Origin of the sequence: Thiomicrorhabdus xiamenensis (assembly GCF_013282625.1) — a bacterium.
In the GTDB taxonomy this organism is placed as follows: Bacteria; Pseudomonadota; Gammaproteobacteria; order Thiomicrospirales; family Thiomicrospiraceae; genus Thiomicrorhabdus; species Thiomicrorhabdus xiamenensis.
Window position 1 is genome coordinate 1,264,693 of the sequence record NZ_CP054020.1, and the last position, 57,671, is coordinate 1,322,363.

Consider the following 57,671-nt stretch of genomic DNA (forward strand, 5'->3'; position numbering starts at 1 on the left):
CGCCACCTTTGGCCTGATCGATTGCCGAATCTGTCCGAATGGCAGGATCCGGTCCTGCCGAAGCATACTGCCTATCTGGCCATATGGCTCGGTATCTTTCTGGATGGGATCCCAGAATCACTGACGATCGGCGGCCTGATGACTTTGGAGTCGGCAGTCAGTTTGAGCCTGATTATGGGGCTGTTTTTATCCAACTTTCCCGAGGCGTTATCGAGTTCAGCCAGTATGCGTGCGCAAGGCATTCCTTTTGTGAGAATTTTTATGGCCTGGTTCAGCTTGATGCTCTTTACTGGTGTTGGCGCCGCTTTCGGTGTGGTCTTTCTGCACGACGCGGACGATGCGACTTTCGCCTTGATAAACGGTATGGCTGCCGGCGCCATGTTGACGGTCATTGCTGAAACCATGCTGCCCGAGGCTTATCATAAAGGAGGCTCTATTATCGGTTTTATTACCTTGCTGGGCTTTCTGGCGGCACTACTGTTTAAGGCGATCGAAACGACCTGAAGTTTGGTCGAAATGAAAATCCCCTTGGCAGCCATTAGTTTTCGTTATTCATCGGCTGTGGAGGCGGCAAATTGTGGTAAAATGTCGCCACGATTTTTTTAAAAACTTGGAGTAATAGTGATTATGTTAGACGCTTATCGCAAACATGTTGTCGAGCGTGAAGCAGAGGGCATTCCTCCTCTGGCACTGGATGCCGAGCAGACTGCGCAGCTGATTGAATTGATTAAGAACCCACCTGCAGGAGAGGAAGAGTTCGTTATGGATTTGCTGGTGGAGCGTGTTCCACCGGGTGTTGACGAAGCTTCTTATGTTAAGGCGAGTTTTTTGGCGGATGTAGCTGCGGGCAAGACTCAGGTCGATCTTATTACTCCTGAAAAAGCGACTTTCCTTCTTGGAACCATGATGGGTGGATACAATGTTCAGCCGTTGATCGATTGCCTGGATTCAGACAATGCAGCAGTGGTGGCAGAAGCAGTTAAGGCGCTATCGAAAACACTTCTTGTATACGAAGCGTTCCACGATGTCGAAGAAAAAGCTCAAGCCGGAAATGAAGCGGCTAAAACGGTTATGCAGTCTTGGGCGGATGCGGAATGGTTTGAAGCCAAGCCTAAAATGCCGGAAAGCATTACCGTTACCGTTTTTAAGGTAGACGGTGAAACCAATACCGATGATCTGTCTCCGGCAACGGCAGCCTGGTCGCGTCCGGATATTCCATTACACGCCAAAGAAATGCTGGCGGCACGTATGGAAGATGTTCAGGGTACAATCGAATCACTGAAAGCAAAGGGACACCCTGTTGCATACGTTGGCGACGTTGTCGGGACAGGGTCTTCGCGTAAATCGGCCATGAACTCGGTGATGTGGTATTTCGGTGACGATATTCCGTATGTGCCGAATAAACGCCAGGGCGGTGTGGTTCTTGGGGGCAAAATTGCGCCGATCTTCTTCAATACAGCAGAAGATTCAGGATCTTTGCCGATTGAGTGTGAGGTCGATTCAATGAATATGGGTGATGTGATTACCATCTATCCGTATGAAGGTAAGATCACAAACGAAGCCGGTGAAACAATCTCAACTTTTGAATTGGCACCGGATACCATGCCGGATGAAGTTCGTGCCGGTGGCCGTGTTCCTCTGATTATCGGGCGTGGACTGACTGATAAAGCCCGTCGTTCTATGGGGCTGGAACCTTCAGATAAATTCATCCGTCCGCAGGATAAATCACAAGCGGATCACGGCTATACTCTCGCCCAGAAAATGGTCGGTAAAGCGTGCGGAATCGAAGGTGTACGTCCGGGTATGTTCTGCGAACCGCATATGACGACCGTTGGTTCACAGGATACAACCGGAGCCATGACGCGTGACGAAATGAAGGAACTTGCGTGTCTTGGTTTCTCGGCGGACTTGGTTATGCAGTCTTTCTGCCATACAGCCGCTTATCCTAAGCCGGTTGATGTTAAGTTACAGCACACACTTCCGGATTTCATGACCAGCCGTGGCGGTGTTGCGCTTCGTCCTGGTGACGGCGTTATTCACTCTTGGTTGAACCGCCTGCTTCTTCCGGATTCGGTCGGTACCGGGGGCGATTCGCATACCCGTTTCCCGATTGGTATCTCTTTCCCGGCCGGTTCCGGTCTGGTCGCATTCGCCGCTGCACTTGGCGTTATGCCTCTGAATATGCCTGAATCGGTATTGGTTCGCTTTAAAGGTGAAATGCAACCGGGTATCACCTTGCGTGACCTGGTTAACGCGATTCCATATGCGGCCATTCAGCAAGGCCTGTTGACCGTTGAGAAGAAAGGTAAAATCAACTGTTTTAACGGTCGTGTACTGGAAATCGAAGGTTTGGAACACTTGAAAGTCGAGCAGGCGTTTGAACTTTCCGATGCCTCTGCAGAGCGTTCGGCGAACGGCTGTGTGGTCAAGCTTGGTCAAGAGCCTATTATTGAATATTTGAAGTCGAATATGGCTTTGATCGACTGGATGGTTGAAAACGGTTATCAGGATGCGCGTACCTTGTTGCGTCGTCGTGATGCAATGCAGGCGTGGATTGACAACCCTGAGCTTTTGGAAGCGGATAGCGACGCGCAATATGCGGAAGTCATCGAAATTGATCTGGCTGAAATCAAAGAGCCGATCGTTGCTTGTCCGAATGACCCGGATGACGTTAAGTTGTTGTCTGATGTTCAGGGCGACAAAATTGACGAAGTCTTTATCGGTTCCTGTATGACCAATATCGGTCACTACCGTGCCGCTGGTAAAGTTCTGGAAGGTATGTCAAATGTTCCAACTCGTCTGTGGATCGCTCCTCCGACTAAAATGGATGAACGTCAGTTAATTGAAGAGGGTTATTACAGCACTTACGGTAAAGTCGGTGCTCGTACCGAGATGCCGGGTTGTTCTCTGTGTATGGGGAACCAGGCTCGTGTAGCAGATGGTGCGACGGTCTTCTCAACCTCTACGCGTAACTTCCCGAACCGTTTGGGGAATGGCGCGAACGTTTATCTTGGTTCGGCAGAGCTTGCGGCGGTCTGTGCTGCCACAGGTAAGATTCCGACGGTCCAGGAATATATGGATGCGGTATCCATGCTGAATACCATGTCAGGTGATATTTACCGTTATCTGCAATTTGATGAAATGGCGGATTACAAGGTTGAATCTCCTAAGTCATTGGATGAAATCGGAGTTGCCGTAGCTTAATCCCTATAGCATTTTCCATTGGCAATTAAAGCCGCTTGAGAATTAAACTCTCAAGCGGCTTTTTTTATATTCGGCACAATGAATCCGATGATGCGCAGAGTTCTTACCCCATCATACATTTAATAAGAACAAACAATAACTCCTTTGCCTTGAATTTCATATAAATGGAAGCAAAAACAAAACAAATTATCTAATAAGCGGGAATGAGATTTATTTTGCGCTGGTATCAGTTAGAATACGGTGATGGTTGAAATCAATAAGGTATTTAACGGATGAAACTTTTTAAATTGACGGTACTTTCCTTAACGATAGCGGGATTATTCGGGTGTGTGCCATCGGATCAGGTTCAGCAGGATGATGAGAAGAAAGAGGTTGTTTCTCCCGCAGATATCGATTTATTGATTGCTAAAGCCAAAGCGGAAGAACGCGAGCGAATTTTGGCTGAGCAGTCGCGACAGAAAAAGCAGGCTGAAGTATTTGCTTTGTTAAAAAAACAGCAGGCGCAACCTGAAGCAATGACGATCGATGATTCGTCGATTGCCGGCAATATTGATGGACGTGTTTACAAAGCATGTATGGCTGAATTGACGATTCCGGCACAATATCGAATCGACAAGGAGCGTATTCTGGTCGAGCCTGAGTCGACGCACCAGGAATTCGAACCAGCCGAATATAAAACGGTTGAAAAACGCATTGAGATTGAGCCGGAACAGAAAGTGGTCGATAAAGTCGTTCCGGCTAAATACAAAACTGTAACTGAAGAAGTTGTTGTAACACCTGCCCGAGAACGATGGGTTTCAGTACCGGCCGAATATGAAATTCGCGATGTACGTATTAAGGTCAAGGATGGCTACGAAGAGTGGCAACCGTGTTTTAAAACGTCTCCGGGCGCAACCCTGAAAGATGGCGAATATCGTTGTCTGGTTAAAGTTGCCGATGAATATAAAACGGTTAAACAGAAAAAGCTGGTTAAGGCCAAATCGGTCACCAAAGAGTTGATTCCTGCTGAAACCAAAAAAGTTCAGCGCAAAGTGCTGGTTGAGCCGGAAAAGGTGGTTTATAAAACGATACCGGCCAAGTATAAAACGGTCACTTCCAAAGAGTTGATTGCCAAACCGAAAACGATGCAGGTAACATCGGCGGCAAAATACGAAACCGTAGAAAAACGCGTCAAGATCGAAGAGGCTCGCACGGAAACTCGCAAAGTGGTCTGTAAGGCGGAAAGAAGCGAAGAGTTGGTCAAGCGTATTCAAATCGTGCTTGAAAAAGAGGGCTATCTGAAACCGAGTCCACCGAATGATCTCGATGTGATTGATGGCTTATGGGGGCCGAATACGGCCAAGACCTTAAGTCGCTATCAGCGGGATAATAATCTGGCTGAAGGTGCGATTACTTTCGAGGTGCTGCATTTTATGGGGATTATGAAATAGCCAGTTGCCGTTGTTATTCAATACGTTGGAAAATAAAAAACCGCTCAATTAAGAGCGGTTTTTTTTAGATCGCTGTTGGTAAACGATCTGAATCTTCTGGTTCGCAATTATGAACGGTGGAAGGCGTTACCGCTTTTAACACCGAATTTGCGAAGGATTTTTACCATCGGACAGAAGCCTGTCATACCGGCAAACAGCAGGTTTGCACCGACAAAACCGGTTAGATAAACCCATTCCGGAGCATGGTAAACAGTAAGGATAGAGCCGGCCAGAACCATAGTACCCGCTAATAATAGAACGATTTTTTCTACTGACATATTAAGTAAACCTCGGTTGAAAACTCGTGGAGTTTTGAATTTTATTTAAACCTTTCTTGTGTTGTTTTCCGCTAAATCAAGCTCGGATACACAATTTGGCGCTATTTTAGCATTAAACTTTTGTTGTTGAAATTTTGATTACAGGACTTTTGTTGTTGTTTTTTCAAGGGTTTTATTCTTTTGCTTTAATTTTCATTGTTTAGTCAGTATAATTTTGTCCCTAAATTTGCTCCGTGCTGCCTGAGAAATCAGAGGGCGGTCGGTTAATTTGAATTAACTTTGAACTTTGAGAAATAAAATGCAAGTAACTGTAGAAAAGCCGGAACAAGGCCTTGAACACAAAATGACAGTGACTTTCGCAACCGAAGATATGGCTGCAAAAGTTGAAAAACGTTTAAATGAAATCCGCCGTAAAGTTCGCATCGACGGTTTCCGTCCTGGAAAAGTTCCGATGAAACTGGTGAAACAACGTCATGGTGCTGAAGTTCGTCAAGAGCTTATGGGCGAAGCTCTACAGAAAGCATTTTATGATGCGGTTGAGCAAGAGTCTTTGCAGGTAGCTGGTTATCCGCTATTTGACGACCTTAAAGATAGCGATAACGAAGTGACTTTCACTGCGCGTTTCGAAGTTTATCCAGAAATTACACTTCCTGAATTCTCCTCTGTTGAAGCGGAAGTGATTAAGTCTGAAGTGACTGATGAAGACGTCGATAATATGGTGAATCGTCTGCGTGAACAGCGTATGGCGTGGAAACCGTCTAAGAGTGCTGCTAAGAAAGTCAAAAAAGGCGAGCAGGTAATTATTGATTTCGTCGGTAAAGTTGACGGTGAAGCGTTCGAAGGCGGTTCGGCTGAAAATGTTCCGCTTGAAATCGGTTCTGGCCGAATGATTCCTGGTTTTGAAGACGGAATCGTTGGGATGAAGAAAGGTGAAGAGAAGACCATCGAAGTGACTTTCCCTGAAGAGTACCATGCTGAAAACCTGAAAGGTAAAGCGGCAACTTTCGATATCACTGTTCACTCGATTTCTACCAAGCAACTTCCGGATATTGACGAAGAATTCGTTAAGTCTTTCGGTGTTGAAGAGGGAACCGAAGAAGCACTGAAGAACGAGATCAAAGAGAGTATGACCAAAGAACTTGATCGTGCCGTTGAAGCGAATAACCGCACTGCAGTACTAGAAGCGCTTCAGCAGGTTGTTGATGTCGAAATGCCTAAGTCACTGGTTGATCAGGAAGTTAAAGGTCTGATGGATCGTGCGCTTCAGAATATGCAGCAGCAAGGCATGCAATCCGAAGATGTTAAACTGGAAGCGTCAATGTTTGAAGAAGATGCCAAGAAACGCGTTAAGCTTGGCTTGATCCTTGGTGATATCATCAAAGCGAACAACCTTGAAGCATCGGACGAAGAAGTTGAAGCTTACATCTCTGAACAGGCGTCTTCTTATGAAGACCCTGAAGAAGTGATCAAGTGGTATGCACAAAATCCAGGTGCACGTTTCGAGATCCGTTCAGTGCTAGTGGAAAACAAAGTTGCTGAAATGGTTAAAGAACAAGCGAAGGTTTCTGAAGTCAGCAAATCTTTCGAAGAAGTTCTAAACCGTAACTTCGCAGGTTAAGCTTTGCCTTTGGCGGAAAAAATTTTCCGCCACTAGGAATCTAAAGTAAAACCACAAAAAAACTTAATCTTGGTGATGTAATCTTTGATTTGTCATCGAGGTTAAGTTTTTTTTTGCCCGTAAAAAAGCTAAGATAGCTGAAAACAGGGGTTTGAAAGCACTTTGAGTAATTTTGGAGTGTTATCGGCTTTTGATCTTGCCGAAACGGAAACCTTGCAAACAGGCTGGCATACTTTTGCGGGGAAAAAATAAAAAAATTGCCTAAAGGATACATAGAGATTTATGGATAGTTCGATTCAAAACGCATTAATCCCAATGGTTATTGAACAGACCAGTCGCGGGGAACGATCATTCGATATTTATTCCCGCCTGTTAAAAGAACGGGTAATTTTTCTGGTAGGGCCTGTCGAGGATCATATGGCTAATTTGATTGTCGCGCAGTTGCTATTCCTTGAATCTGAAAATCCTGACAAAGACATTAGTTTGTATATCAATTCCCCAGGCGGAAGCGTAACAGCCGGTATGGCGATTTATGATACGATGCGTTTCATCAAGCCTAATGTCAGTACCATGTGTATCGGTCAGGCAGCAAGCATGGGGGCTTTCCTGCTTTCAGCCGGAACTAAAGGAAAACGTTATGCGTTGCCTAATTCCAGAGTGATGATTCACCAGCCGCTGGGCGGTTTCCAGGGGCAGGCAAGCGATATTCAGATCCATGCACAAGAGATTCTGGATATCAAAAAACGCTTGAACCAGGCATTGGCCGATCATACCGGGCAAGATATAAAAACAATTGAAAAAGATACTGATCGTGATAACTTCTTAAGTGCGGATGCCGCTTGTGAATACGGTTTGATTGATAAAGTTCTCAGTGAGCGCTAAATCTCGGGTGGTAGAAAATGAGTGATGAAAATCTAAAATGTTCCTTCTGCGGGAAAGGGCAGGAAGAGGTTCGCAAACTGATTGCGGGGCCATCTGTATATATTTGTGACGAATGTGTTGAACTCTGCAACGATATTCTCGACGAGGAATTCGGGCACAGTGATTTTACCGAGCTGGATTTGCAGAATCTTCCGACGCCGCATGAGATTAAAACAACTCTGGACGATTACGTTATCGGTCAGGAACAGGCGAAAAAAGTTTTGTCGGTTGCGGTTTATAACCACTACAAGCGCCTGCAAACATCGCATGTTAAAGATGATGTTGAGCTGACTAAGAGTAATATCCTGCTGATTGGTCCAACAGGGTCCGGTAAGACTTTGCTGGCACAGACATTGGCGCGACTTCTGGATGTGCCATTTGCGATGGCAGATGCCACTACGCTTACCGAAGCGGGTTATGTAGGGGAAGATGTCGAAAGTATTCTGCTGAAACTGTTGCAGCGTTGCGACAACGATCCGGAAAAAGCAGAACGCGGTATTATCTATATCGATGAAATCGACAAGATTACTCGTAAATCGGAGAATCCGTCGATTACCCGTGACGTTTCCGGTGAAGGTGTTCAGCAGGCGCTATTGAAATTAATTGAAGGTACCGTCGCATCTGTACCTCCGCATGGTGGCCGTAAGCATCCTAATCAGGAGCTGATTCAGGTCGATACCTCAAAAATTCTGTTTATCGTCGGTGGGGCTTTCGAAGGGTTGGATCGTATTGTCGAGCAGAGAACCGAAACTGATACCGGTATCGGTTTCTCGGCCACGGTCCGGTCAAGTGACGACAAGCCGTCGTTGTCGGACAAGTTCAAGCAGATCGAACCGGAAGACCTGGTTAAGTTCGGTTTGATTCCGGAGTTTGTCGGTCGTCTGCCGATGATCGCTTCGCTTGAAGAACTGGATATTAAGGCTCTGGTACAGATTTTGACTGAACCTAAAAACGCCTTGGTTAAACAGTTCCAGAAAATGTTTGAACTTGAAGGCGTTGAGCTTCAATTCCGTAAAGACGCGGTGGAAGAGATCTCGTCACTGGCGATTGCCCGCAAAACCGGTGCGCGTGGACTGCGTTCGATTCTAGAACAAATTCTTCTTGAAACAATGTACGACCTGCCAAGCTTGAAAAATGTTGAAAAAGTCATTATCAATAAAGCAGTCGTGCTAGGTAAAAAAACGCCAATGCTGGTTTATAAAGAGTCAGAGCAAAAAGCGGCAAGCGAGTAAGCGATCGATTTCTTGATCGTTAACCAGTGGTTGCATTGCGTTTTGAACCTCGAAACCCGGCTTTGGCTGGGTTTTTTGTTATCTGGGGAAAATTCAACTTAATTATCTTGCGTCCTATAGATGGAATCGGACGGGTGGGCAAATAATAAAAACAAAAGGGAAGAGAGCGATGGATATGGATCAAATCAGTATGAAAATGAATGTGTTAGTTTTGCCTCTAAGGGATGTGGTGGTATTTCCTGGAAATGTTATGCCGCTTTTTGTCGGGCGCGAAAAATCGATCCAGGCTCTGAATGAAGCTATGGATGGGGATAAAAAGATATTCTTGGTGGCACAAAAACGTGCGGATCTTGATGTCCCGGCCTTGGAGGATTTGTATCAAGTTGGAACCATGGCCAATATCCTGCAATTAATTAAGTTGCCGGATGGCACCGTAAAGGTATTGGTCGAAGGGATACAGCGTTTCCGTCTAACAGGCTTGCATATGGATCACAGCGTTCTGCTGGGCGATATTGAGGAAATGGCGGTCGAAAGCGGTGATCAGTTGGATGTTAAGGTTCTTATTCGTGCACTTAAAGAACGTTTTTCTACCTATGCGGATTTGAAGAAAAAAGTGCCTTCTGAAGTCAAACGTTCGGTGCAAAACGAAGATGATCCGTCCCGACTGGTCGATCTGATTTCCGCCAATATCGCAATTGATCTGGAAATGAAACAGTCACTTCTTGAAATGGTGACCATCAGCGATCGACTGGAAAAGATTTTGATGATAGTGGAAACCGAGCTGGAAATTCTGGAATCGGAAAGACGTATCACCTCCCGCGTTAAAAAACAGATGGATAAGACTCAACGCGAGTACTATCTGAACGAAAAAATCAAAGCGATCCACTATGAACTCTCCGGTGAAGAGGAGGATATGAGTGAAGCGGATCAGTTGGCTCAGAAGATTGAAGAAGTTGGGATGCCTGAAGAAGCTAAAAGCAAGGCTAAATCCGAATTGAAAAAATTGCGTATGATGCCAGCCCAGTCTTCGGAAGCCACCGTTGTGCGTAATTATCTGGACTGGTTGCTTGAGGTGCCTTGGAAAAAACGCAGCCGCGTCTCCAAGGATCTGAATCGTGCACAGAAGATTCTGGATGAGCAGCACTACGGTTTGGAAAAGGTTAAAGAACGAATCGTTGAGTACCTGGCGGTGCAGAAGCGTATGCGCAAGATGAAAGGGCCGATTCTTTGTCTGGTCGGGCCTCCAGGGGTTGGTAAAACTTCACTGGCTAAGTCGATTGCCGAAGCAACCAACCGCAAATATGTCCGTATGGCGCTCGGTGGTGTAAGGGATGAAGCCGAGATTCGCGGGCATCGTAAGACTTATATTGGCGCTCTACCGGGGAAAATTATTCAGAAGATGCATTCTGCCGGTACGCGCAATCCGCTGTTCCTGCTGGACGAGATTGATAAAATGTCCAGTGATATGCGTGGCGATCCGGCTTCGGCGCTTCTGGAAGTACTGGATCCTGAACAGAACCATACTTTCAACGATCATTATCTGGAAGTGGATTACGATCTTTCGGATGTGCTGTTTATCGCCACATCCAACTCAATGGATATTCCGGAAGCTTTGCTTGACCGTATGGAAGTTATCAATCTGGCCGGTTATACCGAGGCGGAAAAACTGAATATCGCTCAGAAGCACCTGCTGCCAAAAGCGATTAAAGATCATGGATTGAAAAAAGCCGAAATCGAAGTCAGCGAAGAGGCGATTCTGGGCATTATTCAAACCTATACGCGGGAGGCCGGTGTGCGCCTTCTAGCTCGTGATTTGGCCAAAATTTGCCGTAAAGTCGTCAAAAAGCTGGATACCGGCGAGGCAAAAGCACCGGTTGCGGTCGAGCCGGATAATCTGGAAGAGTATCTGGGCGTCGCCAAATATCGTATTGGTTTGGCTGATGACGAGAATCGTATCGGCCAGGTTGCCGGCTTGGCTTGGACGCGTGTCGGCGGTGATTTGCTGCGAATCGAAGCGACCGCCATGCCCGGAAAAGGCAAATTGTCCAGTACCGGTCAGTTGGGATCGGTCATGCAGGAGTCAGTACAGGCGGCGATGAGCGTTATTCGTTCGCGTTCTGCGAAACTGGGTCTGAAAGAAGAGTTTTATGAAAATTTCGATTTACATCTGCATTTTCCGGAAGGCGCAATCAAGAAAGATGGTCCAAGTGCCGGTATCGCAATCTGTACGGCGATTACCTCTGTATTAACTAATACGCCGGTTAAAGCCGATGTGGCCATGACGGGTGAAATTACATTGCGTGGCGAAGTTTTGCCGATCGGTGGTTTAAAAGAGAAGCTTTTGGCGGCCTTGAGAGGGGGGATTAAGACGGTATTGATTCCGAAAGATAATGTTCGTGATTTAGCCGATGTGCCTCAGGAAATCAAAAACGAATTGAATATCTGTCCGGTGCAATGGGTTGAAGAAGTACTGAAAATCGCCTTGACAAAGATGCCCGAAGCCCTGCCACAAGAAGGTGCAGAAGCTGCTCCAGTAGAGGGATTTAATGATTCGGATCATGAAACAGCTGTTGAAAATGCCTCAGCCCATCATTAATTGGCGTTTTTAGGTGTTTTTCCTTGACACTGTAGAGTCTAGATTGCTATAAATGCTAAAGCTTTTCAGCTGGATACTATAAAACGAAAACTCATGGAGAAAATGATGAATAAATCTGAACTAATCAGTGCAATCGCAGAAGAATCAGGACTAACTAAAGCGGATGCAGGTAAAGCATTGGATGCGACTGTTAACGCGATCACTAAAGCACTAAGCTCTGGCGATTCTGTTGCCATTCTAGGTTTTGGTACTTTTGCTGTTGGTGAGCGCGCTGCGCGTACTGGTCGTAACCCGCAAACAGGTAAAGAGATGCAGATTCCTGCGGCTAAGGTTCCAAAATTCAAGCCAGGTAAAGCACTTAAAGACGCGGTTAATTAAGTCGGTAAATAAAACCGTAAAAAAGTCTTAAAAAACGTTTGACATGCTCTCCGAACACCCTATAATACGCCACATCAATTAGCGAGGCACTTAACCAAAACGGTTGAAAGCCAGTCTAATTGGGTGATTAGCTCAGTTGGGAGAGCATCGCCCTTACAAGGCGAGGGTCACTGGTTCGAGCCCAGTATCACCCACCACGGAGCGGTAGTTCAGCTGGTTAGAATACCTGCCTGTCACGCAGGGGGTCGCGGGTTCGAATCCCGTCCGCTCCGCCAGTTTCTGAAACGAGTTTATAACTCGTTTTTTTATGCAAGTTCGTAAACTTGCATTCGGTTGAAAGGCAATGTATTTTGCCTTCACTCCGGGTGATTAGCTCAGTTGGGAGAGCATCGCCCTTACAAGGCGAGGGTCACTGGTTCGAGCCCAGTATCACCCACCATACAATTCGGAGCGGTAGTTCAGCTGGTTAGAATACCTGCCTGTCACGCAGGGGGTCGCGGGTTCGAATCCCGTCCGCTCCGCCACTATTTCCGGACTTCCAGATGTCCGCTGTTTGTTACTGCAAACAAAATCTATTCTGGGTGATTAGCTCAGTTGGGAGAGCATCGCCCTTACAAGGCGAGGGTCACTGGTTCGAGCCCAGTATCACCCACCATACAATTCGGAGCGGTAGTTCAGCTGGTTAGAATACCTGCCTGTCACGCAGGGGGTCGCGGGTTCGAATCCCGTCCGCTCCGCCATTATTTCCCTATATTTCAACACCAATTCATGCATCGCTTAACGAGTCATAATCGTTATTACCACGCTGTCTGGCCCAGTACTAGGCTTTGCTCTTTAGTTGTCTTTACGATTCAGTGTTTAGTATTTTTGCAGGCTATGGTGATGATAAGAAGGTTGCCAGTATAATTGAGATGCTGGATTAAGCTTGTTCATAAGCTATCCGTTGCCAGAGATTATAAAAGGGTGTTGTTGCCCCGAAATAGCCAGATATGTCGATCCAGGTATCGGATAATAAAAAACCGCCGTTAAGGCGGTTTTTTTGTTTCTGATACGAAATGCAATCGAATCAGGTTGATGCGGTGACGTTGTAACCACCATCTACATAGGTGATTTCACCGGTAATACCGGAGGCAAGGTCAGAGCATAGGAAGGCAGCTGTGTTACCGACTTCTTCGATGGTTACATTGCGACGCAGTGGTGTGGCCGCAGCGGATTTGTCCAGCATCGTACGGAAGTCTTTGATTCCGGCTGCAGCCAGCGTACGGATCGGTCCCGCAGAAACAGCATTAACGCGAATGCCTTCCTGACCAAGGTCTGCAGCAAGATAGCGAACGGTTGCTTCAAGCGATGCTTTGGCAATCCCCATTACGTTGTAATTCGGAACTGCGCGCTCGGCACCAAGGTAGGAAACCGTCAGAACGGAACCGTTATTCGCTTTAAGCATTTCATGGGCAGCTTTGGTACACGCCGTCAGGCTGTATGCGGAAATGTCGTGGGCGATTTTAAATCCTTCACGGGTCGAAGCGTCGATCATGCGGCCTTCAAGTTCTTCACGCGGTGCAAATGCAACCGAGTGGACTAGAATGTCCAGACCGTCCCATTGTTTACCCAGTTCGGCAAAGACGGCGTCGATTTGTGCGTCATCTGCAACGTCCAGAGGTAGGATCAGATCGGAGCCCAGTTCAGCAGCGATTTTTTCAACACGCCCTTTAAGTTTGTCATTCTGATAGGTTAGGGCGATTTCGGCACCTTGCTCGTGCATCTGCTTAGCAATACCGTAGGCGATCGATTTGTTATTGGCGACACCAATAATTAAGGCTTTTTTCCCTGAAAGGAATCCCATAGTTTTCTCCAAATGATTGAATTTGTCTTGGGTTTTAAAATTTGTTTCTGATTCATCGGCCTTAAATAAGGGCCTGAATATGAATTTATGAGCATTATAACGCCAAATTATTCGTTATAATGCCTTTGTTTCATACGAAAAAACGGGTAAAAAATCAGTAAAAATGGAACCGGAAGAGTGCGTTGGCAGGTTCTGGAGAAGTGAAGCTTCTAAAACCCATTAAAGTAGGATGCGAGTGGTTTGGTAATGGAATTACAGAGCAGAATGGCAAGTGCTGTTTTACGACAGAAAATGGATATTTCTGATACGGGCCGATCCAATACTGGTGTCAATGTTTTTGGGTTCATTCTACTGTTTGTGCTGCTGTCTTTTGTCCTCAATACATCATCTGTATCAGCCGATTGGAACAATCCTTATCCGGCAAACAGCAGTAACGGAAAAACCCTCTACAGTACCTTCAGCTCACCACCAAAACATCTTGACCCGGTTATCTCCTATAATTCGAACGAATGGTCGTTTCTCTCGCAAATTTACGAACCGCCACTGCAATACCATTATTTCAAACGTCCTTATGCTTTACAGCCTTTAACGCTGGATAATATGCCGGAGATTTTCTATCTGGCTGAAGATGGGAATAAACTGGATCAAAGTGAGCAGGATAATGCGGTTTATACCGAGTACCATTTCCATTTAAAACAGGATATCCGTTTTCAACCGCATCCTGCATTTGCCAAGCAGGGCGATCAGTACCGTTACCACTCGCTCAGTGAAAAGGATCTTCTGGGCATCGAATCGATTAACGATTTTCAATATACCGCCAGTAGAAATCTGCGTGCCGAGGATTATGTGTATGCGATAAAGCGCATGGCGTTAAGGCAGAACCATTCGCCGATTCTCGATACGATGAAACAGTATATTATCGGTTTAGATGCATTTTCCGATCAGGTAACCAATGACTATCAGCAATTGCTGCAAGAAAATGGCGCTACAGTCAAAAACCGTTATTTTGACCTGAATGCTTATTCAATAGATGGCGTTCAGGTGTACTCCGATTTTCATTTCAGTATCCGTATCCATGGCGTTTATCCCCAGTTCCTGTACTGGCTGACAATGAATTTCTTTGCTCCGATTCCCTGGGAGGCAGACAAGTTTTATAAACAGCAGCTACTGGTTGAGCGCAATATTACACTGGATACCTCTCCGGTCGGAACGGGTCCTTTCTATCTCGCCGAGAATAATCCTAATCAGATCATGAGGTTGAAAAAAAATCCTAATTTCCATGCCGAATATTTTCCGCAAGAAGGCCTGCCAAAAGATGCTGATCCTGACTTGTTGAATGACGCCGGCAAGCAACTGCCACTTATTGATGAGGCGGTATATACTCTGGAAAAGGAAAGTGTGCCTTTATGGAATAAGTTTTTGCAGGGGTATTACGATGCCAGCGGTGTCAGCTCGGAGAGTTTTGATCAAGCCGTCAGCGTCTCCGGCGGCGGAGATATGTCGCTGACACCGCAAATGCAGCAAAAAGGCATTCAGTTCATCAATGCGATTCAGCCGACGATTTTTTATTTCGGTTTCAATATGGCAGATCCTGTGGTCGGCGGTTATTCGGAAAAGCAGCAGAAGCTGCGTCAGGCAATCAGTATTGCGATCAATTATGAAGAGTATATTTCGATCTTTCTCAATGGTCGCGGTATTGCTGCACAGGGACCGATTCCTCCAGGCATTTTCGGTTTCGATCAAGAACGCTTTAATCCTTATGTGTATGAGAAGAAAGCGGATCGAGTCCAGAGAAAGGCGATAGACACGGCGAAAAAAATATTGGCTGAAGCAGGATATCCGGATGGTAAACAGCAAGATGGAACGCCGTTAAAACTTTTCTATGATACCGCAGCGACCGGCCCAGACAGTCAGTCTCAGTTGAATTGGTATCGGAAGCAGTTTGCCAAACTTGGAATTGAACTGGTTATACGTGCAACGGACTATAACCGTTTTCAAAGCAAGGTACGCGGTGCCAAGGTTCAGCTATTTTCCTGGGGCTGGAATGCCGACTATCCGGATCCGGAAAACTTTTTGTTTCTGCTCTATGGAGGCAATGCCGCGATTCATACCAACGGTGCCGGAATTAACAGCGCCAACTACGACAACCCGCAATTTAATCAGTTATTCCAGCAGATGAAGCGACTTCCGAATGGTGAAGAACGACTTAAGATTGTCCAGCAAATGGTTGAAATTGCGAGAAAAGATTCCCCTTGGGTTTGGGGTTTTCACCCGAAAGCCCTGGCTTTGTATCATTCCTGGTTGCAGAATGTCTGGGCCAATCCTTTGGCAAACAATACTTTGAAATATCGTAATTTGGATGTTCAGCAGCGAAGCGATAAACAGCTCGAATGGAACAAACCTGTCCTCTGGCCAATTGGTTTGGTGATGTTGTTGCTGGTGATTTCCGTATATCCCTTAGTCCGAGGCTATGAAAAACGTCAGCAGGCTAAGATCAACGTGTCGAAGAAGGGAGTTGCGCGCTGATGTTTGCTTATATTGTACGCCGTGTGCTGTACGCCGTTCCGATTCTAATCGGGGTGAACTTTATAACCTTTGCGCTTTTTTTCATGGTCAATACACCGGATGATATGGCGCGCGCGCAACTGGGAGCCAAGCAGACGACACCGGAAATGATTGCCGCCTGGAAGCAGGAAAGAGGGTACGATAAGCCATTATTTATCAATCTTGAAGCCGAGGGCATCGCGCAGATTACCGATACCTTGTTTACTCAGGAATCCATTAAGTTGTTTAAATTCGATTTTGGGCAGTCGGATGCCGGCAGACAAATTTCGGCAGATATTTACGAGCGTATGTGGCCGTCGCTGGCGATCGCTTTGCCGACCTTTATTCTCGGTCTATTTACCGCCATTTCGGTTGCACTGCTGGTAGTGCTGTTCCGCGGTACTGTACTGGATACCGCAACAATGATGCTGGCGGTGACCATTATGTCGATTTCCGGTCTGTTTTATATTATTGCCGGGCAGGTGCTTTTCAGTAAGTTGTGGCATTGGGTGCCGATTTCAGGTTATCAGCCAGGAGTGGAAGGCATTAAGTTTTTGATTTTGCCGATTCTGATCGGGGTGTTTGCCGGCTTGGGAACCGGAATCCGCTGGTATCGCAGTATTTTTCTGGAAGAGATGAATAAAGATTATATTCGTACCGCCCGAGCCAAAGGGCTGGATGAGATAAAAGTCTTGTTCAGACATGTTTTACGTAATGGCATGCTGCCTATCCTTACCGGTGTTGTCGTAGTGATACCGACGCTGTTTATGGGGAGCCTGATTATGGAATCGTTTTTTGGAATTCCCGGGCTGGGCAGTTATACCATTGACGCAATCAATGCGCAGGATTTCGGAATCGTCAAGGCGATGGTCTTTATCGGTTCGGTTTTGTATATCCTCGGTCTGGTACTGACCGATATTTCCTATACCATTTTTGACCCGAGGGTGAAGCTGTCATGACAATGGTGTGGTTATGGACCGATTTTCTTTTATGGTTACTGCTGATGGTTTTTATCTTCGGCTGGCGTTCGATCCGTCGTTCGCCGCAGTCACAAAAGCAATGGCGAAAAATTTTTCAATCCAAGATCGCTATGGCTGCGGTGGTTGTTTTGAGTACTTATTTTTCACTGGCATTGCTCGACTCGGTCCACTTTAAAATAAACCCTCAGCAAACGCTTCAGCAAGGGCCTGTTGCCAGTTACATAAATCCTTATCTTCAAGACTGGGTTGATCCACAATTGCACGGCAAAACACTCAGTCTGCTGGATCTTTTCTCCCAGCATCTTATTTTGTCTACCGAAAGAACTTATTCCGCACCTTTTGCGCTGCAGGAATACAGCAGTTCGATCGTCTATACCGAAAACGGTGTTGAACAGCAATTCAAACCGCTTCAGTACGCCGGTCAGCATCTTGATAACCCGGATGAAATATTCAAGGATGTAATAATCAAAAGCATTTATGCGCTGGTGTTGAGTTTTTTCATCACCCTGGCCATCTGGGTGGTTCACGGTTATTTCCGCATTAAAGCTTACATATTCAGGGATATCACCGTAAAAATCGAGCCTTTGCCGTGGAACAGTTTCTACCTCGCTTTATTGACTGTCATATTTGTGTTGACCTGGTTATTTTATCTGAGCCATTACTATCATGTATTGGGTACCGACAAGGTCGGACAGGATGTTCTGTATCAGTCAATTAAAGCGATTCGTACCGGTGTGATGATCGGTCTACTGACGACTCTAGTCATGCTGCCTCTGGCCTTGATTCTCGGAATATCCGCGGGCTATTTTAAAGGCTGGATTGATGACATTATTCAGTACCTGTACACCACTTTAAATTCGATTCCCGGCGTGTTATTGATCGCTGCGGCGGTATTGGTTATGCAATCGATCCTCAATACGCATAGTGACTGGTTCGGTTCCACAGAGGAGCGTGCCGACATGCGTTTACTGTTTTTGATTTTAATTCTCGGTATTACCAGTTGGACAGGCCTATGTCGTCTTTTGCGTGCGGAAACCTTGAAAATATCCCAGGTCGAATATGTCGCTGCAGCCAAAGCCTTCGGTTTGGGCGGTTTTAGTATTATCAGACGGCATATTATGCCGAACCTGATGCATTTGGTATTGATCGCTCTGGTGCTGGACTTCAGTGGTTTGGTTCTGGCCGAAGCCGTTTTGTCCTATGTCGGAGTTGGGGTTGACCCGACTACGCCGAGTTGGGGAAATATGATCAATCAGGCACGCTTGGAAATGGCTCGCGAGCCGATGGTCTGGTGGTCTCTGGCGTCGGCCTTCGGTTTTATGTTTATTCTGGTACTGGCGGCCAATCTGTTTTCCGACCGTGTGCAGTGGGTACTTGACCCTCGCGCCCATTAAATTCACTTTGATAAAAGGCTTGCTGCTTTATGTTGACAAAAATGCCAAAAAGTTATGAGTTTCCGGTTTTGAGCGTTTTAAACCTTTCCGTTGAGGCTCAAGGAAAAAAGCTGGTCGACAAGGTGACTTTTGATATTCATAAAGGTGAGATATTTGCCTTGGTTGGAGAGTCAGGCAGCGGAAAATCCCTGACCTCACTGGCGATTATGCGTCTTCTGCCTCAGGCGTTGCAGATTACCGAAGGTTCGATTGAATTGGAAGATCAGAATCTATTCGATTTGAGCGAGGCGCAGATGCAATCGATGCGCGGCAAAAAAGTCGCAATGATTTTTCAGGAGCCGATGACTTCGCTTAACCCGGTGATGACAGTCGGTGCTCAGGTTGCCGAAGTTTTGCGAGTACATTTGCATTTACGCTCCAAGGCGGCTCGTAGCCGGGTAATTGAGTTATTTGAAGAAGTCGGTATTCCCGAGCCCGAACAGCGTTACAACTGGTATCCACATCAGCTTTCCGGCGGGCAGAAACAGCGGGTTATGATTGCCATGGCTTTGGCCTGCGAGCCGGATCTGCTGATCGCCGATGAACCGACAACCGCCCTGGATGTTACGATTCAGGCGCAGGTATTGCAGCTGCTTAAAAAAATCCGCGAGGAGCGCAAGCTTTCCATACTGTTTATTACCCACGATATGGGTGTGGTACATGAAATGGCGGATACCATTGCGGTCATGAAGCAAGGGACTTTGGTGGAACTGGCGCATAAAGAACGCTTTTTCAAAAGCCCGCGTCACAGCTATACCCAAAAACTGCTTGCCGACGCGATTCCTAAACGGCATGAGCGTGTACAGACCGTCAGCGAACCTTTGCTTAAACTCGAGCAGCTCAAAGTGCATTTCCCGATTAAGAAAGGGATCTTCCAGCGCACTGTCGGTTATGTTAAAGCGGTTGATGGGGTAGATTTAGAAATACCGAAAGGACAGACGCTGGCACTGGTCGGGGAGTCAGGAAGTGGTAAGAGCACAATTGGCCAGGCGATTTTAAACCTGACAAGGGCAACGGACGGCGACGTTATCTACTTTCAGAAAGAGTCAGTGGCTGGCCAGAATGACGCTATGGTACCGGTCTTCCTGAACTCGCTTTCGGAATCCGCAATGCGTCCGATGCGCAAAAAGGTACAGGTTATTTTTCAGGATCCGTTTTCTGCGCTGAATCCGCGTATGACTATCAGCGAAATTATTCGCGAGGGAATGAATAGTCTCAAAGTCGGCCCGAAAGCTCGTGATGAACAGGATCAGAGAATCGAGCAACTGTTGATGCAAGTCGGGTTGCTTCCCGAGCATATGGATCGTTATCCGCATGAATTTTCCGGCGGTCAGCGTCAGCGTATCGGTATTGCACGTGCTTTGGCCGTCGAGCCGGAGCTGATTATTTGTGACGAACCGACCAGTGCCTTGGACGTCAGCGTGCGTGCACAAGTATTGCAGTTGTTGCATGATTTGCAGCAGGAATACGGGATTTCCTATCTGTTTATTACCCATGATCTGTCGATTGTGCCGACCATCGCCCATCGTGTCGCGGTGATGCAGCAAGGGCGGATTGTCGAACAGGGCGAAATTGATCAGGTAATGCGCCAACCGCAGCATGAGTATACACAAGCCTTGTTGGCTTCAGCTCCTGAGCTGGTTCGCAAAGCGTTGGATGCAGCCTGAACTGCTCTGTGAGCAGTAGTTACAACAGGCTGTATTGTTTTGATTGCATTACAAATTGATTAAAGTCGCTTTGCCCTGCAGGAGCGTATGAGCCTGCATCTGGCTTAAGAGCGCCTGAACCATGCTTTCGGCGCTGGTGATCTGCGTCGGATTTTCTCCTGGAAAAAGGCGGCCACGGGATTCCGTAGCAAAAGCCCCTAGCTCAGCAATAAAACAGTGCATGCGACTGGCGCTGTTTTCCGCGGCGACACTGTGCATCAGTTGCTCCAGACCGCATTTTGCGACCCCATAGGCGCCGTAAAAAGCAGGGGTTTCGTGAACCGCCGAATCCGAAACCGCGACCAGATTTCCGCCACTTTTCAGTAGCAGAGGCAAAGTCTGCTGGATAATGTGAAAATGGGCATTCAGGTTCGTATGCAGCACTTCATACCACTGGGTATAGTCGAAATGCTCAATCGGGGTAAAGGCCGGAAGGATGGCTGCATTCAGGAATACACTGTCCAGCTCGCCGAACTCTTTTGTCAGGATTTCACCGAATTCTTTATAGTGGTCGATATTCGCGCCGAGCAGATCTATCGGGTAGAGAAACGCTTTTTGTGGAGCGATTTCTTCAAGTTCGTCATACAGCTGAACCAGCGGCTTCATATCCTTGTCCAGAAGAATGACGCTGTCACCTTGAGCGATCAGTTGGCGGCTCAGTTCTCGTCCGAGGCCGTTTGCGGCACCGGTAATCAGATGTGTTTTCATAAGCTACTCTTCAATTAAAACCGGTTTTCGATAAATTGACTGATTTCATACGGGGTGTTGAAAAACAGATCGGCGGGCCAGTCTTTGTCTTCGGCCTGTTCCGGCAGGTAGCCGAACAGGGCGGCACCAGTCATCATTTTGGCGTTAATGCCTGCTTCGATATCACGTGGATGATCGCCCAGGTAAATGCAATTTTCCGGTGCGCTGCCGCACTCTTTTGCTGCCAGTAGCATCGGTTCGGGAAAAGGCTTTCTTACCGCCAGTGTGTCACCGCAAATAACGGTTTTAGGTGTGCTTGGAAAATAGACGTTCTGCAACAGTTTTTCCGTCAACCAGGTTGGCTTATTGGTCACGATTCCCCATGAGGCGTCTTTTTTAGCCAAATGTTCGAGGCCGCTTTCAAGGCCCGGAAATATACGGGTATGGCGGTCGATATTATTGAAATAGACATCCAGAAAAAATTGGCGGCGTTGTTCCAGTTCCTCGCCTTCTAGTTCGGGGAAGGCCAGTTTGGTCATCGCCAGTCCTCCCTGCGAAACGGTTTTACGTAAATCCTGATAGCGTAGTGTCTTCTGATTGAAATGCTCGCACGTCAAATGCATTGCATAAGCAAAGTCATACGAGGTGTCCAGTAAGGTACCGTCCAAGTCGAACAGGACGCAGTTGATGTCGTGAGCGGAAGTGTCCACAAATAATCCTTGAGTGTATACGTTAAAACGCTTTAATAATTTTTCTGGTAGGCCAGCAGGTAGTTGATGTCCAGTTTATCGTTGAGGCCGTAGCGATTGAGTAGCGGATTGAACTCAATGCCTGCGCTGTCTTTTAGTTGCAGACCCGATTTGCGTGCCATGGCATCCATCTCTGCAGGGGTAATGAACTTGTCGTAGGTATGGGTTCCTTTAGGAACCAGGTTCAAGACGTTTTCTGCGGCCAGGATTGCCAGCAGGTAGGCTTTGTAATTACGGTTTAAGGTCGAAAAGAAAACCCAACCGCCTGGTTTGACCGTATTCGCAGCCGCTTGAATAATCGATTGCGGGTCAGGAACGTGTTCCAGCATCTCCATGCAGGTTACAACATCGTGCTTGCCTGGGTTTTGTGCCGCATAGTCTTCGGCACTGATAAGCTGGTAGTTGACCTTAACTTCCTGATCAAGGCTGTGCAGGCGGGCAACCGTGAGAACTTCCTGAGCAAGGTCGATTCCGGTAACATCGGCATTTTCTCTGGCTAAGGCTTCGGAAAGGATTCCGCCGCCGCAGCCGATATCCAAAACGGATTGATTTTCAATAGACTGCCAGCGTTTGATAAATTCGATTCTGAAGGGATTGATTTTATGCAATGCAGCGAATTCACCGTTTTCGTCCCACCAAGTGCTCGATAAACGGTTGAAATTATCCAGTTCTTGCTGGTCTGCATTATCCTTACTGTGCTGTTCAGTAATCGGTTCGGAGGTCATACTCTGTCCTGGAAATATATAAAGTGCATATCGCTCAACGGCGTTCGGCCAGATAAGCTGAACGGGTTCAGGGGTCAAATTATAACGGTTCGTGTATAAATAGGTTAAAAAATGCTTTAAATGCAGTTAGACGAAAAATAAGCCTCGCTGTGAAGATTTCTTGATTTTTCGACAGGGTGACGAGAAAGATTTTATAAGCCGAAAACGTCGCTTTAAAGGGCGAATATAGCTATAATTAGATTTTTAATCTGTTTGTCATAAAAATAAAGTGAATAGCTAATGGCGGAATTTGCACGAGAGATTATCCCAATTGCTCTAGAAGATGAAATGGAGCAGTCCTATTTAAGTTATGCCATGAGTGTTATTGTCGGGCGTGCGCTTCCCGACGTTCGAGATGGTCTTAAGCCGGTTCACCGTCGCGTACTGTACGCGATGAACGAATTGAAGAACGATTACAACAAACCTTACAAAAAATCCGCACGTATCGTCGGGGATGTAATCGGTAAGTATCACCCGCACGGTGATACGGCTGTCTACGATACGATCGTTCGTATGGCTCAGCCGTTCTCATTACGTTATATGCTGGTGGACGGACAGGGTAACTTCGGGTCGGTTGACGGTGACTCTCCAGCAGCGATGCGTTATACCGAGATCCGTATGGCGAAGATCGCTCACCAGCTTCTGGCCGATCTTGAAAAGGAAACGGTTAATTTCTCGGAAAACTATGACGGTTCCGAGAGCGAGCCGGATGTTCTTCCGACGCGAATTCCGAACCTGCTGGTTAACGGTTCCTCCGGGATCGCGGTCGGGATGGCGACCAATATTCCTCCACATAACCTGACGGAAACCGTCAGTGCCTGTTTGGCCTATATCGACAATCCGCAAATTGACATTTCTGGTTTGATGGAATATCTGCCTGGGCCGGATTTCCCAACTCACGGAATTATTAACGGTAGTGCCGGCATTCGTCAGGCGTATGAAACCGGCCGCGGTCGTGTGCAGATTCGTGCAAAAACCGCCATTGAAACTGACAAGAGCGGCAAATCGCAAATTGTGGTTAACGAAATTCCTTATCAGGTCAACAAGGCGAAGCTGATCGAGCGAATCGCCGAGTTGGTTAAAGAGAAAAAAATCGAAGGAATTACCGGTCTGCGTGATGAGTCGGATAAAGACGGTATGCGTATCGTTATCGAACTGCGTCGCGGTGAGGTTCCGGAAATTATCATTAACAACCTCTATAAGCAGACGTCGATGCAGACTGTTTTCGGTGTCAATATGGTCGCCTTGATCGACGGCCAGCCGAAACTGTTGAACCTTAAGCAGATTATCGAAGCGTTTGTTAAGCACCGCCGCGAAGTGGTTACCCGTCGTACGATTTACGAACTTCGCAAAGCGCGCGAGAAAGCACATATTCTTGAAGGTTTGGCGGTTGCGCTGACCAATATCGATGAAATGATCGAACTGATTAAGGCTTCTCCAAGCCCGGCGGTGGCTAAAGAGCGCATGATCGACCGCGACTGGCCGATCGGTTCTGTTGTCGATCTTTTGGAACGTGTCGAAATGGCGGATGTCCGCCCTGAAGACTTGCCGGAAGGATTTGGCGCCGAAGGTGCTATCTATAAACTTTCCCCGGTTCAGGCTCAGGCGATTCTGGAAATGCGTCTGCACCGTCTGACCGGTCTGGAACAGGATAAGATTCTTGACGAATACCGAGAATTGATTGCCAAGATTGCTGAATACCTTGAAATTCTGCGTAACCCGGATCGTTTGACCGAAGTGGTCAAAGAGGAATTGGTCGAAGTCGTGGAAAACTTCGGTGACGGACGCCGTACCGAAATTGACCACTCTTATCAGGATCTGGATGCAGAAGATCTGATTGCAGAAGAAGATCGTATCGTAACCATCTCTCAGGACGGTTATATTAAAGCGCAACCACTAAGTGATTACCGCGCGCAACGTCGTGGCGGTCGCGGTAAATCCGCGACGGCGATGAAGGAAGAAGATCAAGTTGGGCAGCTGTTTGTCGCCAGTACGCATGATATGCTGCTGTGTTTCTCAAACCGCGGTAAGCTTTACTGGCAGAAAACCTGGCAGTTGCCATTAGCCAGTCGCGGCAGTCGTGGTAAACCGATTGTTAATGTATTGCCACTGGAAGAAGGCGAACTGATTACTTCGGTATTGCCGGTGGATGAGTTTGATGACGAGCGCGTTGTCTTTATGGCAACCAAAAATGCGGTTGTTAAGCGTGTTGCTCTTAAAGACTTCTCGCGTCCGCGTGCCAACGGAATTATTGCTCTAGATCTTCTGGATGACGATGAACTGGTCGGCACGGCTCTGACTGACGGTCAGCAGGAAATTATGCTGTTCAGCGATATCGGTAAGGCGATCCGTTTTAAAGAGGATGATGTTCGTGTAATGGGGCGTACTGCTCGCGGTGTTCGTGGAATGAAACTTGCCGAAGGACACAACATTATCAGTATGCAGGTCGCTAAGCAGGATACTCTGATTTTGACAGCAACCGAGAACGGCTTCGGTAAATCCACCCCGGTGGATGATTACTCGACAATCAACCGCGGCGGTCAAGGAGTGATTTCCATCAAAACCACCGAGCGTAACGGTATAGTTGTCAAGGCGGTTGCGGTTACACCGGAACAGGAAATTGTGCTGATCACCAACAAAGGTACTCTGGTTCGTACCCGCGTCAGTGAAATCTCGATTGTTGGCCGAAATACCCAGGGCGTTAAGCTGATTAACGTGGGCGCCGGCGAGGCTGTAGTTGATATCGCTGTTGTCGATGTTGAAGACGACGATGAGTTGCTTGATGAAGAAAATCTCGATACGGCGGAAGTGGCAACCGAAAGCTCGGAAGATAAAGAACAGGAATAGAGTAACAGCCAGTCGTAACCTGTGAAATCAAAAGGTTGCGACTCTTTTTTAAGAGAAAATAACGATTATGAGATCATTTAATTTTAGTGCGGGACCGGCAATGCTGCCGGAAGCGGTGATGCGTAAAGCACAGGCGGAATTCCTTGACTGGAATGACACCACGATGTCGGTTATGGAAATGAGCCACCGTAGTGCGGACTACATGGCTCTGGCTCACCAGATGGAAGCCGATCTGCGTGAAATTATGGCGATTCCGGATAACTATAAAGTCTTGTTTGTGCACGGCGGCGCTTCTCTGCAGTTTTCGGCGATCCCAATGAACTTGACTCAACCAGGTGATACGGTTGATTACATTGATACCGGTGTCTGGTCTTCTAAAGCGATTAAAGAAGCCCGCCGTTTTGTTAATGTCAATCTGGTTGCCGGTGGTGAATCGAATCCGACAAAGATTCCGGATGCATCGGAATGGAAGTTTAGTGACGATGCGAAATACATTCACATCTGTTCGAATGAAACCATTACCGGTCTGGAATTTCAGGACGCACAGCTGGAGGCGGTATTTGCTCAGGGCAAGCCCGTGATTGCCGACATGTCTTCGAACATCATGTGCCGTCAAATCGACGTTTCCAAATATGCCATGATTTACGCGGGTGCTCAGAAGAATATCGGCCCGGCCGGCCTGGCGATTTTGATTGTACGGGACGATTTGATCGGTCACGAACGTGAAGATTGCCCGACCTTGATGAAGTGGTCGACTTATGCGGAAAACGAATCGATGTTTAATACACCGAATACTTGGGCCTGGTATCTTGCCGGTCTGGTTTTCCAATGGATTAAAGAACTGGGCGGTATTCAGGCGATTGAGGCGATCAATCAACGCAAGGCGCAAAAGCTGTATGACTATATTGATGCCTCCAATTTCTATCATAATCGTATTGATCCTTCAGAACGTTCGTGGATGAATGTTACCTTTGAATTGCCATCCGAAGAGATGAATGCGAAGTTTCTTGAGCAGTCCAAGTCAGCCGGCTTGTTAAGCCTGAAAGGTCACAGAGCCTTTGGTGGCATGCGTGCAAGTATTTATAATGCTATGCCGGAAGAAGGCGTCGATGCATTGATCGACTTTATGCAGAGCTTTGCTTTACAGCATGCTTAAAAACTGTTTTCCAGTGTGCTCCTAACCGCAAAAGCAATGCTTCGGCATTGCTTTTGTTTAATAAACCGAATCAATTTATGTAAGTTATGACGAAAACAACTGCCCAATCCGTTTCCGAACAGGAACAATTGACTGAAATCCGCAATCAAATCGATGCAATCGATCAACAGATTCAACAATTGATCGGTGAGCGTGCTGCCTGTGCGCATAAGGTTGCTGAAATAAAAACCCAAGGTGGGAAAGTGGATGCGGTTTTTTATCGCCCTGAGCGTGAAGCTCAAGTTTTGCGTGCGGTTAAAGAGCGTAACGACAGTCTGTTACCGGATAAAGAGATGGCGAAGTTGTTCCGTGAGATCATGTCGACCTGTCTGGCTCTGGAACAGCCGATCAGTGTTGCTTACCTCGGGCCGGAAGGCAGCTATTCGCATTCCAGCGTCATAAAACAGTTCGGTACGGCAGCACATCCGGTCGCGGTATCCAGTATTGAAGAGGTTTTTTCGGTTGTCGAAAAAGGCGAAGTCAATTACGGTATCGTGCCGGTCGAGAATTCTACGGAAGGTGAAGTTAAGGCGACTCAGGACGAACTTCTGAAAAGCAGCCTCAAGGTTTCCGGTGAGTTGGAGTTGGCGGTAGATCACTGTCTGTTGTCTCATGCCACTTCAAGCGATAAGGTTTCTAAGGTACTTGCGCATCAGCAGGCGTTGGGACAATGCCGCGAATGGCTGAAGAATAACCTTCCATGGGCGGAGCTTGAAGCGGTCAGTTCAAATGCCGCAGCGGCTAAAATTGCTCAGGAAGATCCGTCGGTAGCGGCGATTGCTTCGGAGCAGGCTGCGGATCTCTATCAGTTGCCGATTCTGGAATATCATATTTCCGATTCCAAGGCGAATACCACACGCTTCTGGGTTCTTGGTCGAGAGGATGTTGAGCCTAGCGGCGAAGACAAAACCGCTCTGGTACTCTCGATTAAGAACGAAGCGGGTGCGCTGCTAAAGATTCTCGATGCTTTTGCCAAGCGTCACATTAATATGACGCGCATTATTTCCCGACCATCGAAAAGTAAAAACTGGGATTATGTTTTCTTTATCGACCTGATCGGACATCAGCATGATGAAAATCTCAAGGAAGCTTTGCAGGAGGTCGTAGAACAGGCCGCTTTCGTCAAAATTCTGGGCTCTTTTCCCATCTCTCCACTATAACTATAGACAAACAAAGAAACGATTAGGCTATGAGTGAAACTTCAGAAAAGTTTATCGATCTGGTGCAGCCAGCAGTTACTAATGTCAGTCCTTACCAACCAGGCAAGCCGATTGATCAATTAAAGCGTGAATATAAAGTCAGCTATGTTTCCAAAATGGCATCCAATGAAAATCCTCTGGGATCCAGTCTCAAGGTAGCGACTGCACTGGTTAATTTCGCTAATCAAATGTCGCGCTATCCGGATGCGGACGGGCATAATTTGCGCGCTAAACTGGCTGAATTTCTTAAGATTGATATGAGTGAAGTCACTTTAGGTAACGGTTCTAACGAATTGTTGGAGCTGGTCGCTCGTGTATTCGCCGGTCCCGGTGACGAAATTATCTATTCACAATATGGTTTTGCGGTCTATCCGATTTCTGCTCAAATTGTCGGCGCCACGGCGGTGGAAGTCCCGGCGGTAAATTACGGGCATGATCTGCAGGCAATGTTGGCAGCGATTACGCCGAAAACGAAAATTATCTATGTAGCTAATCCAAATAATCCGACCGGAACCTTGTTCAGAAGAGATGAGTGGGAAGCCTTTATTTCTCAGGTTCCGGAGAACGTTATAGTGGTACTGGATGAGGCCTATCTGGAATATGCTGAAAACGCCTGTCGCGACGGTTCTTACCCGAATGGTGCGGAGTATTTCCGTGACTATCCGAATCTGCTGGTTTCGCGTACCTTTTCCAAGGCTTATGGATTGGCCTCACTACGTATCGGCTATATGCTGGGATGTGAAGAGATTCTTCAGTACATCAGTCGGTTACGTCAGCCGTTCAGTGTCAACGCCTATGCTCAGGTCGCCGCTATGACCGCATTGACGGATCCGCAGTTTGTCACTAAATCATTGCGTATAAACGATCAGGGGATGATGCAGATTCGTGCGGCCGTCGAAGCCAAAGGCTTGAAGGTTATCCCGTCTTATGCCAACTTCCTGACCATTGAATTTGGCGAAAATGCCATGGAGATTTACGACAAACTCCTGCATGAAGGCGTAATTGTGCGCCCGTTGGCGAATTACGGCATGGCAAATTTCTTACGTGTTTCGATCGGTAATAATCATGAGAACAGCCACTTTATGGGCGCTCTGAATAAAGTGCTGTAACGGGAAGTGACAATTTAAAAATGCGTACCGTACTTAATAAAATTACCGTGATCGGAGTCGGTTTGATCGGCGGTTCTTTTGCCAAGGGCATCAAACAGCTCGGATTGGCAAAAGAGATTCACGGCTTCGGTAACAACGAAGAAAACCTTAAAATGGCTGTCGATCTGCAAGTAGTGGATTCGTACAGTACCGATATCCAAACTGCGATGCAGGATTGTGATCTGGTTATGCTCGCCGTGCCTTTGGGTGCCATGCAGCCGGTTTTGGAAAGTCTGCGGCCGCATATTCCTCAGTCTGCGATTATTACCGATGCCGGGTCAGCAAAGCAGAGCGTAATCGATGCAGTCACGAAAGTGTTCGGTTATCTGCCTGAAAACTTTGTCCCGGGGCACCCGATCGCCGGTAAAGAGCAGAGCGGTGTTGCTGCGGCCGACGATCAGCTCTTTGTTGACCACAGAGTGATTCTGACTCCTGCCGAAAGCACGTCATCTGCAGCAGTGGAGACGGTTAAAAAATTATGGCTGGCATTGGACGCTCGTGTCGAAGTAATGAGCGCGGGCTTTCATGATGAAGTCTTTGCGGCCACTTCGCACTTGCCGCATCTTTTGGCCTTTGCTTTGGTGGAGATGTTGCATGAACATCCGGAACTTGGCAACGTCTTTAAATACACGGCGGGCGGTTTCCGAGACTTCAGCCGAATCGCTTCCAGCGATGCCACTATGTGGCGTGATATTTCCATCTATAATCATCAGGCGATTGCCAAATGGATGACCGAATATCGCGACTATTTAAGCGGCATGATTGAGCTGGTTGAAAAGCAGGATGCCGAAGCCTTGTATGAACTCTTTACGACAGCCAAGCAGGCCCGCGACCAACATATAGTGAACAAGCAGGATTAAAGATTACAGGGTTTGTAATGTAATGCTGCTAACGTATTGAATTTTAAGTTTTAAGAATGACAGAGAATTAAACTATGGCCAATATTCAGTTTCATGTACAGCCCGGTGGGAAAATTCAGGGCCGAGTTCGTGTTCCGGGTGACAAATCGATTTCGCACCGAAGCATTATGCTTGGTTCGATTGCCGAAGGAACCACAACCGTAACCGGTTTTCTGGAAGGGGCCGATGCATTGGCGACATTAAATGCATTTCGTGAAATGGGTGTGCAGATTGATGGGCCGGAAAACGGTAAGGTAACCGTGCATGGTGTCGGCTTGAAAGGGTTGCAAAAACCGAACAAGCCTTTGGATATGGGGAACTCCGGTACTTCAACGCGACTGCTGGCAGGGATTATTGCCGGACAGGATTTTGATGTGACTCTGGTCGGCGATGCTTCACTCTCAAAACGCCCTATGAAGCGTGTTGTCGATCCGTTAACTGAAATGGGTGCGGTGATTGAAACCCAGGAAGGCGGTACTTTGCCGATGGTGATCAGAGGTTCCGCTCATCCATTGAAAGCACTTGATTACACCTTGCCAATGGCGAGTGCTCAAGTTAAATCCTGTGTTTTACTGGCCGGCCTGTATGCCGATGGTACAACCTGCGCTTTGGAACCTGCTCCGACTCGAGATCATACCGAACGAATGCTGAATGGGTTTGGGTATCAAGTGAAATCGGAAAAAATCGATGCACAGCAAACCAAGGCTTGCCTTCAGGGCGGCGGTAAGTTGACGGCCTGCCATATCGACGTACCGTCCGATATCTCTTCGGCTGCTTTCTTTATGGTTGCGGCCGCAATTTCGGAAGGCTCTGACCTTGTGATCGAGCACGTTGGAATGAACCCGACACGTACCGGTATCATCGATATTCTTAAATTAATGGGCGCAGATCTGACTCTGGAAAACTTCCACGAAGTCGGAGGTGAACCTGTAGCAGATGTACATATTAAATATGCGCCATTGAAAGGAATTGAAATTCCTGAAGAGTTGGTAGCGCTGGCGATTGATGAGTTCCCGGTATTGTTTGTCGCGGCTTCTGCTGCAGAAGGTCAGACGGTGCTAACCGGTGCTGAAGAGTTGCGCGTCAAGGAGTCCGATCGCATTCAAGTTATGGCGGACGCCTTACAGGCTTTGGGAATTGACGCCCAGCCAACGCCGGACGGAATGGTGATTAACGGTGGCGAACAATGTACGCAGAAAGGGGAGATTCAAAGTCATCATGATCATCGAATCTCTATGGCGATGACGATTGCCGGTCTTAAAGCCAAGGCACCGGTGATTATTGACGATTGCGCAAATGTGAACACCTCCTTCCCTATTTTCCTTGATCTGATTAACCAGGTCGGGATGCAGGTCGAAGCTAAGGAAGCCTGATCATTATGAGTATGACAAAAAACATTATTGCGATTGACGGCCCGAGCGGTGTCGGTAAAGGGACTTTGGCGCAATGGCTGGCCTGTAAGACCGGTTTTCATTTTTTGGATAGTGGGGCGATCTACCGTTCACTGGCCTACGGCGTGATCGCTGATGGAATCGATTTGCAAGATGTGGCAGCATTGAGCGAATTGGCCAAGACACTGCCGGTTGAATTTAAAGCGACCAGTATTCTGTATAAAGGCGATGATATCACCTCTAAGGTGCGTACAGAAGACGTCGCAGCGGTGGCTTCCAAGGTCGCCGCCATTCCAGAAGTGCGACAGGCACTTCTGGAGCGCCAAAAGGCATTTGCACAAGAGCCGGGGTTGATTGCCGATGGACGTGATATGGGAACCGTCGTTTTTCCGGAGGCACCGGTTAAACTGTTTTTAACGGCCTCAGCAGAAATTCGAGCGGAAAGACGTGTTAAACAGTTGAAAAACCAAGGGAATGATGCTAATATCGCTCAAATTATTCAGGACATCAAGGCTCGAGACGAGCGTGACGCCAATCGTAAGACGGCGCCACTTAAGCCGGCTGACGATGCCATGCTGATTGATACATCAGATTTATCGATTGATGAAGTGTGTCAAAAAGCGGAATCTATTTTATGGGAAAAGGGTATTTTGAAATAACGCTTTTTGCCATAAAAAATCAGATATTTTTAGTTAAGTGTTTGATTTTGAAATGAATTTAATTGCCCCAGGGTTTCATTGAATCTGGGGTTTTGTTTTTTTATAAAATCGGCTCTTGGGAAGGCTGGTTTATCGTTAACTGACCCGACTGTTCCACGAAAACTCCCATGCGCAGTGGCAGGCGGTTGAGAAACTATTTGGTAATAAAATCCATGAGTGAATTATCTTTCGCTGAACTATTTGAAGCGTCTTTGCAAGAAGACAAATTTAAAACCGGCTCACTAATCATCGGTACCGTTGTTGGTCTTGATAAAGAAGCCGTTTTAGTTGATGCAGGTATGAAATCTGAATCAGCTATTCCAAAATCACAATTCCTAAACGCTGAAGGTGAGCTTGAAGTTGCTATTGGTGACGAAGTTGAAGTTTACCTTGAGACCCTAGAAGATGGTATGGGTGAAACTCGTCTGTCGCGTGAAAAAGCAAAACGCGCTAAGACTTGGGACCGCCTTGAAACAGCGATGGAAGAAAGTGAAATCGTTAAGGGTATGGTTACTGGTAAGGTCAAAGGTGGTCTTACAGTTGATGTTGAAGGTGTTCGTGGTTTCCTACCTGGTTCACTTGTGGATATCCGTCCGATCCGCGACTTCGGTTTCCTTGAAGGTAAAGAAGTTGAGCTTAAGCTAGTTAAGCTGGATCGTAAGCGTAACAACGTTGTAGTTTCTCGTCGTGCAGTTATCGAACAAGAATCTTCTGCTGAGCGTGAAGCAATTCTTGCGAACATGGAAGAAGGTTCAGTTCTTAAAGGTATCGTTAAGAACCTTACTGACTACGGTGCGTTCATCGATCTTGGTGGTGTTGACGGTCTTCTGCACATCACTGATATGGCGTGGCGTCGTGTTTCTCACCCATCTGAAATCGTACAGGTTGGTGATGAGCTAGAAGTTAAAGTTCTTAAATTCGACAAAGAGCGTAACCGCGTATCTCTTGGTCTTAAGCAGCTTGAAGAAGATCCATGGGCAGATATGGTTGCACGTTACCCAATCGGTGCTGAGGTTATGGGTAAAGTGGCTAACATCACTGACTACGGTGCATTCATCGAAATCGAAGAAGGCATTGAAGGTCTGGTTCACACTTCTGAACTTGACTGGACTAACCGCAACATCCACCCATCTAAAGTGGTTCACCTTGGTGAAGATGTTAAAGTTAAGATTCTTGATGTTGATCCAGAGCGTCGTCGTATCTCTCTATCCATCAAGCAGTGCACTGTTAACCCATGGGAAGGTTTCTCAGCGACTCATGCGAAAGGTGACAAAATCTCCGGTAGCATCAAGTCGATCACTGACTTCGGTATTTTCATCGGCCTAGACGGTGGTATCGACGGTCTGGTTCACCTGACTGACATCTCTTGGAACCAACCAGGTGAAGAAGCGATCCGCGAATTCAAAAAAGGTGATGAGCTAGAAACGATCATCCTTTCTATCGATCCTGAGCGTGAGCGTATCTCTCTTGGCCTTAAGCAGCTAGAACAAGATCCATTCGGACAGTTTGTTGCATCTAATGGTAAAGGTTCAATTGTAACTGGTACTGTTAAGTCTGTTGACGAGCGTGGTGCGGTTATCGACCTAGCTCCTGAAGTTGAAGGTTACCTTCGCGCTTCTGAGCTTGCTGAAGATACTCGTGATGCATCTTCAGTTCTTCGCGAAGGTGAAGAAGTTACTGCGAAGATCACCAACATTGATCGTAAAAACCGTTCACTTTCACTATCTGTGAAAGCGAAAGAAGCTCACGAAGAGCAAGAAGCGATCAAAGGTTACACTGAACAGCAGGCTGTTACTGGTAATACTCTTGGTGACCTTCTTAAGGACAAGATGTAATCTGAAATAAATTAGGTTCTCTAATTTATTAAGCCTCTAGAACAGATTTCTTTAAGTTATTGGTTTTAGAGGCTTTTTGGTCTAAATGATGGGGTTTTTATAAACTCTCTTTTTGTTAGTAATAAGATAAGAGTGAAATCAAATGACCAAGTCAGAACTGATTGAGTTAATTGCTCGCAAACAGACTCAGTTCTCGCAAAAAGATGTAGAGCTGGCTGTTAATCAAATTGTCGATTCAATGATCGATACTTTGTCGCAAGGTTCACGAATTGAAATTCGTGGTTTTGGAAGTTTCAGTCTTCATCATCGCAAAGCGAGAGTGGGACGAAATCCCAAAACAGGGGAAACAGTTGAACTGACGGATAAAAGAGTACCTCACTTCAAGCCTGGTAAGGCTTTAAGAGAGCGTGTCAATGATTCCAAAGACAATACTGACATTCTAGCCTGATCTATAGCTCTCAATTTGATTGAGAGTCTTAAAGGCCGCAAGCGTTTTATCGTTTGTGGCCTTTTTTATTTCTTCTTTATCTTGCTTATCACAGAAAGTCGTGAATATTGAGCCTGCTGATAGGCTTATTAATAGATTAAAAGTGTGATGCAAGTGCTTCACAACGCATCGTAAATACAGTTTTATCCGCCCGAATACCTTTTCTGCTCAGGGTTATTAGAAAACAATCTTTTTCTGATATTGAGCGCCTCTATCAATTTATTAATATCTATTAATTAGACACAAGGTCTCTCTGCCAACAAAAATAGGTCGTGCAATTACGCACGAAGTTTGAGGAGAGAGTGATGTCGCAAGGTAAATGTCCCTTTATGCACGGTGCCAATACCGAGGCAGCTGCTTCAGTAATGAACTGGTGGCCAAATGCTTTGAATCTGGATATTCTCCATCAGCACGATAGGAAAACCAATCCGATGACGGAAGGCTTTAACTATGCCGACGAGTTTAAGACGCTTGATCTGCAGGCGCTTAAAAACGATCTTAAGGCGCTGATGACCGACAGCCAAGAGTGGTGGCCGGCTGATTGGGGGCATTATGGTGGTTTGATGATTCGTATGGCGTGGCACTCAGCCGGTTCTTATCGGGTAGCGGATGGTCGCGGTGGCGCTGGAACCGGTAATCAGCGTTTCGCGCCGTTAAACAGCTGGCCGGATAATGTCAATTTGGATAAGGCGCGGCGTCTGTTGTGGCCGATTAAGAAAAAATACGGTAATAAAATCTCCTGGGCGGATTTGATGATTTTGGCCGGTAATATGGCTTATGAGTCCATGGGGTTGAAGACATTCGGCTTTGCTGGAGGTCGTGAAGACATATGGCATCCGGAAAAAGATATCTATTGGGGCTCTGAAAAAGAGTGGTTAGCGCCTACAGGAAGTGAAGGGAGTCGTTATTCCGGTGATCGTGATCTGGAAAACCCGCTCGCGGCAGTTATGATGGGCTTGATTTATGTTAACCCGGAAGGGGTCGATGGCAAGCCAGATCCATTGAGAACCGCCAAGGATGTGCGTGAAACTTTTAAACGTATGGCGATGAATGATGAAGAAACCGTCGCTTTGACTGCAGGCGGTCATACGGTCGGAAAATGTCACGGTAACGGAGATGCGGCAAATCTCGGGGCTGATCCCGAAGCTGCAGATATCGAAGAACAGGGGTTGGGGTGGAATAATCATCGTACCAGGGGCGTCGGTAGCAATACCGTGTCCAGTGGACTCGAGGGGGCATGGACCGCAAATCCGACTCAGTGGGATAATGGTTATTTTTATCTACTCTTCACTTATGATTGGGAGTTGAAAAAATCGCCGGCCGGTGCCTGGCAGTGGGAGCCGATTGCGATAAGAGACGAAGATAAGCCGGTGGATGTTGAAAATCCAATGATTCGGCATAATCCGATTATGACCGATGCTGATATGGCCATGGTCAAAGATCCTGTGTACCGTGAAATCTCCAAGAAGTTTTATGAAAACCCGGATTATTTTGCTGAGGTCTTTGCCCGTGCCTGGTTTAAGCTGACACATCGTGATCTTGGGCCAAAGAGTCGTTATCTTGGTCCCGATGTGCCGCAGGAGGATCTGATTTGGCAAGATCCGATTCCGCCGGGAAATAGCCAGTTGAATGATGCGGCTATCGGTGAATTGAAAGAACAAATACTCGCCAGTGGCTTAAGTGTTGCTGAACTCGTCGCGACAGCGTGGGACAGTGCGCGGACATTCCGTGGCTCCGATATGCGAGGCGGAGCCAATGGGGCGCGTATCCGTCTTGCTCCGCAAAAAGATTGGCCGGGGAATGAACCCATGCGTTTACAAAAAGTTCTTGGCGTGCTGGAATCCATACAGTTATCGTTTGATCAACCGATTAGCCTTGCGGATCTGATTGTGCTTGGCGGGGCAGCGGCTATTGAGAAGGCCGCGGCTGATTTTGGCGTTTCTGTAACCGTGCCGTTCTCTCCTGGACGAGGGGACGCGAGCGCCGAAATGACAGACATTGAATCTTTCTCCTACCTGGAGCCTTTACATGATGCCTTTCGTAACTGGCTGAAAGACGATTATGCGGTTTCGCCGGAAGAGATGATGCTGGATCGTGCACAACTAATGGGGTTAACGGCTGCGGAAATGACAGTGTTGCTTGGTGGGATGCGTGTTCTGGGGGCAAATTATGCCGCTTCCAAAGAAGGTGTTTTCAGTGATCGGATAGGTGTACTCAGTAACGATTTCTTTGTTAATTTGACCGATATGGCAAATACCTGGCGCCCTGTAGGCCGAAACCTGTATGAGATTCGTGACCGCATAAGCGATGCCCTTAAGTGGACTGCAACGCGGGTGGATCTGGTATTCGGTTCTAACTCCGTCTTGAGGGCTTATGCGGAAGTGTATGCGCAGGATGATAATCGGGAAAAGTTTGTTCTAGATTTTGTGTCTGCGTGGGTCAAGGTGATGGATGCCGACCGGTTTGATCTGAAGTAAAAGGTTAATTTGGTTCGTTACGATTAAGATCTATGGAAAATAGAAATGATTGTTGAGGTATCGTTTTAATAATTGCGATAATATCAATTAAATGAGTTATTTTTCTAGAATCTTTCTCGGTGCTGTTTGCAGGATCTTATTCGCAATATTACGCGAATGATTGCGATTTATTGTGTTCTGCAACAGCAGGCGGGACCATCAGTTGTCTTGCTGATTATTCGTCAATTCGTTTTGTGTTTATTCAAAATGTCAGTGATTTTCCTCTATAATCTGTCGAAGCTTTATCCAAAAGGGTTTCCGGTTATATGTTCAAGCTGATTTCATTGCTGTTTACCTCCGCTTTTCTCCTCTTGGGACTGGTTTTAGGGGTTCTAAACCCGCACTTGGCTGAGTTCGATCTGTTTTTTTATCATGTTGAATTCCCCTTGGGTCTGGCTATGGCCGTTATGTTGGTAATCGGTATGCTTATCGGTGCACTGCTGATTAAAATGCAGGTTACTCAACTCAAATGGCGTCTAGGCAAGCAGACAAGACTTAACCAAAAGCAGTCCGACGAAATGGTTCATATGAAGAAGCAACTGCTTGAAGCAAAGCAGCAGAAATCATTGGATGCAATACAACCGGCAAACCAAAACAATCATTTGCCGTCACCTTAAAATAGTGGAAAACAATCAATGACTTCTCACATGCAAAATTCCGTTCATGATCCTAAAGTATTAATTGCCCTTGATTTTGCCGATGCCGACGCAGCACTGGAGTTTGTTAAACCCTTGGATCCAAAGAACTGCCGCTTGAAAGTCGGTAAGGAATTATTTGCAGTTGCCGGTCCTGAATTCGTTCAGCAGTTGGTATTTCAAGGCTTCGATGTCTTTTTGGATCTAAAGTATCATGACATCCCGAATACAGTGGCTAAAGCGGTAGCTGCCGCTGCCCGTATGGGGGTATGGATGGTGAATGTTCATGCTTCCGGCGGCTCCAAGATGATGAAAGCCGCTAAGGAGGCTTTAACAGGCTTTGAAAAGCCGCCGCTGTTAATTGCCGTCACCGTCCTGACCAGCATGCAAAGAGAAGATTTGGCCGAAATCGGCTTGGATATCGAGCCTAAAGAACAAGTGTTGCGTCTGGCGAAATTGACTCAAGACTCTGGTTTGGATGGTGTGGTGTGTTCTGCACAGGAAACGGCAATGCTACGAAAAGAGCTGGGTGAGGATTTTTGTCTGGTGACGCCGGGAATCCGTCCTGCAGGCAGCGCCGCTAATGATCAGAAACGGATTATGACACCGGCCGACGCGCTGAAATCCGGCTCCAGTTATCTCGTCATAGGGCGTCCGATTACTCAGGCGGTTGATCCGATTAAGGCATTACAATCTATAAACGATTCGTTAGACGTTGAATAAGCTTTTAGTCGCTAAAGCCTTGTAAAACCAGCGTTTAGACAGATTGAACAGCGGTAGTTTTCGAGTGAAATTACCGCTGTTTTTATATTTACAGAATATGTTTATAGATTGCGGAATTCTGTGTCTTGCGAAAAAGACAAAAAGTGGTTATAATCCGCGTCTTTCAAGCACTGCTTGATATCCTTGTCTCACCGTAGCGTTCGGGAGACTGTTTATTCATCCATAAGGAGAAAATTGAATGCGCCATTATGAAGTCGTATTTCTAGTACACCCTGACCAATCAGAGCAGGTTCCTGCGATGGTTGATCGTTATAAGGCCATGATCGAACAATCTGGCGGACAAATCCACCGTCTTGAAGACTGGGGTCGTCGTCAGCTGGCTTACCTGATCAATAAGGTACACAAAGCCCATTACATCATGATGAACATCGAGTGCGGCCAAGAAGCACTTGACGAGCTTGAAAATGCTTTCTATTACAACGACGCAGTTCTACGCAGCATGGTTGTTAAGCAAGATGAAGCAATCACTGAGCCTTCAGTTATGATGGCTCGTAAAGATGACAAAGCTGATAAGCGTCAGAACAAGGAGTAATAAAGATGGCTCGTGGATTTGGTCGTAAAAAATTCTGTCGTTTCACTGCAGACGGCGTAAAACAGATTGATTATAAAGATCTTGATACTTTGAAAGCGTACATTACCGAAACCGGTAAAATCGTTCCTAGCCGTATTACTGGAACCAGCGCTAAGTATCAGCGTCAACTTTCGAATGCAATCAAGCGTGCGCGTTACCTCGCTTTGTTGCCATACACTGATCAACACAAATAATTTGTTTGAAGAAGTGAAATAGCTAGGACACGGGATGTTAGCCTTAGCCAACTACAGTATGAAAGGGCCGATGCAGGCCATTATTGCGGTAGTTCTGCTTTCACTCCTGAGTGTCTGGGTCGCTCCGGTCGGTATTTTAGCTGGTGCGATCATTGCCCTGATTACCTTGCGTATCAACGCAGGCGAAGGGGCGAAATCCCTCCTGTGGGCGGTTGCCGTCCAAATAGGAGCCAACCTGATGATAAGCGGAAGCTATTGGCCTGCTGTCATCGCAGTTATGGAATACCTGCTGCCGGTTTATGTGATGGCAGTGGTATTAAGAGAAACAAATTCTCTGGCCCAGGCGCTACAGTCTGGCATGTTGATGATCGGAGCCGGTTTAATTGCCTTTCACCTAATGGTGGGGGATACAACGAACTGGTGGTTGACTTTGTTCGACCAACAGCTTAAACCGATTCTTGATTCATCCGGTGTGGATTTTGACGCCGAACTGATACCAGGACTTGCAAAGTCAGTAACCATGTTACTGTCGGCTTTCGCTCTGGTTTTGTGGTACAGCATTTTATTGCTGGGCCGCTGGTATCAAAGTGTGCTGTATTATCCTGGGCAGTTTCAGCTTGATTTCCATCAGCTGACACTGCCGCAGAACACGGTTTATGCCGCTGCCGCTATAGCCGTTGCAGGTTTGTTTTTCGGACAGGATGTCCGACTGCTATACGATCTCTCAGGGATTGCAATAGCGGTTTTGATGTTCCAAGGCATCAGTGTTGCCCATTGTCTGGTCAAACAGAAAGATGCCAGCAGCGCCTGGTTGGTTGGATTGTATATATTGCTGTTTTTACTTCCGCAAATGATGCTGATTTTAGCTACCGTCGGCCTTTTAGATAACTGGATAAAATTCCGGGGCCGAGAGGAAATGCAATAAAGATAGAGGTTTAAGCCATGAATGTTATTCTGCTTGAAAAAGTACAAAATCTAGGAACTCTAGGTGATCAAGTTTCTGTTAAATCTGGTTACGCGCGTAACTTTTTGATCCCACAAGGTAAAGCGAAAGCAGCTACCAAAGACAATATCGCTGAGTTTGAAGCTCAACGCGCTGAACTTGAAGCGGCTGCAGCTGCGGCACTTTCTGTTGCGCAAGGCGTTTACGAAAACCTTAACGGTCAAGTATTTACTATCGAATCTGTTGCCGGTGATGAAGGTAAACTATTCGGTTCTGTTGGTACTCACGACATCGCTGATGCGTTGCAGGCTTCTGGTTTCGAAGTTGAGCGTCGCGATATCCGTATGCCTGAAGGTGCGCTTCGTTTCGTAGGTACTTACGAAATCGACGTTCAGTTGCACACTGACGTTGTTGCAACCGTAACGGTTGAAGTTAAAGCTGCCGAATAATTTATTCGTTATAAGCTGATACTTTGTGAAAAAGCGTTGACCTTGTTAAGGGTCAGCGCTTTTTTTATGTCCGGAATATTCTCTTACCGCGTTTAATTTTCCGCAAACGCTTCCGGCGACGTTATAATAGTTTGTCCTTTTCCTGTGCACTAAACCGATAGCGTCAATGCAGATTAATTCATCAAAAAACTCGACTCAAGAAGCAGAAAATCCATTTAAGGTTCCACCGCATTCCATCGATGCCGAACAGTCCGTTCTGGCAGGTTTAATGCTGTCGAATGAGACGCTTGATGATGTGATGACGATCGTCAATACAACCGATTTCTATACCAAACAGCATCAGGCGATTTTCGATGTCATTATCGAGTTGAACCGCAATAGCAAACCCTTTGATCTGGTGACGGTTGCAAACCAGTTGCAATCCAACGGAAACCTGGAGCTGGCTGGGAATAAAGAGTATCTGGTCGAGCTGGTCAAAAATACGCCAAGTGCGACCAATATTCTCTACTATGCGCAACTGGTCCGCGACAAGGCGATTCTACGCAATCTGATCGAAGCCAGTAACGAAGTGGCGCAAACCGCCTATTTCCCCAAAGGAAAAGATGTGCGCGAGATTCTGGATATCGCCGAATCCAAGATCATGAAGATCGCCGAGCACGGCGAAGGGAAAGAGCGTCAATATCAAACCATGCACAACCTGTTGACGGCCGCATTGAATAAGATCGACGAACTGTTCAATACCGAAGGGCACATCACCGGGCAGGAAACCCATCTCACACAATTTGACGAAATTACCGCCGGTCTGCAAAACGGTGACTTGATCATCGTTGCCGGGCGTCCGTCGATGGGTAAAACGACTTTCTCAATGAACATGGCCGAAAACATTGCGACCAAGAATAATACTCCGGTCGCCGTCTTTTCGATGGAGATGCCGGGCGAATCGCTGGCAATGCGTATGATCAGTTCGATCGGGCGTATCGATGCCGGACGAATGCGTACCGGTAAACTGCAGCAGGAAGACTGGCCGAAACTGAATAAAGCGGTCAACATCCTCTCTAAAGCAAAGATTTACATTGATGATACGCCTGCGCTGATGATTACCGAGTTGCGTGCCAGAGCGCGTCGTATCGATAAAGATATTCGTGACCTGCAACGCAAGGAAGCGGTCGAGGCCGGGCATGAAGATCCGGATAAGCATGTTACCGGCTTGGGACTGGTCGTGGTGGATTATCTGCAACTGATGCGCGGTTCGGCGAATGCTGAAAACCGTGTTAACGAAATTTCGGAAATTTCCCGAGGACTCAAGGCCTTAGCGAAAGAACTTAATATTCCGGTCATTGCACTTTCGCAGTTGAACCGCAGTCTGGAACAACGTCCCAATAAACGCCCTGTAATGTCGGATTTGCGTGAATCCGGGGCGATCGAGCAGGATGCCGACTTGATTATCTTCATCTACCGTGATGAGGTCTATCACGACGACTCCGAGGATAAAGGTATCGCTGAAATCATACTCGGGAAACATCGTAACGGTGCCTTGGGAACGGTACGCTTGACCTTTATTGGTGAATATACCCGTTTCGAAAACCATGCTGCCTTCGACATCGAGCATTAATCAATGGTTTACAGCGTTATGCAAAATTATTGCCGTACGAAAGGATTCTATCTGGCATGATTTATCGTCCTACCAAAGCCTATGTCTCTCTGCCCGCTTTAAGTCACAATCTAAAGCTGATTAAAAAGTTGTCGCCGCAATCCAAGGTCATGGCGGTCATCAAGGCCAATGGCTATGGTCACGGTATCTGTCGCGTTGCCCAGCAGTTATCGGAAGCCGACGGTTTTGCGGTGACCTCGATTGAAGAAGCGCTGGTCTTGCGGCAAAAAGGCTATTTGCACCGTATCGTTCTGCTCGAAGGTCTTTTTTCCGCATCAGAAATTCCCGTTGTTATCCAGAATCGTCTGGATCTGGTGCTGCATTCGCAGCATCAGTTGGAATGGCTTCTGGACTATCCTTTTGACACGACACTTAATGTCTGGATTAAGATCGATACCGGTATGCATCGTCTTGGTTTCCACCCGGATGCGGTAGAAAGCGTGGTTCAGCAACTATTGAATAAGAGCAGCGCTTTCCAAATCCATTTTATTTCGCATTTTGCTTCGGCTGATGAGCAAGATGGTTTTTCACGCGACTTTACGCTGGCGCAAATCGACTGCTTTAATGACAGTACTGAAACTTGGCCGGTGCCGAAAAGCCTGGCTAATTCGGCAGGCATTCTGCATTATCCCGCCAGCCATTACGATTGGGTTCGCCCCGGGATTCTTTTGTACGGATGCGGTAATCCGACGGGATCGCAACATAACTTCAAACCGGTTATGCGTCTTGAATCGCAGATCCTGTCACTCAAATGGATTCCTAAAGGCGAATTTGTCGGCTACGGCAATGCCTGGCAGGCCCCTAAAGACACCTATGTCGGCGTGGTTGCTATCGGCTATGCCGATGGCTATCCGCGCCATGCCAAAGAAGGAACACCGGTGCTGGTTAACGGAGTACGGGTGCGCATGGTCGGGAGAGTGTCTATGGATATGATTACTGTAGATTTGACTCCGATGGTCAACCAGGTGAAGGTTGGTGACCGTGTCGTTCTCTGGGGCGAAGAGGCACTTACTGCGGATGAAGTTGCCAAATGGTGCGGTACCATCAGTTATGAATTACTCACCGGTGTGACTTCCAGAGTTCCGCTGATTGAAGTTCGATGATGGCGGGATTCATATGAGTAAACAGCTGAATATACTGAATACAAGACAAGGTTATAGCGGCTTTTTTCGTATTGATATTCTTCGCTATCAACATAGTCTTTACGCAGGTGGAATGAGTGCGGAAATCGATCGAGAACTGTTCGGTCGCGGTGAAGCGGCGGTGCTGCTTTTGTATGATTCGCAGGCCGAAGAACTCATATTGATCGAACAGTGTCGGGCAGGGGCTTTAGTGCACGCCCAAAAGGCAAATTCACCGGACAAGGCATGGCTGATCGAGCCGATTGCCGGTATGATCGATTCTGGTGAGACGGCTGAGCAGGCTGCCGTGCGCGAAGCCAAGGAAGAGGCGGGCATTGATATCCCGGCGGCAGAATATGTCTGCAAGTTTTATCCGAGTCCGGGCGGTTCGGATGAAGTGTTGCACCTGTTTGCCGCTCAGATCGATATTAATGATGTCGCGGATTTTGCCGGATTGGAAGAAGATGTCGAAGACATCAAGGTTCTCAAGATCCCTTTTGATGAAGCTAAACAAAATCTCCTCAATGGGCACTATAATGTAGCCAGCACAATTATCGCTTTGCAATGGCTGTTTTTTCAGCGCCAAAATGATGCTGGCCTTTGTTAACCCACCTTTAACCAAGTCGAATTTTTATTATGTTATGTCTTTTCCGCAATAGCCGAATTCACCCTAAACTCAATCCGTGGGCCATCTTGTTGAGTTGGATTGCGGTTCTGTTCTGGTTGGAATTTGCCTTTCTGGAAAAAGAGCTGGTTGAAAAGATTTTTGCCGGTCATGCTCTGATCATCGATCTTTTGGTTGGTCTGCCTCTGGTACTGGCAATGGCGATCATGATCTACGCTCTGGTCTATTGGGGAATTAAGGTTGCGTTGATTTACCTTAAACCATCTTGGATTGTACATATCGAGCCAACTGAAGAAGAGCTTAATCGTCAGAATCAACTGGTTGAGGAAGCGGAAACGGAATTCGGCGAGGGGTACTGGAACCCTGACGATACGGATGCCTCGGATAGCAAACCTAAAAAAAACACTTCCAAAGAGTCTTCTCAGTGAAGCCTTTTTGATGTTTGACTGAGACTCCTCCTTTGCCAGCATCTTTTTTTTCTATTTCGTCACGGCGTTTCCGTCAAGAGTCGAAGATACTCCTCAGGCTTGCCTTTCCAATCCTTCTTGCACAGCTTGCATTAACCGCACTAGGCGTCGTCGATACTTTAATGTCCGGGTGGTCGGGAACTAATGATTTGGCTGCAATAGGACTGGGATCAAGCATTATGTTGCCGGTGTTTATTTTCGGCACGGGTGTATTACTGGCAATTACGCCTCTGGTCGCAAAAGCCTTCGGACGACATGATAATGCAGCCGTTTCCGTTTTTCTTGGTCAGGGGATTCTGCTCGCTTTGCCGATTGGGCTTTTGAGCGCATTTATATTGAACAATATGCAGCCGGTGCTGGATATTCTTGAATTAAATAGCGAGGTATATCGTCTGACCGACGATTATCTGCGCTATATCGCCTGGGGGCTTCCGGCAATCGCGTTCTACCAGGCATTAAGGTTCTATTGGGAAGGGCTTGGGCAAACTTTACCGACCATGTGGATCAGTTTCATTGCTTTGATCTGCAATATTCCTCTCAACGCTCTGTTTATCTATGGCGGCTTCGGAATCGATCCTCTGGGTGCGGCAGGCTGCGGTGTGGCCAGTGCGATAGTCATGTGGCTGATGTTGGCTATCGGCTTGGTTTATGTTTACCGCAACCCGAACACCCGTCAGCATATTAATTGCTCCAATCTGTTGCCTAAGCACTGGAAACTGGGCGTCCTCCCGGCCTTGAAAATCGGAATTCCGAATGCGATGGCCTTGCTGTTCGAAGTCAGCCTGTTTACATTGATCGCGCTCTTTGTCGCGCCTCTCGGTGCGACAGTGCTGGCCGGTCAACAGATCGCGATCAGTGTGACTTCAATGGCGTTTATGCTGCCGTTGAGTCTGAGTATGGCTTTAACAGTACGGATCGGTCAGGAGTATGGCAGGGGGGATTTAAATCGCCTACGGCAAGTAATTCAGGTCGGTTACTTTTATGCATTGATGATGGGGGCTTTCCTGGCGTTAAATACCTATTTTTTCCGACATGAACTGATCGGGTTGTACACCGAAGATACTGCTGTCATAGCGGTTACAATTACTTTGCTTATATTGGCGGCGATCTATCAGATATTTGATTCGGTTCAGGTCTCTACGGCGGGTATCCTGCGAGGCTTTCACGATACTAAAGTGACAATGTGGGTAACTTTTGTCAGCTATTGGCTTATCGGTATTGGATTGGGGTATGTACTGAGTTTTACCGACTTGATCACGGCACCGTTGGGCGTTGTCGGTTTCTGGCTCGGGATCTGTCTGGGCTTATCTGTAGCGGCCGTACTTCTTGTATGGCGACTTCGTTATCAACTGCCTTTTCTGTATACGGAAATGCAGTTGTCGCATGTGGTTACAAAAGGGGATTACGATTAATGAATCAGGAACTGTGTCCATGTGGCTCGGGCAAAACCTATCCGGAATGCTGCGGCGCCTTTCATAGCGCGCAAGCCAAACCCGAAACTGCGGAAGCCTTGATGCGTTCGCGCTACAGCGCCTTTGTTAAACGAGATGAGCGCTATCTGCTTACGACTTGGGATGAATCGACGCGCCCGGAAAAAGTCGATTTTGAACAAGGTTTGCAATGGACGCTATTGAAAATCAATGGCCGCAAAAAAGGCCGTAAGAGAGATCAGGAGGGGTGGGTGACCTTTGTTGCGCATTATCGCCTGCAAACGGATAATCCACTTTTAAACCCTCAACCACCGCAGGAAGGTGACTTGCATGAAACCAGCTATTTTCGACGTGACCCTTCAGGCCACTGGGTTTATGTCGATGGAGAAATTAAATAAAATTACCGTTCTTCTTTATTTCTGAAAACACGATACAACCACCACATTAGCAGGCCAACCACAAGAATGGAGGCACCTAAAAGCGCCAGGGTAATCAAAAGTGCGTCGCCGACACTCTGCATATCAGGCATGTGCGCAAATCTCCTTGGTTAAGATATATCTTTTTCACGCAAAGCATTCTACAATAATTTCACAATTATGCTCAGGGAATGATGAAGTTTAACTATGGCTAATACCATTTCAGAATTGGAAGCTGAACGCGCCAAGATCCTAGAAGAGATTGAAAACAAGGCGAAATCCATGTCCTCCTCCGAGAGTTCGGAACACTCTCTGCAAGATTGGCTGAAAGCCGCCAGTGAGGTCGTTCCGGAAAGTGCTCTACAGGCAGAACGTAATGTCTCGGACACGGTGCGCGAACGAGACGAAGCAGGGAGCAATCCGTATGCTTTTTCCGAGCCTGAGCCGAGCGCTCAAATCGCCTCTAAGCGTTTAAATACCGATCCTTATATGCGTGCCAGTGACGAATTAAACAGCAGTGTTAAGGATCCCGCACCGGATGATGATCTGGAAAGTGTACGCCTTTCTCTTCGCAGTAGCGGCACGTCCTCGCCAACGCATACACCATCGGCTGCGTCCGGTTTTAACGAATCCGAGCGCCTGCAAACCGCAGGAAGTCCTGGAGAAAAGTCTTCCAACCGTTCTATGGTTGCCGGTGTAGCGATCAGTTTAACCCTTTTGCTTACAACGCTTGGCGTAGTCGTCGTGGGTTACAACAGTGTCCATAAAGAGCTTTTGGCGGTAACGGACAGCAACGAGAAAAACCTGGCTAAGATCGAAGACCTTCAGTCACAGTTAAAGCAGTTACCGTTGAGTGCAGAAGCCAGCCTGACTACGGCCAGTGATAATCAGGAAAAAATCCGTTCGCTGCAGAATCAGCTGGTGACTCTTGAATCTCAAATTACTCAACTTAAAACGCAGTTGAAGCAATACAAGAATGACAAGGATGAACAATCGGAAGAACTGTCTGCTTCAGAAAACGGCATCACTGAAAAACTTACGGAAGTAGTGCAAAAGCTGCAGAAGCTGGAAAGCAGTCAGCTTAATACGGATGGTAAAAAGCCTTTTATCAAGCCTTTCCAGACACCGGTTAAAGTCGCGGTCGGCGACGAGGCGATTGCGCAACCGATTGCGCCGACCGAGCCGAGTATTTCCGAACCGGTCGCGGATCAGCAATTGATCTCACTGGTTGAAAAGCAAGCAGCAGATGTGGCAACAGTTGAAACACCTGTCGAGCCTAAGAAAAACTACACCGCCGATGTGAAATGGTTGATGGAACAACCTGCGCAGCATTACATTCTGCAATTGGCCAGCATGTACGACGAGAAATCGCTACAAGGTATGATCAAAGACAGAGAAATTAAAGATGCCAAAATCATTCCACAGGTACGAAACGGTAAACTCGGTTATGTGCTGGTAACCGGCTCTTTTGCCGAACGCAACGACGCGGATGCGCTGTCTCGTAGCATTAAGAAAGAGACGGGGATTTCTCCATGGCGCAGAAAAGTCGGCGACCTGATCAAACGAATCGATTAAACGGCTGAATTTACAAACGTCATTTTTATTAAACCGGTTTCTGACAGTCACCGGTTTTTTTATGTGTTTAATTTATTAATGAAATTGGTGAAGTCCGAATACACTTGGCTCGGTTGAGAAAAAGGGATTTGCTGACAAAAGTTAATTAAGCCAGTTTGTGTATCGGTAGCAGAATTTTAAAGCTGACGCCGCTTAGGTTTTGCCCTTTATAGATAAACTGACTGTTATCAGCGCTGACCGAGCCTTGATGGAAATCCACGATCAGTTTAACAATATGCAAGCCAAGACCCAGGTGGGCTTGTCCCTGGTTTAGGGCACGCATTGAGGTCATACCGTCGAAAATCTGCTTTTCATGTCCTTTAGGAAGAGGCGGACCGCTGTTTTCGACACGAATTTCGATCTGACTGCCGATTTTAGCGGCGCGAATCCGGATCGGCATCTTACCGTCTGAAAAATCATTGGCATTGCTCAGCAGTTTGTCCATCATCTGTTCGATCATAAAGCCATCCCCAAGTAGTTGCACATGATCATCCAGTTTTAAATCGGAACTGATTTGATAGTCCGGGTGCAGAACCAGAATATTATCGATATAGTGTCGTAACATCAGGCCAATTGGAAATGCTTCCGGCTGTTGACTGTGCAGACTGTCTTCAATACTGGTGGCTTCGGAAAGGGAGGCGATAATCTGTTTCAATTGCGTCAAAGCGTGTTTGGCGTAATCGAGTTGATGATGCTCGGTTTCTTTTTCCAGCAGCGTCAAAGCCATGGAAAGCCGGTTTAACGGGTTATGCAATTCATGGCGCAGGGTTTTCGGTAATTGCTTAAGGTATCGCTCATAGGAACCGAGCTGTTTGAGCATCTCATAGATGTGATGGCGCAGATCGGAGAGTTCATCCTGGTAAATACGGCTCTGACGATCGGGAAAATCGAGTTGTGTTAAGCGTCCTTTAAGATCGAAAGTTTTCTTAACATCATCATCTAAACGTATGATTCTGTTTGATAAAGAAGCCGTATGAATGATCGCACCGACAATTACGATAAAGAATATCGCTGCTCCTATACCAATCAGACGATAGAAATAATTCAAGCTGTCGCTGAATAACGTTTCCATCCTTTGTTCCAGAACAAGAGAGCCGATAATGCGGTTTTGTACCATAAGCGGCGTGGCAGACATCAGGGAAACCGGGTTGCCGTCACTGTCCATGCGATACTGTTGTAATGTCTGGCCGTTCAGTGAATGGCGGATCAGAGTAATTTCCGGTTGCGGACTCTGTGGGTAAGGGTAGGGCAAAGAATAGGGAATAAAGGTCGCCAGAGTTTTAATAAGCAGTTTACCGGTCGTGGTAAAAAAACCGGTGTCCGGATTCTCTTCCTTATCCGGCAATTTCCCGACGACATAGGTGGTCTGGCCATATTCGTTGACGACCCACAAAACGGAATTATTTAAGTTAAGGTGGGAGAGACGGGTTGGTTTTCCAGACTGAATCTGCAGCGCCCAGAGGTCGGTTCGGTTTTCCAGAATAAGGGCCAGATTTTCTACGGTTTGCTGTTGCACAATTGCCTGATTGTTCAGCATGATACGATGCAGATCAATCGCGAAACGGTAGGCTAGAAAAGGCAGTATCGTCAGTAGCAGTAACAGGATGAAAAGCCGGTCTCGTATTGAAAGACGGTAGTTTTTCTGAATAAAACGAAACATTAAAATGCGTTTGTCCTGTTACTTGCTTAAAATCGGCGAACTCTTAATGAGTCGGCATCACCTAGTCGTTGTTTTCCTGTTGCCAGGAATAGCCACGACCGTATTCATTCTGAATCAGATTGAATTCCGGAGTGATTTTCTTAAAGGCGTTGCGGATACGACAGATATGCGTATTGATCGTGTTACGTTCAACTACCCCTTGGGTCGATTGTTGCAGCGCGTCATAAGTGACCACATTACCTTCGCCGGCGGTAGCAAACTGGCGTAGCATTTCGAATTCGGTGGCTGTCAAATCCAGCGGTTTACCATGCCAGTAAGCCTTAAATTGGCTTGAGGATAACTCCAGTTCCTGGATTTTAGACTTGTCCGCATCCTGCTCATCGGTTTTACTGGAGCTGGTAATGCGTAGCAGGTTTTTAACCTTGACGATCAGGACATTGAGACTGATCGGTTTTGGCAGATAATCAATTGCACCCAAAGCGTGGCCGGTATAGATGTCGAATTCAGACTGACGTTCCGAGAGGAAAATGATTGGAATCGGTTGGTTGTAACTCAGCAAATGTTTGGCCAAATCAAAACCACCGTCCATTTCCGAGCCGAGGATAATATCGGAAATGACAAGATCCGGCAGTTGTTTGGCAAACGCCGCTTCGGCGCTAGGGCGATCGGAAAATGCCTCAACAACAAATCCTTGTTGTTCCAGCGCGGAAACCAGTGTTTCCAGTTGAATCGGATCATCTTCAATAATCGCAATACGATATTCGGTGTTCTGCATAAGCGATTCCTTTCTGTTATGACTTCACTCAATAAAAAACGGCTTATATATTTCTATATAAGCCGCATTATCTCTGATTTATTCTACGTGATGGAAGTCCAGAAGCTGCATATTCATAATTAATCCAGCATCTTGAATCGGCAGTACGATCGCATCTTCGCCGGAATCGTTATGGTGTGAGTGCCACCAGCCCGGAGGTGTAACGAAAACGGAGCCAGGTGTCCACATTGCTTTGATCGGGTCTTTGATCGAGCCGTCTTCATTTAACTCTTTACCAAGCAGGGTGTAGGTATCCGGTCCGGCGGAAACCACAAAATCCAGAGCGATTGAGTTATGGCGATGCGGCTTCTGGGTTACATTTCCAGGCAAAACGTTATACAGCGCCCACAGAGTGTGGGTGATAGTCATGGTGAGCGGGAAGTTCGGATTTGACAGCAAGATCCCGGTACGGTTTCGACCTGCGGCAACTTTACGGACATCGTCCAACTCTTTATTCAGACGTTCTTTGGTATACAGAACCGGCTCAAAGCGTTCCTTATTCGGCTTGGCACCAAGATATTCAATAATCGGTGCATCATGAACCCAATAGATTGCCGTGTCTTCATCGGCACTGTGTAGAGCGTCCGGAACGGCTGGAAGAGTAAACAGATCGCCTTCCTTCCACTCCATCGTGCCGTGTTTCATCTGGGTTCGGCCTTTACCACGGATAACATAAAAGAGCTGCGAGCTTGCGCTGACTTCGGTTTTCAAAGTGTCGCCGGCGCAGATACGCAGATAGTTAGCCAGAAGATTCGGAGTGGTCGCAGGGTATGGAGTCTGTAGCTTTTCAGACTGGTCAAACGAAATAATGCGGGTTTCACCTTCCTGATGCAGTGCACTCGGGTAGTGCACAATCTCGATTTTAGGCATAGGTGGGTTAACTGCCGACATATATTCCTTAACTTCAGCCTGACGTTCCCATTTTTGCTGGGCGGCTTCCTGAATTTGTTCAACCTTGTGTTGTTGCATGTCTGATCACCTTTTAAACGTTTTCGTTTGTGAACGGGTTAAATGAAAATTATTCTAATTATAAATTGATATCAGGGTTATTACTATCGAACGGGCGAGAATGTAAGCGGATTTTCGTTTATGGTTACAATAACGCACGCTTATGAAACGCTGATCAACCTTGACCTCTGTATATTTTATAGGCCAAGGTGGTCAGGTTTTGAGATTAAAATTTGTATTTATTTAAACGTTTACGTTCACTTGATGATGGAATATTCATGGCTTCACGATATTTTGCAATTGTACGTCGCGCCACCGAAATATCTTTTTCCTCTTCAAGAATCTTCATCAACTTGCTGTCACTAAGCGGCTTTTTCGGATCTTCTTCGTCAATCAGCTGCTTGATATGCGCTTTGATGGCCGTTGCCGACTGATCAGCACTGCCGTACTGGCTGACGCCGGTCGAGAAGAAATATTTAAGTTCAAAGGTACCGCGAGGCGTTTGAATATATTTCTGGTTGGTAGCGCGAGAAATGGTGGACTCGTGTAGATCCAGGTGCTCGGCGACCTCTCTGAGAACCAAGGGTTTCATCGCCTGCTCGCCTTCCTCGAAAAAGCTTTGCTGGCGGTCGACAATAAAGGTTCCGACACGTAACAGGGTTTCACCGCGGTTCTGAATGCTTTTAATCAAACCTTTGGCTTCATTAACCTGATCTTTAATACGCTTGTTCTGATCCGAGTCGTCCAGTTCGCTGGCCAGTTTCAGATAAGTTGAATTTACGCTTAAGCGCGGGAAGGCATCCTGATTCAGTTCGACTACCCAGCCGTTTTTCAAACGTTTCAGGCGCAGATCGGGAATGACAACCTCCGATTGCGTTGGCGAAAAGTCGCGACCCGGGCGGGGGTTCAAGCTCTGAATAAGACGCAAAAGGGTATTGAGTTCTTCGTCATTCAGGCCGTATACCTTTTTAATGCGTTTATGGTCATGGAAAGTGAGCCAGTCGAAGTTTTCTTCAATCAGTTTTTGCGCCGTGACGACATAAGGTGTTTGCGGGAAGCCCGCCAGCTGCAACAACAGTGATTCCTGTAAATTGCGAGCGGCCACGCCGTTAGGTTCGAACTGTTGCACCTGTTTAAGCGTGGCTTCCAGCTCTTCTAGGGAATACAGAGGGTGCTCATCGTCGGTTTCATTGTCATTAATGGTTGCCAACAACGAATCCAGATCGCTTCCGCTGCCGAGAAAACCTTCATCGTTTATGTCATCGATTATATAGCTGGCAAGTACCGTCTGACGTTCGTCAAATGGAGCAACGTCCAACTGCCATTGCAGGTGGTCGTGTAGCGTGGTTTCGGCACTGGTATAGTTTTCCGCCGCAGTGCTTTCAGCGCTGTCGCTACCGGCAGAGGAAGAGGTGTGGTCGGAAAAGACTTCATCCCATTGCATATCCAGTTCGATATTGTCATCGATCTGGTTGTCATGTTCGATATCCAGAGGCTGTTCTTCTTTTGTCAGCTCTTCGTCGCCGCCACTGTCCTTTTCGTCTTCCTTACGGGCATCATTTTCATCGGAGCCGATTTCTTCTTCATCTACCTCAAGCATGAAGTTGGTTTCCAGCATCGTATCGATCGTCTGCTGAACTTCCATCGCTGAATATTGCAGGATTTTAATGGATTGCTGTAACTGTGGCGTCAGCTTTAACTGCTGACCGATGTTGAGCTGCAAGCCGGGCATTAGCGCCATAAGGAGACCTTCTTGTTTTTGTATCTATGAGCAAATCAATTGAATTAGTAATAACCGCTAATCTGGATATAATAAACGCCAATTAGGTTTTAATTCCGTGGCGCTGAGCCAACGCGGATACCATTCCAGTTTCCTAATGTAAACTTTAGAAGATTTTTACAATCTCTTTAAAAACTGACTTAATTAGAAACTGGTTTAATTTGTGCTTTTCTCCAAAAGCTTAAAACAAATTCTACCTTAAACAATAGAAAATTGCCTAAGGGAAACACAATTTCAATTGAAGATTTTCGTTCCAGTGTCAAAATTGGACGAAACACCATTTTCGTTAGTCACTAAATGGTGAACAAAACGCTTATATCGGACGAGGAGTAAAAATGTCGATTAAAGAGGACGCACTAAGTATTGTTAATGCCCTGCCTGACGAGGCGACTTGGGAAGATTTAGTCAAAGAACTTTATCGCCAAAAAAAGATCACTTTAGGCATGAGCGATACAGAGATTGTTCAGGATGAACTAACTGAAGCAGATTTGAACGCCATTATCGCCAGACTGAAGTCTGCAAGCTCTTTACCGGATGATATGCGCAACACCAAGACATACAAGCCGGGCAATGCAACAACGCTTGGTATGGTCGCGGGTGTCACTGCGATCGTATTCAGTCTGGTTTTCCCGCCGATTGCCTGGATTGGCGCGGGTGTGGCCTTTATCGCCGGTATTTTCGGTTCAATGCGTAAGGAAGAGAAATCCTGGATACCGATCCTGCTGGCATTGGTTTCGATGATTCCGCTTGTCAGTATTCTGATGCAGCACGTCCAATAAAAGACAGTCTGTCTTTAGACCGGGCACTTCACTGACCCGGTCTTGAGCCAATTCCGGATCACCCGCATTACGTTTCTAATCGCTTCCTTTTTGACACCTATCTGATTCAACCGACTACGGTTATTTCTTTGTCTTTATTTCACCTTTTGATCCTAAAACCCTAGGTTGACGGCAAATTAAATTACGCCGAATCAATTAAAGTGCCTATTGATCTATCGCAAGCGCTCTCTTTTCGGTAGAAATACAAAAACGAGCCATGCCGAAAGGATGGTTTCAGACATCAAACTTTACTGATTATTCAAGCACTTGCAAACAGGCTGGCAATCAGTGTAAAGAGTGGAGTGTCGTTTAGGAGACGGTATGAAATTTTTTAAAGATATGCACAATGAAGTATTTGTTATTCCTGTCGGTCAGGAACATCTGATCAAAGCTGACTGGATGGAAATTACCGAATCCGAAAGAGAGCAGATTTTGATGGCTTCCTCGGAATTGACGCAAGAGCGGGTTGAGCAGATCAAAGCCCGTCTGGATATGATCGACTTTGAGTCGATCCGCCCCCTGAGGGCTCTGATGACGCAAACGGCTGACTTGTCCGACCATAAAAAGCTAGCGGCACTCAATGAAGAGCGCCGTAAACTGGTTGAGGAATTAGATTACAATCACCGTAACTGACCCGGATAGGGTTCCGATATTACTTCAGAAGTGCTATAGGACGCTTGCCGCTGAAATTCGCAGCTGAACATTGGTCCGTCCCATAAATGTATTCAGCGCCGGCTGGTAGGCACATTCGATCCAATCGCCACTATCAAAAGGCAAAGGCTCACCGGCATGGTTCAAGGCATTGAAATAAATGGCGCTGAAGCGTTGTCGATCTTCACTGAGTACTTTCATCGATAAATGGGTTCGGCTTTGCCCGACCGCCTTTACTTCATCGACGATAAATTGCCCGGAAAACACCGGTTTCGGCCATTCACGGCCAAAGGGTTCGAGCTGGGATATTTCTGAAATAAGTTGTGGTTGCAACTGCCAGCTGCTCAAAGGTCCATCGGATTCAATGATCGGATAGGGGGCTTGCGGTAATTGGCGCTGCACAGCCTGCTCAAAAAGATCACAGAACTGTTCATAGCGTTCGATCGGTATCATGCAACCGGCAGCCCCCTTATGTCCGCCCATTGATTTAAACAGTGCATTTTCCTGTTCTGACATCCATTGAAAAGCGGCGCGCAAATCCATTTCCGGCACGACGCCGCGACCGCTTCCTGCCAGGAAACCGTCCTGCAGATCCGTCATAGCAACGGTCGGCACGCCGTATTTTTCACCGATGCGCGAAGCGATAATCCCCTGAATACCGGCATTACCTTGCATTTTTATAGCCAGACTGTAGCGCTGGGGATGATAGATCTTCGCTGCCAGTTCGCGAGCCTGCTGCAACATCTCTTCCTGTTGGGAACGGCGGTTCTGATTATCTTCATCAAGCTGCTGTAAATAAAATGAAGCGCGCTCAACCGTGGGGGCTGTCAAAAAATGATAGGCAGTGGTGACATCGCTGACACGACTGGCTGCATTGATACGGGTTGCAACCTGAAAACCAAGAAATTCTGCATCATACGACTGTTTCTGATTGTCGTTCAGCAAGCGCATGGCCTGCCAGGCCGGAGTATTAAACTGATTGATCTGCATTAAGCCGGTCCGCACAATAGCCCGATTATTCGGACTTTTCAAACTGACACTGTCGGCAACCGTACCGAGAGCGACATTCGACGCCAGCGCTTTGAGGGAGGGGGCATCCTGATTCAGATAACCGGTTTTGATTAATTCTTGACGCACCTGAGCCATAACCAGAAAAATAACAAAGCAACCGGCGATGGTTTTGTCATACTGACAGCCTTCCTGCTGCGGATTGACCGTACAAGCCGCACTGGCCGGTGCGCCTTCTATCGGCATATGGTGGTGGTCGGTCACGCAGACCGGAATATTATGTTCCGCCAGGCGACGGATTCTGGGTTCGTCACTTGATCCCTGGTCGGCGGAAATCACCAGTTCAATCGGCTTATCGATGGCTAAAATCCGTTCGACAACCTCATCAGTGATACCATAGCCGGCGGAGCGCTCGCCAATAATATGTTCGACTCTTTCTTCGGCAACGCCGAAAAAATCGATCAGGGCCGTTTTAGCGACCCAGGCCGAAGTGACGCCATCCGTATCGTAGTCCGTCGCCAGTACAATTTGACCTTCAGCCAGTATTGCTTTGACGATTAGTCGGGCGGCGCTTTCGGCATTCTTGAGCTGGTTAGGTGGTTGCAGGTTTTTTAACTGCGGATGAACGATAGCTTGTAACTGTGCGGCATCGTCCAAACGGTTGGCGACAAGTTTGGCCTGCAGGTCGGTCAACCCCAGGCCTTTGGCGCTGGAAAAGACTTCGGGATTGGTCTGGCGTTCGATAATTTTCGGCTTTTTAATCATAGCAAGGGATTGTACCAGAGATGACGGACAAAAAAGTGTCTGAGAACGATTTGAAAACACTGTATCTGCACGGCTTTTTGAGCTCTGGAAACAGCTATAAAGCTCAGTGGTTTAAAAAACGAAATATACAGAATTCAGCTCATCCCTTAGGGGAAATGTTCTGCCCGACTTATTCTCAGCAATCGCTTGCGGATGGCCTGAAATCTATAGACACAACGCTCGCACGATGGCAAAAGCAAAATTCGCGCATATGCTTGATCGGTTCCTCGCTTGGCGGTTATCTGGTGCAGTATTACGCCCATAAATATGCCATTCCATACATTATGATCAATCCGGCACTTAATCCGCTCAGTTTGTTTGACGATTATTTAGGCCAACATACTAATCCCTACACGGGAGAGATAATCGAGGTCAATGAAGCATTCTTCAGTGTTTTGGCTGACTTGCAGGTTTCGCAATTAAACCCGGAAATACCAAGTCTGTTATTGGCCGATAAGGCGGATGAAGTCGTGGATATCCCTTTTGCATTGCAACGCTACAAAGCGCTACCGAATGCGAAGAGTATTTTATTCCCGGGAGGGGATCATACATTCCAGCATCTGCCGGAGGCGTGGGAGGAGATCAAACTGTTTATTGCCGAGCAAGAAACAAAGACTTCTCGCTGAGCATTGTTGAGTAAAGCTTGGCTTCAAACCCAAGTATCGAAAAGCTGTCCGATTAGACCGTCTTCGGTTTTGATGACTTTAACCAGCGCTTCGATATCTTTCTGCGCCATGCGATTGTCGATCAGTGCGTTGGCGGTATTATCGAAGCTCTGTTGCGGTGTAACGATGGTTTGCGTATTCTCGTTAAGCCGTTCGAAGTTTTTCTGAATGCCGTTATAGGCAATATTGGCAAAGTTGTTTACTTGCATAATTCACCTCAATAGGGCTTAGGCCGCATTGCGAATGTAGGAGGGAAGGACATTTGGATTTTGCTCGTCTTTGACCGCATAGGGGTCGTGTTTTATGATCCGATATTCGATAAAAACCTCTCCCATAGGATGTTCTCCGACACGGTCAATATGAATGGCAACCTCTTCATCCTGCCAGCTGTAACTTAAATAGGGCGCAAAACCTCCCCATCCTTTACGTTGTACTTGCGCCGGGCCTAGCTCTTTACTTAACTCGTGCGCGACTCGCTGAGTATTCAAAAGCCGTCCGTTGTTATCTCCCTGCGTCGAATAAGGACGATACAAACGTCTGAATCGGGTTACCTCACCCAGATCATTATAGTAAAAAGTCACGGAGTAACTGTCTGCAAGTCGTGTTTGCGTAAAGAATTTATCGATATTATGCTGCTTCAGACTGGATCTGGAAAACTTAAATCCACCGATTTGCCACAGCTGTTGACGAACCTGTTTCTGGGTTAGCTTGGCGACCTCCAAACCAAGAAAGCGAACTTGTTTCGGGGGTAAAGGTTCGGCGAAAACAGAGGGCGCGGAAAAACATAGCAGCATTGGAATCAGTAAACACCAGTGGGCCAGGGCTTTTATTTTCCGGTATGCAGATTTTAAAACGGGGCGCGGCATTGTCTCTCTCGGCGATTAGGTTCCTTTAAGAGGTTAACGGCAGGTTCAGGAATTGCTTTATCTGTTGCTGAGGAAATTCCTGCCGCAGCTTTTGTGCATTCAACCAGATGCAGGGTTCGTCATCTTGTGGTTTCTGCAGAT

The 57,671-nt window shown here is 46.9% G+C and carries 52 protein-coding genes and 6 tRNA genes (2 of these 58 only partly in view); 44 read left to right on the top strand and 14 right to left on the bottom strand.

What is annotated here, in order from left to right; genetic code table 11:
* From HQN79_RS05780 to HQN79_RS05790, 3 genes are all read left to right on the top strand, one after another.
* A protein-coding gene (locus HQN79_RS05780; protein ID WP_173284950.1) for a cyclic nucleotide-binding domain-containing protein crosses the window boundary here: on the top strand, positions 1-504 show its end. It extends 1,341 nt beyond the left edge of the window; the window shows 504 of its 1,845 coding nt (coding positions 1,342-1,845); its start codon lies off the left edge, out of view; its stop codon occupies positions 502-504.
* A 123-nt stretch (positions 505-627) separates the two neighbouring features.
* Positions 628-3,204, top strand: coding sequence for a bifunctional aconitate hydratase 2/2-methylisocitrate dehydratase (gene acnB, locus HQN79_RS05785; RefSeq protein ID WP_173284952.1), 2,577 nt, complete (start codon positions 628-630; stop codon positions 3,202-3,204).
* A 272-nt stretch (positions 3,205-3,476) separates the two neighbouring features.
* Positions 3,477-4,634, top strand: coding sequence for a peptidoglycan-binding domain-containing protein (locus tag HQN79_RS05790; protein ID WP_173284954.1), 1,158 nt, complete (start codon positions 3,477-3,479; stop codon positions 4,632-4,634).
* Positions 4,635-4,741: 107 nt separating this feature from the next.
* Here the strand turns inward: HQN79_RS05790 and HQN79_RS05795 are convergent, their stop codons facing one another.
* On the bottom strand, positions 4,742-4,951 hold the full coding sequence (locus HQN79_RS05795) for a YgaP family membrane protein (protein WP_173284956.1): 210 nt from the start codon (positions 4,949-4,951) through the stop codon (positions 4,742-4,744).
* A 298-nt stretch (positions 4,952-5,249) separates the two neighbouring features.
* Between HQN79_RS05795 and tig the strand changes: the two genes are divergently transcribed.
* The 11 genes from tig to HQN79_RS05850 all read left to right on the top strand — a co-directional run bounded on the left by tig (position 5,250) and on the right by HQN79_RS05850 (position 12,436).
* A complete protein-coding gene (gene tig / locus HQN79_RS05800; RefSeq protein WP_173284958.1) occupies positions 5,250-6,569 on the top strand; it encodes a trigger factor in 1,320 nt (439 codons plus the stop codon).
* A 282-nt stretch (positions 6,570-6,851) separates the two neighbouring features.
* Positions 6,852-7,451 (top strand): ATP-dependent Clp endopeptidase proteolytic subunit ClpP, encoded by a 600-nt coding sequence (gene clpP / locus HQN79_RS05805; RefSeq protein WP_173284960.1) that lies wholly within the window; start codon positions 6,852-6,854, stop codon positions 7,449-7,451.
* A gap of 17 nt (positions 7,452-7,468) precedes the next feature.
* Positions 7,469-8,722, top strand: coding sequence for an ATP-dependent Clp protease ATP-binding subunit ClpX (gene clpX, locus HQN79_RS05810; protein ID WP_173284962.1), 1,254 nt, complete (start codon positions 7,469-7,471; stop codon positions 8,720-8,722).
* Positions 8,723-8,891: 169 nt separating this feature from the next.
* A complete protein-coding gene (lon, locus tag HQN79_RS05815; RefSeq protein WP_173284964.1) occupies positions 8,892-11,318 on the top strand; it encodes an endopeptidase La in 2,427 nt (808 codons plus the stop codon).
* Positions 11,319-11,423: 105 nt separating this feature from the next.
* Entirely contained in the window at positions 11,424-11,696 is a 273-nt protein-coding gene (locus HQN79_RS05820) for an HU family DNA-binding protein (protein ID WP_173286989.1), read from the top strand.
* A gap of 121 nt (positions 11,697-11,817) precedes the next feature.
* Positions 11,818-11,893: transfer RNA gene (locus tag HQN79_RS05825), tRNA-Val, on the top strand.
* Between the two features lies 1 nt (position 11,894).
* A tRNA-Asp gene (locus HQN79_RS05830) sits at positions 11,895-11,971 on the top strand.
* An 88-nt stretch (positions 11,972-12,059) separates the two neighbouring features.
* Positions 12,060-12,135, top strand: a tRNA-Val gene (locus tag HQN79_RS05835).
* An 8-nt stretch (positions 12,136-12,143) separates the two neighbouring features.
* Positions 12,144-12,220, top strand: a tRNA-Asp gene (locus HQN79_RS05840).
* A 55-nt stretch (positions 12,221-12,275) separates the two neighbouring features.
* A tRNA-Val gene (locus HQN79_RS05845) sits at positions 12,276-12,351 on the top strand.
* An 8-nt stretch (positions 12,352-12,359) separates the two neighbouring features.
* Positions 12,360-12,436 (top strand) — tRNA-Asp (locus HQN79_RS05850).
* Between the two features lie 326 nt (positions 12,437-12,762).
* Here HQN79_RS05850 and HQN79_RS05855 read toward each other — a convergent pair.
* The gene (locus HQN79_RS05855; RefSeq protein ID WP_173284966.1) at positions 12,763-13,539 is read right to left on the bottom strand and encodes an enoyl-ACP reductase FabI; all 777 of its coding nucleotides are present in this window, start codon (positions 13,537-13,539) and stop codon (positions 12,763-12,765) included.
* Positions 13,540-13,803: 264 nt separating this feature from the next.
* Between HQN79_RS05855 and HQN79_RS05860 the strand changes: the two genes are divergently transcribed.
* Genes HQN79_RS05860 through HQN79_RS05875 form a run of 4 tightly spaced genes read left to right on the top strand, consistent with a single transcriptional unit; the run spans position 13,804 to position 20,163 of the window.
* The gene (locus HQN79_RS05860) at positions 13,804-16,065 is read left to right on the top strand and encodes an ABC transporter substrate-binding protein (protein ID WP_238843440.1); all 2,262 of its coding nucleotides are present in this window, start codon (positions 13,804-13,806) and stop codon (positions 16,063-16,065) included.
* Entirely contained in the window at positions 16,065-17,042 is a 978-nt protein-coding gene (locus HQN79_RS05865) for an ABC transporter permease (protein WP_173284968.1), read from the top strand. The genes HQN79_RS05860 and HQN79_RS05865 overlap by 1 nt, the downstream gene beginning before the upstream one ends.
* On the top strand, positions 17,039-18,457 hold the full coding sequence (locus HQN79_RS05870; protein WP_173284969.1) for an ABC transporter permease: 1,419 nt from the start codon (positions 17,039-17,041) through the stop codon (positions 18,455-18,457). The genes HQN79_RS05865 and HQN79_RS05870 overlap by 4 nt, the downstream gene beginning before the upstream one ends.
* Positions 18,458-18,498: 41 nt before the next feature.
* Positions 18,499-20,163, top strand: coding sequence for an ABC transporter ATP-binding protein (locus HQN79_RS05875; RefSeq protein WP_173284971.1), 1,665 nt, complete (start codon positions 18,499-18,501; stop codon positions 20,161-20,163).
* A 48-nt stretch (positions 20,164-20,211) separates the two neighbouring features.
* On the opposite strand, the gene HQN79_RS05880 is transcribed toward HQN79_RS05875, so the two are convergent.
* From HQN79_RS05880 to ubiG, 3 genes are read right to left on the bottom strand one after another with little or no spacing between them, the layout of a single operon-like run.
* Entirely contained in the window at positions 20,212-20,910 is a 699-nt protein-coding gene (locus HQN79_RS05880) for an SDR family NAD(P)-dependent oxidoreductase (protein ID WP_173284973.1), read from the bottom strand.
* Positions 20,911-20,924: 14 nt separating this feature from the next.
* Positions 20,925-21,599: an HAD family hydrolase gene (locus HQN79_RS05885; RefSeq protein WP_173284975.1), complete on the bottom strand. Its 675-nt coding sequence runs from the start codon at positions 21,597-21,599 to the stop codon at positions 20,925-20,927.
* A 32-nt stretch (positions 21,600-21,631) separates the two neighbouring features.
* A complete protein-coding gene (ubiG, locus tag HQN79_RS05890; protein WP_173284977.1) occupies positions 21,632-22,363 on the bottom strand; it encodes a bifunctional 2-polyprenyl-6-hydroxyphenol methylase/3-demethylubiquinol 3-O-methyltransferase UbiG in 732 nt (243 codons plus the stop codon).
* A 279-nt stretch (positions 22,364-22,642) separates the two neighbouring features.
* On the opposite strand from ubiG, the gene gyrA reads away from it, so the two are divergent.
* The 22 genes from gyrA (at position 22,643) to HQN79_RS06000 (ending at position 45,884) form a co-directional block, all read left to right on the top strand.
* Positions 22,643-25,249 carry a DNA gyrase subunit A gene (gene gyrA / locus HQN79_RS05895; protein ID WP_173284979.1) on the top strand — a complete coding sequence of 869 codons (2,607 nt, stop codon included), beginning with the start codon at positions 22,643-22,645 and terminating at the stop codon, positions 25,247-25,249.
* 67 nt (positions 25,250-25,316) lie between these two features.
* A complete protein-coding gene (serC, locus tag HQN79_RS05900; protein WP_238843441.1) occupies positions 25,317-26,405 on the top strand; it encodes a 3-phosphoserine/phosphohydroxythreonine transaminase in 1,089 nt (362 codons plus the stop codon).
* A gap of 86 nt (positions 26,406-26,491) precedes the next feature.
* Positions 26,492-27,604, top strand: coding sequence for a prephenate dehydratase (gene pheA, locus HQN79_RS05905; protein WP_173284981.1), 1,113 nt, complete (start codon positions 26,492-26,494; stop codon positions 27,602-27,604).
* Positions 27,605-27,633: 29 nt separating this feature from the next.
* Positions 27,634-28,752 carry a histidinol-phosphate transaminase gene (gene hisC, locus HQN79_RS05910; protein WP_173284983.1) on the top strand — a complete coding sequence of 373 codons (1,119 nt, stop codon included), beginning with the start codon at positions 27,634-27,636 and terminating at the stop codon, positions 28,750-28,752.
* 20 nt (positions 28,753-28,772) lie between these two features.
* Positions 28,773-29,651, top strand: a complete 879-nt coding sequence (locus HQN79_RS05915; protein WP_173284985.1) for a prephenate dehydrogenase — start codon at positions 28,773-28,775, stop codon at positions 29,649-29,651.
* A gap of 74 nt (positions 29,652-29,725) precedes the next feature.
* Complete coding sequence (gene aroA, locus HQN79_RS05920) at positions 29,726-31,063, top strand: 3-phosphoshikimate 1-carboxyvinyltransferase (RefSeq protein ID WP_173284987.1); 1,338 nt, start codon at positions 29,726-29,728, stop codon at positions 31,061-31,063.
* A gap of 11 nt (positions 31,064-31,074) precedes the next feature.
* On the top strand, positions 31,075-31,740 hold the full coding sequence (gene cmk / locus HQN79_RS05925; RefSeq protein WP_202984541.1) for a (d)CMP kinase: 666 nt from the start codon (positions 31,075-31,077) through the stop codon (positions 31,738-31,740).
* 212 nt (positions 31,741-31,952) lie between these two features.
* On the top strand, positions 31,953-33,614 hold the full coding sequence (gene rpsA, locus HQN79_RS05930; RefSeq protein WP_173284991.1) for a 30S ribosomal protein S1: 1,662 nt from the start codon (positions 31,953-31,955) through the stop codon (positions 33,612-33,614).
* Between the two features lie 142 nt (positions 33,615-33,756).
* Positions 33,757-34,062, top strand: a complete 306-nt coding sequence (locus HQN79_RS05935; protein ID WP_173284993.1) for an integration host factor subunit beta — start codon at positions 33,757-33,759, stop codon at positions 34,060-34,062.
* 344 nt (positions 34,063-34,406) lie between these two features.
* On the top strand, positions 34,407-36,578 hold the full coding sequence (katG, locus tag HQN79_RS05940) for a catalase/peroxidase HPI (protein ID WP_173284995.1): 2,172 nt from the start codon (positions 34,407-34,409) through the stop codon (positions 36,576-36,578).
* Between the two features lie 305 nt (positions 36,579-36,883).
* On the top strand, positions 36,884-37,234 hold the full coding sequence (locus HQN79_RS05945; RefSeq protein WP_173284997.1) for a LapA family protein: 351 nt from the start codon (positions 36,884-36,886) through the stop codon (positions 37,232-37,234).
* Positions 37,235-37,264: 30 nt separating this feature from the next.
* Positions 37,265-37,975, top strand: a complete 711-nt coding sequence (pyrF, locus tag HQN79_RS05950) for an orotidine-5'-phosphate decarboxylase (protein ID WP_173284999.1) — start codon at positions 37,265-37,267, stop codon at positions 37,973-37,975.
* Positions 37,976-38,213: 238 nt separating this feature from the next.
* Positions 38,214-38,567: a 30S ribosomal protein S6 gene (gene rpsF / locus HQN79_RS05955; RefSeq protein ID WP_173285001.1), complete on the top strand. Its 354-nt coding sequence runs from the start codon at positions 38,214-38,216 to the stop codon at positions 38,565-38,567.
* Positions 38,568-38,572: 5 nt separating this feature from the next.
* A complete protein-coding gene (gene rpsR / locus HQN79_RS05960) occupies positions 38,573-38,800 on the top strand; it encodes a 30S ribosomal protein S18 (RefSeq protein ID WP_173285003.1) in 228 nt (75 codons plus the stop codon).
* A gap of 34 nt (positions 38,801-38,834) precedes the next feature.
* Positions 38,835-39,725 carry a DUF2232 domain-containing protein gene (locus tag HQN79_RS05965; RefSeq protein WP_173285005.1) on the top strand — a complete coding sequence of 297 codons (891 nt, stop codon included), beginning with the start codon at positions 38,835-38,837 and terminating at the stop codon, positions 39,723-39,725.
* Between the two features lie 17 nt (positions 39,726-39,742).
* Positions 39,743-40,192, top strand: coding sequence for a 50S ribosomal protein L9 (rplI, locus tag HQN79_RS05970; RefSeq protein ID WP_173285007.1), 450 nt, complete (start codon positions 39,743-39,745; stop codon positions 40,190-40,192).
* Positions 40,193-40,358: 166 nt separating this feature from the next.
* The gene (gene dnaB / locus HQN79_RS05975; RefSeq protein ID WP_173285009.1) at positions 40,359-41,804 is read left to right on the top strand and encodes a replicative DNA helicase; all 1,446 of its coding nucleotides are present in this window, start codon (positions 40,359-40,361) and stop codon (positions 41,802-41,804) included.
* 56 nt (positions 41,805-41,860) lie between these two features.
* The gene (alr, locus tag HQN79_RS05980; protein ID WP_173285011.1) at positions 41,861-42,946 is read left to right on the top strand and encodes an alanine racemase; all 1,086 of its coding nucleotides are present in this window, start codon (positions 41,861-41,863) and stop codon (positions 42,944-42,946) included.
* Between the two features lie 13 nt (positions 42,947-42,959).
* Entirely contained in the window at positions 42,960-43,571 is a 612-nt protein-coding gene (locus tag HQN79_RS05985) for an NUDIX domain-containing protein (RefSeq protein ID WP_173285013.1), read from the top strand.
* Positions 43,572-43,600: 29 nt separating this feature from the next.
* Entirely contained in the window at positions 43,601-44,017 is a 417-nt protein-coding gene (locus HQN79_RS05990; protein WP_173285015.1) for a hypothetical protein, read from the top strand.
* A gap of 32 nt (positions 44,018-44,049) precedes the next feature.
* A complete protein-coding gene (locus HQN79_RS05995) occupies positions 44,050-45,468 on the top strand; it encodes an MATE family efflux transporter (RefSeq protein ID WP_238843323.1) in 1,419 nt (472 codons plus the stop codon).
* Entirely contained in the window at positions 45,468-45,884 is a 417-nt protein-coding gene (locus HQN79_RS06000) for a YchJ family protein (protein WP_173285017.1), read from the top strand. The genes HQN79_RS05995 and HQN79_RS06000 overlap by 1 nt, the downstream gene beginning before the upstream one ends.
* Before the next feature lie 2 nt (positions 45,885-45,886).
* On the opposite strand, the gene HQN79_RS12120 is transcribed toward HQN79_RS06000, so the two are convergent.
* Complete coding sequence (locus HQN79_RS12120; protein WP_275284656.1) at positions 45,887-46,015, bottom strand: hypothetical protein; 129 nt, start codon at positions 46,013-46,015, stop codon at positions 45,887-45,889.
* Between the two features lie 94 nt (positions 46,016-46,109).
* Here HQN79_RS12120 and HQN79_RS06005 point away from each other — a divergent pair, with 94 nt between their 5' ends.
* Positions 46,110-47,477: an SPOR domain-containing protein gene (locus tag HQN79_RS06005; protein WP_173285019.1), complete on the top strand. Its 1,368-nt coding sequence runs from the start codon at positions 46,110-46,112 to the stop codon at positions 47,475-47,477.
* 145 nt (positions 47,478-47,622) lie between these two features.
* On the opposite strand, the gene HQN79_RS06010 is transcribed toward HQN79_RS06005, so the two are convergent.
* The 4 genes from HQN79_RS06010 to HQN79_RS06025 form a co-directional block, all read right to left on the bottom strand.
* Positions 47,623-49,176, bottom strand: a complete 1,554-nt coding sequence (locus HQN79_RS06010) for an ATP-binding protein (protein ID WP_173285021.1) — start codon at positions 49,174-49,176, stop codon at positions 47,623-47,625.
* Positions 49,177-49,237: 61 nt separating this feature from the next.
* Positions 49,238-49,951: a response regulator transcription factor gene (locus HQN79_RS06015; protein WP_173285023.1), complete on the bottom strand. Its 714-nt coding sequence runs from the start codon at positions 49,949-49,951 to the stop codon at positions 49,238-49,240.
* Between the two features lie 78 nt (positions 49,952-50,029).
* Positions 50,030-50,959 carry a cupin domain-containing protein gene (locus HQN79_RS06020; RefSeq protein ID WP_173285026.1) on the bottom strand — a complete coding sequence of 310 codons (930 nt, stop codon included), beginning with the start codon at positions 50,957-50,959 and terminating at the stop codon, positions 50,030-50,032.
* Positions 50,960-51,164: 205 nt separating this feature from the next.
* Positions 51,165-52,679, bottom strand: coding sequence for an RNA polymerase factor sigma-54 (locus HQN79_RS06025; RefSeq protein ID WP_173285029.1), 1,515 nt, complete (start codon positions 52,677-52,679; stop codon positions 51,165-51,167).
* Between the two features lie 374 nt (positions 52,680-53,053).
* Here HQN79_RS06025 and HQN79_RS06030 point away from each other — a divergent pair, with 374 nt between their 5' ends.
* The gene (locus HQN79_RS06030; protein WP_173285032.1) at positions 53,054-53,497 is read left to right on the top strand and encodes a hypothetical protein; all 444 of its coding nucleotides are present in this window, start codon (positions 53,054-53,056) and stop codon (positions 53,495-53,497) included.
* Between the two features lie 360 nt (positions 53,498-53,857).
* On the top strand, positions 53,858-54,169 hold the full coding sequence (locus HQN79_RS06035; RefSeq protein ID WP_173285035.1) for a hypothetical protein: 312 nt from the start codon (positions 53,858-53,860) through the stop codon (positions 54,167-54,169).
* A 33-nt stretch (positions 54,170-54,202) separates the two neighbouring features.
* On the opposite strand, the gene HQN79_RS06040 is transcribed toward HQN79_RS06035, so the two are convergent.
* The gene (locus HQN79_RS06040; protein WP_173285038.1) at positions 54,203-55,960 is read right to left on the bottom strand and encodes a single-stranded-DNA-specific exonuclease RecJ; all 1,758 of its coding nucleotides are present in this window, start codon (positions 55,958-55,960) and stop codon (positions 54,203-54,205) included.
* A 20-nt stretch (positions 55,961-55,980) separates the two neighbouring features.
* Between HQN79_RS06040 and HQN79_RS06045 the strand changes: the two genes are divergently transcribed.
* Positions 55,981-56,625 carry a YqiA/YcfP family alpha/beta fold hydrolase gene (locus HQN79_RS06045; RefSeq protein WP_173285040.1) on the top strand — a complete coding sequence of 215 codons (645 nt, stop codon included), beginning with the start codon at positions 55,981-55,983 and terminating at the stop codon, positions 56,623-56,625.
* 23 nt (positions 56,626-56,648) lie between these two features.
* On the opposite strand, the gene HQN79_RS06050 is transcribed toward HQN79_RS06045, so the two are convergent.
* The 3 genes from HQN79_RS06050 to HQN79_RS06060 all read right to left on the bottom strand — a co-directional run.
* The gene (locus tag HQN79_RS06050) at positions 56,649-56,873 is read right to left on the bottom strand and encodes a hypothetical protein (RefSeq protein ID WP_173285043.1); all 225 of its coding nucleotides are present in this window, start codon (positions 56,871-56,873) and stop codon (positions 56,649-56,651) included.
* An 18-nt stretch (positions 56,874-56,891) separates the two neighbouring features.
* A complete protein-coding gene (locus HQN79_RS06055; RefSeq protein WP_173285046.1) occupies positions 56,892-57,458 on the bottom strand; it encodes a hypothetical protein in 567 nt (188 codons plus the stop codon).
* A 97-nt stretch (positions 57,459-57,555) separates the two neighbouring features.
* Positions 57,556-57,671, bottom strand: the final stretch of a protein-coding gene (locus tag HQN79_RS06060) for a bifunctional aminoglycoside phosphotransferase/ATP-binding protein (RefSeq protein ID WP_173285048.1). Its footprint extends 1,516 nt past the window's final position; the window shows 116 of its 1,632 coding nt (coding positions 1,517-1,632); the start codon falls outside the window, past its right edge — the gene reads right to left on this strand; its stop codon occupies positions 57,556-57,558.

What these genes read in the sequence shown, in the direction of transcription:
- clpX (WP_173284962.1), top strand. Translation starts at nt 7,469, where the DNA reads ATGAGTGATGAAAATCTAAAATGTTCCTTCTGCGGGAAAGGGCAGGAA.
- HQN79_RS06030 (WP_173285032.1), top strand. Translation starts at nt 53,054, where the DNA reads ATGTCGATTAAAGAGGACGCACTAAGTATTGTTAATGCCCTGCCTGAC.
- HQN79_RS05795 (WP_173284956.1), bottom strand. Translation starts at nt 4,951, where the DNA reads ATGTCAGTAGAAAAAATCGTTCTATTATTAGCGGGTACTATGGTTCTG.
- HQN79_RS05880 (WP_173284973.1), bottom strand. Translation starts at nt 20,910, where the DNA reads ATGAAAACACATCTGATTACCGGTGCCGCAAACGGCCTCGGACGAGAA.
- HQN79_RS06040 (WP_173285038.1), bottom strand. Translation starts at nt 55,960, where the DNA reads ATGATTAAAAAGCCGAAAATTATCGAACGCCAGACCAATCCCGAAGTC.
- aroA (WP_173284987.1), top strand. Translation starts at nt 29,726, where the DNA reads ATGGCCAATATTCAGTTTCATGTACAGCCCGGTGGGAAAATTCAGGGC.
- pyrF (WP_173284999.1), top strand. Translation starts at nt 37,265, where the DNA reads ATGCAAAATTCCGTTCATGATCCTAAAGTATTAATTGCCCTTGATTTT.
- HQN79_RS05875 (WP_173284971.1), top strand. Translation starts at nt 18,499, where the DNA reads ATGCCAAAAAGTTATGAGTTTCCGGTTTTGAGCGTTTTAAACCTTTCC.
- HQN79_RS06010 (WP_173285021.1), bottom strand. Translation starts at nt 49,176, where the DNA reads ATGTTTCGTTTTATTCAGAAAAACTACCGTCTTTCAATACGAGACCGG.
- HQN79_RS06055 (WP_173285046.1), bottom strand. Translation starts at nt 57,458, where the DNA reads ATGCTGCTATGTTTTTCCGCGCCCTCTGTTTTCGCCGAACCTTTACCC.
- katG (WP_173284995.1), top strand. Translation starts at nt 34,407, where the DNA reads ATGTCGCAAGGTAAATGTCCCTTTATGCACGGTGCCAATACCGAGGCA.
- HQN79_RS06000 (WP_173285017.1), top strand. Translation starts at nt 45,468, where the DNA reads ATGAATCAGGAACTGTGTCCATGTGGCTCGGGCAAAACCTATCCGGAA.
- lon (WP_173284964.1), top strand. Translation starts at nt 8,892, where the DNA reads ATGGATATGGATCAAATCAGTATGAAAATGAATGTGTTAGTTTTGCCT.
- dnaB (WP_173285009.1), top strand. Translation starts at nt 40,359, where the DNA reads ATGCAGATTAATTCATCAAAAAACTCGACTCAAGAAGCAGAAAATCCA.
- HQN79_RS05855 (WP_173284966.1), bottom strand. Translation starts at nt 13,539, where the DNA reads ATGGGATTCCTTTCAGGGAAAAAAGCCTTAATTATTGGTGTCGCCAAT.
- HQN79_RS05990 (WP_173285015.1), top strand. Translation starts at nt 43,601, where the DNA reads ATGTTATGTCTTTTCCGCAATAGCCGAATTCACCCTAAACTCAATCCG.
- HQN79_RS06025 (WP_173285029.1), bottom strand. Translation starts at nt 52,679, where the DNA reads ATGGCGCTAATGCCCGGCTTGCAGCTCAACATCGGTCAGCAGTTAAAG.
- HQN79_RS05965 (WP_173285005.1), top strand. Translation starts at nt 38,835, where the DNA reads ATGTTAGCCTTAGCCAACTACAGTATGAAAGGGCCGATGCAGGCCATT.
- HQN79_RS06045 (WP_173285040.1), top strand. Translation starts at nt 55,981, where the DNA reads ATGACGGACAAAAAAGTGTCTGAGAACGATTTGAAAACACTGTATCTG.
- acnB (WP_173284952.1), top strand. Translation starts at nt 628, where the DNA reads ATGTTAGACGCTTATCGCAAACATGTTGTCGAGCGTGAAGCAGAGGGC.
- rplI (WP_173285007.1), top strand. Translation starts at nt 39,743, where the DNA reads ATGAATGTTATTCTGCTTGAAAAAGTACAAAATCTAGGAACTCTAGGT.
- HQN79_RS05985 (WP_173285013.1), top strand. Translation starts at nt 42,960, where the DNA reads ATGAGTAAACAGCTGAATATACTGAATACAAGACAAGGTTATAGCGGC.
- rpsA (WP_173284991.1), top strand. Translation starts at nt 31,953, where the DNA reads ATGAGTGAATTATCTTTCGCTGAACTATTTGAAGCGTCTTTGCAAGAA.
- HQN79_RS06050 (WP_173285043.1), bottom strand. Translation starts at nt 56,873, where the DNA reads ATGCAAGTAAACAACTTTGCCAATATTGCCTATAACGGCATTCAGAAA.
- serC (WP_238843441.1), top strand. Translation starts at nt 25,317, where the DNA reads ATGAGATCATTTAATTTTAGTGCGGGACCGGCAATGCTGCCGGAAGCG.
- hisC (WP_173284983.1), top strand. Translation starts at nt 27,634, where the DNA reads ATGAGTGAAACTTCAGAAAAGTTTATCGATCTGGTGCAGCCAGCAGTT.
- pheA (WP_173284981.1), top strand. Translation starts at nt 26,492, where the DNA reads ATGACGAAAACAACTGCCCAATCCGTTTCCGAACAGGAACAATTGACT.
- HQN79_RS06020 (WP_173285026.1), bottom strand. Translation starts at nt 50,959, where the DNA reads ATGCAACAACACAAGGTTGAACAAATTCAGGAAGCCGCCCAGCAAAAA.
- HQN79_RS05860 (WP_238843440.1), top strand. Translation starts at nt 13,804, where the DNA reads ATGGCAAGTGCTGTTTTACGACAGAAAATGGATATTTCTGATACGGGC.
- gyrA (WP_173284979.1), top strand. Translation starts at nt 22,643, where the DNA reads ATGGCGGAATTTGCACGAGAGATTATCCCAATTGCTCTAGAAGATGAA.
- HQN79_RS06035 (WP_173285035.1), top strand. Translation starts at nt 53,858, where the DNA reads ATGAAATTTTTTAAAGATATGCACAATGAAGTATTTGTTATTCCTGTC.
- HQN79_RS12120 (WP_275284656.1), bottom strand. Translation starts at nt 46,015, where the DNA reads ATGCCTGATATGCAGAGTGTCGGCGACGCACTTTTGATTACCCTGGCG.
- HQN79_RS05945 (WP_173284997.1), top strand. Translation starts at nt 36,884, where the DNA reads ATGTTCAAGCTGATTTCATTGCTGTTTACCTCCGCTTTTCTCCTCTTG.
- HQN79_RS05915 (WP_173284985.1), top strand. Translation starts at nt 28,773, where the DNA reads ATGCGTACCGTACTTAATAAAATTACCGTGATCGGAGTCGGTTTGATC.
- HQN79_RS05790 (WP_173284954.1), top strand. Translation starts at nt 3,477, where the DNA reads ATGAAACTTTTTAAATTGACGGTACTTTCCTTAACGATAGCGGGATTA.
- HQN79_RS05935 (WP_173284993.1), top strand. Translation starts at nt 33,757, where the DNA reads ATGACCAAGTCAGAACTGATTGAGTTAATTGCTCGCAAACAGACTCAG.
- alr (WP_173285011.1), top strand. Translation starts at nt 41,861, where the DNA reads ATGATTTATCGTCCTACCAAAGCCTATGTCTCTCTGCCCGCTTTAAGT.
- rpsF (WP_173285001.1), top strand. Translation starts at nt 38,214, where the DNA reads ATGCGCCATTATGAAGTCGTATTTCTAGTACACCCTGACCAATCAGAG.
- HQN79_RS05865 (WP_173284968.1), top strand. Translation starts at nt 16,065, where the DNA reads ATGTTTGCTTATATTGTACGCCGTGTGCTGTACGCCGTTCCGATTCTA.
- rpsR (WP_173285003.1), top strand. Translation starts at nt 38,573, where the DNA reads ATGGCTCGTGGATTTGGTCGTAAAAAATTCTGTCGTTTCACTGCAGAC.
- HQN79_RS05870 (WP_173284969.1), top strand. Translation starts at nt 17,039, where the DNA reads ATGACAATGGTGTGGTTATGGACCGATTTTCTTTTATGGTTACTGCTG.
- HQN79_RS06005 (WP_173285019.1), top strand. Translation starts at nt 46,110, where the DNA reads ATGGCTAATACCATTTCAGAATTGGAAGCTGAACGCGCCAAGATCCTA.
- ubiG (WP_173284977.1), bottom strand. Translation starts at nt 22,363, where the DNA reads ATGACCTCCGAACCGATTACTGAACAGCACAGTAAGGATAATGCAGAC.
- cmk (WP_202984541.1), top strand. Translation starts at nt 31,075, where the DNA reads ATGACAAAAAACATTATTGCGATTGACGGCCCGAGCGGTGTCGGTAAA.
- HQN79_RS05820 (WP_173286989.1), top strand. Translation starts at nt 11,424, where the DNA reads ATGAATAAATCTGAACTAATCAGTGCAATCGCAGAAGAATCAGGACTA.
- HQN79_RS06015 (WP_173285023.1), bottom strand. Translation starts at nt 49,951, where the DNA reads ATGCAGAACACCGAATATCGTATTGCGATTATTGAAGATGATCCGATT.
- tig (WP_173284958.1), top strand. Translation starts at nt 5,250, where the DNA reads ATGCAAGTAACTGTAGAAAAGCCGGAACAAGGCCTTGAACACAAAATG.
- clpP (WP_173284960.1), top strand. Translation starts at nt 6,852, where the DNA reads ATGGATAGTTCGATTCAAAACGCATTAATCCCAATGGTTATTGAACAG.